54 protein-coding genes, 1 tRNA gene and 4 pseudogenes (1 of these 59 running past the window's edge) are annotated in these 55,082 nt (G+C 63.0%); 29 read left to right on the forward strand and 30 right to left on the reverse strand.

The window, feature by feature from the left end; all coding sequences use genetic code 11:
* Window positions 1-125: 125 nt before the first annotated feature.
* Window positions 126-1,088, reverse strand: coding sequence for a sugar-binding protein (locus NKK47_RS21025; protein WP_023677500.1), 963 nt, complete (start codon window positions 1,086-1,088; stop codon window positions 126-128).
* A gap of 456 nt (window positions 1,089-1,544) precedes the next feature.
* Between NKK47_RS21025 and NKK47_RS21030 the strand changes: the two genes are divergently transcribed.
* Entirely contained in the window at window positions 1,545-2,651 is a 1,107-nt protein-coding gene (locus NKK47_RS21030) for a LacI family DNA-binding transcriptional regulator (RefSeq protein ID WP_352578136.1), read from the forward strand.
* Between the two features lie 69 nt (window positions 2,652-2,720).
* On the forward strand, window positions 2,721-3,863 hold the full coding sequence (locus tag NKK47_RS21035; RefSeq protein WP_352578137.1) for an alpha-hydroxy acid oxidase: 1,143 nt from the start codon (window positions 2,721-2,723) through the stop codon (window positions 3,861-3,863).
* A gap of 47 nt (window positions 3,864-3,910) precedes the next feature.
* Here the strand turns inward: NKK47_RS21035 and NKK47_RS21040 are convergent, their stop codons facing one another.
* The 3 genes from NKK47_RS21040 to NKK47_RS21050 form a co-directional block, all read right to left on the reverse strand.
* A complete protein-coding gene (locus tag NKK47_RS21040) occupies window positions 3,911-4,225 on the reverse strand; it encodes an antibiotic biosynthesis monooxygenase (protein ID WP_352578138.1) in 315 nt (104 codons plus the stop codon).
* Between the two features lie 646 nt (window positions 4,226-4,871).
* Window positions 4,872-4,948: transfer RNA gene (locus NKK47_RS21045), tRNA-Arg, on the reverse strand.
* Window positions 4,949-5,273: 325 nt separating this feature from the next.
* On the reverse strand, window positions 5,274-6,761 hold the full coding sequence (locus tag NKK47_RS21050) for an ATP-binding protein (RefSeq protein WP_023677495.1): 1,488 nt from the start codon (window positions 6,759-6,761) through the stop codon (window positions 5,274-5,276).
* A gap of 334 nt (window positions 6,762-7,095) precedes the next feature.
* Between NKK47_RS21050 and rpmH the strand changes: the two genes are divergently transcribed.
* The 5 genes from rpmH (at window position 7,096) to yihA (ending at window position 10,883) form a co-directional block, all read left to right on the forward strand.
* Entirely contained in the window at window positions 7,096-7,230 is a 135-nt protein-coding gene (gene rpmH, locus NKK47_RS21055; protein WP_008833937.1) for a 50S ribosomal protein L34, read from the forward strand.
* Window positions 7,231-7,253: 23 nt separating this feature from the next.
* Window positions 7,254-7,607 carry a ribonuclease P protein component gene (gene rnpA / locus NKK47_RS21060; RefSeq protein WP_352539960.1) on the forward strand — a complete coding sequence of 118 codons (354 nt, stop codon included), beginning with the start codon at window positions 7,254-7,256 and terminating at the stop codon, window positions 7,605-7,607.
* A 13-nt stretch (window positions 7,608-7,620) separates the two neighbouring features.
* The gene (gene yidC / locus NKK47_RS21065) at window positions 7,621-9,444 is read left to right on the forward strand and encodes a membrane protein insertase YidC (RefSeq protein ID WP_352578139.1); all 1,824 of its coding nucleotides are present in this window, start codon (window positions 7,621-7,623) and stop codon (window positions 9,442-9,444) included.
* Window positions 9,445-9,588: 144 nt separating this feature from the next.
* Complete coding sequence (locus NKK47_RS21070; protein ID WP_352452996.1) at window positions 9,589-10,227, forward strand: CatB-related O-acetyltransferase; 639 nt, start codon at window positions 9,589-9,591, stop codon at window positions 10,225-10,227.
* Window positions 10,224-10,883, forward strand: a complete 660-nt coding sequence (gene yihA, locus NKK47_RS21075; protein ID WP_031193748.1) for a ribosome biogenesis GTP-binding protein YihA/YsxC — start codon at window positions 10,224-10,226, stop codon at window positions 10,881-10,883. The genes NKK47_RS21070 and yihA overlap by 4 nt, the downstream gene beginning before the upstream one ends.
* Before the next feature lie 21 nt (window positions 10,884-10,904).
* On the opposite strand, the gene NKK47_RS21080 is transcribed toward yihA, so the two are convergent.
* The gene (locus NKK47_RS21080; protein WP_352455986.1) at window positions 10,905-11,654 is read right to left on the reverse strand and encodes a TetR/AcrR family transcriptional regulator; all 750 of its coding nucleotides are present in this window, start codon (window positions 11,652-11,654) and stop codon (window positions 10,905-10,907) included.
* Window positions 11,655-11,797: 143 nt separating this feature from the next.
* On the opposite strand from NKK47_RS21080, the gene NKK47_RS21085 reads away from it, so the two are divergent.
* Together NKK47_RS21085 and NKK47_RS21090 are read left to right on the forward strand one after the other, a co-directional pair.
* Window positions 11,798-12,976: an HlyD family secretion protein gene (locus NKK47_RS21085; RefSeq protein ID WP_023677489.1), complete on the forward strand. Its 1,179-nt coding sequence runs from the start codon at window positions 11,798-11,800 to the stop codon at window positions 12,974-12,976.
* Window positions 12,977-13,044: 68 nt separating this feature from the next.
* The gene (locus NKK47_RS21090; RefSeq protein WP_245274730.1) at window positions 13,045-14,598 is read left to right on the forward strand and encodes a DHA2 family efflux MFS transporter permease subunit; all 1,554 of its coding nucleotides are present in this window, start codon (window positions 13,045-13,047) and stop codon (window positions 14,596-14,598) included.
* A gap of 126 nt (window positions 14,599-14,724) precedes the next feature.
* Here NKK47_RS21090 and msrB read toward each other — a convergent pair whose 3' ends face one another.
* The 4 genes from msrB to NKK47_RS21110 form a co-directional block, all read right to left on the reverse strand.
* Window positions 14,725-15,225 carry a peptide-methionine (R)-S-oxide reductase MsrB gene (gene msrB, locus NKK47_RS21095; RefSeq protein ID WP_023677487.1) on the reverse strand — a complete coding sequence of 167 codons (501 nt, stop codon included), beginning with the start codon at window positions 15,223-15,225 and terminating at the stop codon, window positions 14,725-14,727.
* Between the two features lie 174 nt (window positions 15,226-15,399).
* Window positions 15,400-15,957: a fasciclin domain-containing protein gene (locus NKK47_RS21100; RefSeq protein WP_023677486.1), complete on the reverse strand. Its 558-nt coding sequence runs from the start codon at window positions 15,955-15,957 to the stop codon at window positions 15,400-15,402.
* Window positions 15,958-16,161: 204 nt separating this feature from the next.
* Window positions 16,162-16,866 carry an anti-sigma factor gene (locus NKK47_RS21105; RefSeq protein WP_023677485.1) on the reverse strand — a complete coding sequence of 235 codons (705 nt, stop codon included), beginning with the start codon at window positions 16,864-16,866 and terminating at the stop codon, window positions 16,162-16,164.
* A complete protein-coding gene (locus NKK47_RS21110; RefSeq protein WP_023677484.1) occupies window positions 16,863-17,402 on the reverse strand; it encodes a sigma-70 family RNA polymerase sigma factor in 540 nt (179 codons plus the stop codon). Before NKK47_RS21110 ends, NKK47_RS21105 begins: the two co-directional genes overlap by 4 nt.
* A 126-nt stretch (window positions 17,403-17,528) precedes the next feature.
* Here NKK47_RS21110 and NKK47_RS21115 point away from each other — a divergent pair, with 126 nt between their 5' ends.
* Complete coding sequence (locus tag NKK47_RS21115) at window positions 17,529-19,025, forward strand: amidase (protein WP_352578140.1); 1,497 nt, start codon at window positions 17,529-17,531, stop codon at window positions 19,023-19,025.
* Window positions 19,026-19,121: 96 nt separating this feature from the next.
* Window positions 19,122-20,015 (forward strand): acetylglutamate kinase, encoded by an 894-nt coding sequence (argB, locus tag NKK47_RS21120; protein WP_023677482.1) that lies wholly within the window; start codon window positions 19,122-19,124, stop codon window positions 20,013-20,015.
* Window positions 20,016-20,034: 19 nt separating this feature from the next.
* Here argB and bchE read toward each other — a convergent pair.
* Window positions 20,035-21,572 (reverse strand): annotated as a pseudogene (gene bchE, locus NKK47_RS21125) (magnesium-protoporphyrin IX monomethyl ester anaerobic oxidative cyclase).
* Between the two features lie 102 nt (window positions 21,573-21,674).
* Window positions 21,675-22,151, reverse strand: coding sequence for an Lrp/AsnC family transcriptional regulator (locus NKK47_RS21130; protein ID WP_352506020.1), 477 nt, complete (start codon window positions 22,149-22,151; stop codon window positions 21,675-21,677).
* A 140-nt stretch (window positions 22,152-22,291) separates the two neighbouring features.
* Here NKK47_RS21130 and phhA point away from each other — a divergent pair, with 140 nt between their 5' ends.
* Entirely contained in the window at window positions 22,292-23,125 is an 834-nt protein-coding gene (gene phhA / locus NKK47_RS21135) for a phenylalanine 4-monooxygenase (RefSeq protein ID WP_352578141.1), read from the forward strand.
* On the opposite strand, the gene NKK47_RS21140 is transcribed toward phhA, so the two are convergent.
* Window positions 23,120-23,620, reverse strand: a complete 501-nt coding sequence (locus tag NKK47_RS21140) for a MarR family winged helix-turn-helix transcriptional regulator (protein ID WP_352578142.1) — start codon at window positions 23,618-23,620, stop codon at window positions 23,120-23,122. The two genes, phhA and NKK47_RS21140, sit on opposite strands and share 6 nt — an antisense overlap.
* Window positions 23,621-23,713: 93 nt before the next feature.
* On the opposite strand from NKK47_RS21140, the gene NKK47_RS21145 reads away from it, so the two are divergent.
* The gene (locus NKK47_RS21145) at window positions 23,714-23,881 is read left to right on the forward strand and encodes a hypothetical protein (RefSeq protein WP_352578143.1); all 168 of its coding nucleotides are present in this window, start codon (window positions 23,714-23,716) and stop codon (window positions 23,879-23,881) included.
* 49 nt (window positions 23,882-23,930) lie between these two features.
* Here the strand turns inward: NKK47_RS21145 and NKK47_RS21150 are convergent.
* Window positions 23,931-24,691, reverse strand: a pseudogene (locus NKK47_RS21150) (GGDEF domain-containing protein).
* Between the two features lie 161 nt (window positions 24,692-24,852).
* Here NKK47_RS21150 and NKK47_RS21155 point away from each other — a divergent pair.
* Window positions 24,853-25,560, forward strand: a complete 708-nt coding sequence (locus NKK47_RS21155) for a pyrimidine 5'-nucleotidase (protein WP_023677476.1) — start codon at window positions 24,853-24,855, stop codon at window positions 25,558-25,560.
* A gap of 34 nt (window positions 25,561-25,594) precedes the next feature.
* On the opposite strand, the gene NKK47_RS21160 is transcribed toward NKK47_RS21155, so the two are convergent.
* On the reverse strand, window positions 25,595-26,434 hold the full coding sequence (locus NKK47_RS21160) for an LOG family protein (protein WP_023718198.1): 840 nt from the start codon (window positions 26,432-26,434) through the stop codon (window positions 25,595-25,597).
* 145 nt (window positions 26,435-26,579) lie between these two features.
* Here NKK47_RS21160 and dapD point away from each other — a divergent pair, with 145 nt between their 5' ends.
* The 4 genes from dapD (at window position 26,580) to NKK47_RS21180 (ending at window position 29,986) form a co-directional block, all read left to right on the forward strand.
* Window positions 26,580-27,434, forward strand: a complete 855-nt coding sequence (dapD, locus tag NKK47_RS21165) for a 2,3,4,5-tetrahydropyridine-2,6-dicarboxylate N-succinyltransferase (protein WP_352578144.1) — start codon at window positions 26,580-26,582, stop codon at window positions 27,432-27,434.
* 30 nt (window positions 27,435-27,464) lie between these two features.
* Window positions 27,465-27,842 (forward strand): DUF805 domain-containing protein, encoded by a 378-nt coding sequence (locus NKK47_RS21170; protein ID WP_352455974.1) that lies wholly within the window; start codon window positions 27,465-27,467, stop codon window positions 27,840-27,842.
* 21 nt (window positions 27,843-27,863) lie between these two features.
* Window positions 27,864-28,652, forward strand: coding sequence for a hypothetical protein (locus NKK47_RS21175; protein ID WP_352578145.1), 789 nt, complete (start codon window positions 27,864-27,866; stop codon window positions 28,650-28,652).
* 233 nt (window positions 28,653-28,885) lie between these two features.
* Entirely contained in the window at window positions 28,886-29,986 is a 1,101-nt protein-coding gene (locus NKK47_RS21180; protein WP_352455972.1) for a GGDEF domain-containing protein, read from the forward strand.
* Here NKK47_RS21180 and NKK47_RS21185 read toward each other — a convergent pair.
* Window positions 29,976-31,008: pseudogene (locus tag NKK47_RS21185) on the reverse strand (2-dehydropantoate 2-reductase). The gene NKK47_RS21180 and the pseudogene NKK47_RS21185 sit on opposite strands and share 11 nt — an antisense overlap.
* Before the next feature lie 129 nt (window positions 31,009-31,137).
* On the opposite strand from NKK47_RS21185, the gene dapE reads away from it, so the two are divergent.
* Both dapE and NKK47_RS21195 read left to right on the forward strand, forming a co-directional pair.
* Complete coding sequence (gene dapE, locus NKK47_RS21190) at window positions 31,138-32,337, forward strand: succinyl-diaminopimelate desuccinylase (RefSeq protein WP_352578146.1); 1,200 nt, start codon at window positions 31,138-31,140, stop codon at window positions 32,335-32,337.
* Window positions 32,338-32,339: 2 nt separating this feature from the next.
* A complete protein-coding gene (locus NKK47_RS21195; protein ID WP_352578147.1) occupies window positions 32,340-32,948 on the forward strand; it encodes a transporter in 609 nt (202 codons plus the stop codon).
* Here NKK47_RS21195 and truA read toward each other — a convergent pair.
* From truA to def, 4 genes are read right to left on the reverse strand one after another with little or no spacing between them, the layout of a single operon-like run.
* The gene (gene truA, locus NKK47_RS21200) at window positions 32,930-33,685 is read right to left on the reverse strand and encodes a tRNA pseudouridine(38-40) synthase TruA (protein ID WP_352578148.1); all 756 of its coding nucleotides are present in this window, start codon (window positions 33,683-33,685) and stop codon (window positions 32,930-32,932) included. The genes NKK47_RS21195 and truA overlap by 19 nt on opposite strands.
* An 18-nt stretch (window positions 33,686-33,703) precedes the next feature.
* The gene (locus NKK47_RS21205) at window positions 33,704-34,213 is read right to left on the reverse strand and encodes a GNAT family N-acetyltransferase (RefSeq protein WP_023677468.1); all 510 of its coding nucleotides are present in this window, start codon (window positions 34,211-34,213) and stop codon (window positions 33,704-33,706) included.
* Window positions 34,210-35,139, reverse strand: a complete 930-nt coding sequence (fmt, locus tag NKK47_RS21210; protein WP_352568573.1) for a methionyl-tRNA formyltransferase — start codon at window positions 35,137-35,139, stop codon at window positions 34,210-34,212. Before fmt ends, NKK47_RS21205 begins: the two co-directional genes overlap by 4 nt.
* 17 nt (window positions 35,140-35,156) lie before the next feature.
* Window positions 35,157-35,687 (reverse strand): peptide deformylase, encoded by a 531-nt coding sequence (gene def / locus NKK47_RS21215; protein WP_023676950.1) that lies wholly within the window; start codon window positions 35,685-35,687, stop codon window positions 35,157-35,159.
* A 103-nt stretch (window positions 35,688-35,790) separates the two neighbouring features.
* On the opposite strand from def, the gene NKK47_RS21220 reads away from it, so the two are divergent.
* Window positions 35,791-37,053 carry a DNA recombination protein RmuC gene (locus tag NKK47_RS21220; RefSeq protein ID WP_352578149.1) on the forward strand — a complete coding sequence of 421 codons (1,263 nt, stop codon included), beginning with the start codon at window positions 35,791-35,793 and terminating at the stop codon, window positions 37,051-37,053.
* A gap of 39 nt (window positions 37,054-37,092) precedes the next feature.
* On the opposite strand, the gene NKK47_RS21225 is transcribed toward NKK47_RS21220, so the two are convergent.
* The 3 genes from NKK47_RS21225 to NKK47_RS21235 form a co-directional block, all read right to left on the reverse strand.
* The gene (locus tag NKK47_RS21225) at window positions 37,093-37,497 is read right to left on the reverse strand and encodes a GFA family protein (protein ID WP_352578150.1); all 405 of its coding nucleotides are present in this window, start codon (window positions 37,495-37,497) and stop codon (window positions 37,093-37,095) included.
* Window positions 37,498-37,564: 67 nt separating this feature from the next.
* Window positions 37,565-38,527 (reverse strand): cation diffusion facilitator family transporter, encoded by a 963-nt coding sequence (locus NKK47_RS21230; protein ID WP_023676953.1) that lies wholly within the window; start codon window positions 38,525-38,527, stop codon window positions 37,565-37,567.
* A 124-nt stretch (window positions 38,528-38,651) separates the two neighbouring features.
* A complete protein-coding gene (locus NKK47_RS21235; protein ID WP_352501143.1) occupies window positions 38,652-39,461 on the reverse strand; it encodes a transglutaminase-like domain-containing protein in 810 nt (269 codons plus the stop codon).
* A gap of 215 nt (window positions 39,462-39,676) precedes the next feature.
* Here NKK47_RS21235 and NKK47_RS21240 point away from each other — a divergent pair, with 215 nt between their 5' ends.
* Both NKK47_RS21240 and sugE read left to right on the forward strand, forming a co-directional pair.
* Window positions 39,677-39,802 (forward strand): hypothetical protein, encoded by a 126-nt coding sequence (locus NKK47_RS21240; protein ID WP_013528464.1) that lies wholly within the window; start codon window positions 39,677-39,679, stop codon window positions 39,800-39,802.
* A gap of 154 nt (window positions 39,803-39,956) precedes the next feature.
* Window positions 39,957-40,270: pseudogene (gene sugE, locus NKK47_RS21245) on the forward strand (quaternary ammonium compound efflux SMR transporter SugE).
* An 82-nt stretch (window positions 40,271-40,352) separates the two neighbouring features.
* Here sugE and NKK47_RS21250 read toward each other — a convergent pair.
* Window positions 40,353-40,781 carry a DUF6481 family protein gene (locus tag NKK47_RS21250; protein ID WP_023676956.1) on the reverse strand — a complete coding sequence of 143 codons (429 nt, stop codon included), beginning with the start codon at window positions 40,779-40,781 and terminating at the stop codon, window positions 40,353-40,355.
* A gap of 229 nt (window positions 40,782-41,010) precedes the next feature.
* On the opposite strand from NKK47_RS21250, the gene NKK47_RS21255 reads away from it, so the two are divergent.
* The 3 genes from NKK47_RS21255 (at window position 41,011) to NKK47_RS21265 (ending at window position 44,522) form a co-directional block, all read left to right on the forward strand.
* Entirely contained in the window at window positions 41,011-42,072 is a 1,062-nt protein-coding gene (locus NKK47_RS21255) for an LLM class flavin-dependent oxidoreductase (protein WP_352578151.1), read from the forward strand.
* Between the two features lie 133 nt (window positions 42,073-42,205).
* Window positions 42,206-43,366 carry an AI-2E family transporter gene (locus NKK47_RS21260; protein ID WP_352578152.1) on the forward strand — a complete coding sequence of 387 codons (1,161 nt, stop codon included), beginning with the start codon at window positions 42,206-42,208 and terminating at the stop codon, window positions 43,364-43,366.
* Window positions 43,367-43,520: 154 nt separating this feature from the next.
* Entirely contained in the window at window positions 43,521-44,522 is a 1,002-nt protein-coding gene (locus tag NKK47_RS21265; RefSeq protein WP_352578153.1) for an LLM class flavin-dependent oxidoreductase, read from the forward strand.
* Window positions 44,523-44,678: 156 nt separating this feature from the next.
* Here NKK47_RS21265 and NKK47_RS21270 read toward each other — a convergent pair whose 3' ends face one another.
* Together NKK47_RS21270 and NKK47_RS21275 are read right to left on the reverse strand one after the other, a co-directional pair.
* On the reverse strand, window positions 44,679-45,302 hold the full coding sequence (locus tag NKK47_RS21270; protein WP_352578154.1) for a L,D-transpeptidase: 624 nt from the start codon (window positions 45,300-45,302) through the stop codon (window positions 44,679-44,681).
* A gap of 254 nt (window positions 45,303-45,556) precedes the next feature.
* Window positions 45,557-46,576, reverse strand: coding sequence for a LacI family DNA-binding transcriptional regulator (locus NKK47_RS21275; protein WP_352449454.1), 1,020 nt, complete (start codon window positions 46,574-46,576; stop codon window positions 45,557-45,559).
* A 217-nt stretch (window positions 46,577-46,793) separates the two neighbouring features.
* Between NKK47_RS21275 and NKK47_RS21280 the strand changes: the two genes are divergently transcribed.
* From NKK47_RS21280 to NKK47_RS21290, 3 genes are read left to right on the forward strand one after another with little or no spacing between them, the layout of a single operon-like run.
* Window positions 46,794-48,377: a sugar ABC transporter ATP-binding protein gene (locus NKK47_RS21280; protein ID WP_352578155.1), complete on the forward strand. Its 1,584-nt coding sequence runs from the start codon at window positions 46,794-46,796 to the stop codon at window positions 48,375-48,377.
* Window positions 48,374-49,687: an ABC transporter permease gene (locus NKK47_RS21285; protein WP_352578156.1), complete on the forward strand. Its 1,314-nt coding sequence runs from the start codon at window positions 48,374-48,376 to the stop codon at window positions 49,685-49,687. The genes NKK47_RS21280 and NKK47_RS21285 overlap by 4 nt, the downstream gene beginning before the upstream one ends.
* On the forward strand, window positions 49,684-50,649 hold the full coding sequence (locus NKK47_RS21290; RefSeq protein WP_352578157.1) for a substrate-binding domain-containing protein: 966 nt from the start codon (window positions 49,684-49,686) through the stop codon (window positions 50,647-50,649). Before NKK47_RS21285 ends, NKK47_RS21290 begins: the two co-directional genes overlap by 4 nt.
* A gap of 68 nt (window positions 50,650-50,717) precedes the next feature.
* On the opposite strand, the gene NKK47_RS21295 is transcribed toward NKK47_RS21290, so the two are convergent.
* The 5 genes in view from NKK47_RS21295 to NKK47_RS21315 are tightly spaced (each overlapping or abutting the next) and all read right to left on the reverse strand, a layout consistent with a single transcriptional unit that may run on beyond the window.
* A complete protein-coding gene (locus NKK47_RS21295) occupies window positions 50,718-51,179 on the reverse strand; it encodes a MarR family winged helix-turn-helix transcriptional regulator (protein ID WP_352578174.1) in 462 nt (153 codons plus the stop codon).
* Window positions 51,176-51,760, reverse strand: coding sequence for an amino acid synthesis family protein (locus tag NKK47_RS21300; protein WP_023676966.1), 585 nt, complete (start codon window positions 51,758-51,760; stop codon window positions 51,176-51,178). The genes NKK47_RS21295 and NKK47_RS21300 overlap by 4 nt, the downstream gene beginning before the upstream one ends.
* Window positions 51,753-52,628 (reverse strand): UPF0280 family protein, encoded by an 876-nt coding sequence (locus tag NKK47_RS21305; RefSeq protein ID WP_352578158.1) that lies wholly within the window; start codon window positions 52,626-52,628, stop codon window positions 51,753-51,755. Before NKK47_RS21305 ends, NKK47_RS21300 begins: the two co-directional genes overlap by 8 nt.
* Window positions 52,625-54,169 (reverse strand): 6-hydroxynicotinate reductase, encoded by a 1,545-nt coding sequence (locus tag NKK47_RS21310; RefSeq protein ID WP_352578159.1) that lies wholly within the window; start codon window positions 54,167-54,169, stop codon window positions 52,625-52,627. The genes NKK47_RS21305 and NKK47_RS21310 overlap by 4 nt, the downstream gene beginning before the upstream one ends.
* Window positions 54,166-55,082, reverse strand: the 3' portion of a protein-coding gene (locus NKK47_RS21315) for a molybdopterin-dependent oxidoreductase (RefSeq protein ID WP_352578160.1). The gene runs 1,840 nt beyond the window's last position; only the last 917 of its 2,757 coding nucleotides appear in the window; its start codon lies off the right edge, out of view; its stop codon occupies window positions 54,166-54,168. The genes NKK47_RS21310 and NKK47_RS21315 overlap by 4 nt, the downstream gene beginning before the upstream one ends.

A 55,082-nucleotide genomic window follows, 5' to 3' on the forward strand; every position in this document is an offset into this window, starting at 1 on the left:
GATTATTTCAACCCGCCGCACCGGAGCCGGTTAGCCTTTTTGCCCTCTGACTTAGGGGCCTTGCGAGGCGCGTAAATAGTTTCGGCGGGTCTGGGCTAACCGTTGTGCGGGCGCAACTTATTCGCTCAGTTTCCCGACATCGCCTTGAGGTTGGCGGCGTAGGCGTCGACATCGTCCTTGCCGATGATCTTGGTCGGCACGATGATCAGGCCATCGGCGGGAACGCCCGACTTGTCGCCCTCGAGATAGGCGGCCATCAGCTTCATGCCCTGATAGGCCCATTCGAAAGGCTGCTGTACGACGGTGGCGGCGACGGTGCCTTCCTTGACGCCGCCCAGCGTGATCGGATCGTCGTCGAAGCCGACGACGGTGATCTGGCCGAGCTTGCCGGCATCGCGCAGCGCTTCATAGATGCGCGGCGTGTTGTAGGAGTAGAAGCCGACCATGCAGGTGACGTCGGGGCTGGCGACCAGCGCGTCCTCGACGTTCTTCTTGGCGCGGGCCTGGTCGATGTCGTCGCCACGCACGTCGACCAATTCGATCTTGGTGCCGGCGAGGCCGTCCTTCATGCCCTGGATGCGTTCCTTGGCATTGTCGGCGCCGAGCAGGCCAACGAAGCCGAGGCACTTGCCGCCGTCGGGCATTGCCTTCTTGGCGATCTCTGCCGCCTGCTTGCCGGCATCGACATTGGAAGAGCCGATATAGGCGACACGCTTGGTCTGCGGTGCGTCGCTGTCAGTGGTGAACAACGCCGTTTCCGAGGCGATCTTGTTCAGCCCGTCGGTCGACGTCTTGGGATCGACGGCCGAGACCATGATCGCCTTAACACCGGCCGTCACCAGATCGTCCATAAGGCGCTGCTGGATGGCGACCGAGGACTGCTCCGGATATTTGAGTTCGAGATTGTAATTGGGCAGTTCGCCTTGAGCCTTCTTGACGCCGGCTTCGGCAGCCTTCCAGAAATCGGAAGCGCCGTTGACGACGAAGGCCAGTGTCGGCTTGTCGTCGGCCCGCGCAATTGCGCTGACGGACAGGCCGAGCAGCAGGGCCGCAGCGGCGACGGACGCATTTCGTATCGCAGATTTCATATTCAACCTCCCATTTGACTCAGTAATTTCGCTGATGATGAACGTGCCGGCGCGGCTTGGACGCCCTCCTCCTCAGGGTTTCGGCAGCGAAGAACGACGCCATTCCAGCCGCGATCGTCGACTTTAGAGACTCATTCGTCGTTCGTAAATAGTCCGATTTGTCTGACATTTCCTCGAAACGGCAGGCGAGCTCCGGCTGACGGGAACCGTCCGACACCAGGCTGGCTCGCGTTCCGAACACGCGCGGTCCGATGTCGTCCGGGCATGATGGATTGACGTTATAGGGATGCCAGATATTAGTAAAGAGTATTAGTTGATCGGGATACTCGCCACAAACGAGAGAGGCCTCCCCAGTCACAACCGTTTTGGATTGGCGACTAAATCGTCTAAGAGGGTCGATTATATCTATTAGTGGCGCTTTGCCTTATAAATGCGAAAATTCGAGGGACTAACGCCATGAACGAACCACTTCGGGATGCGGTCCTTCAGGGTACCAGACGGCGCAAGCCGTCCGGGAAAAACCCCAAGGGCCGCGTCACCATGACCGACATCGCCAGGGCCGCAGGCTGTTCGCAGGCGACGGTCTCGTTCGTCCTCAACAACACGCCAGGCATCAGGCTGTCGCAGCAAACCCGAGAGCGAGTGATTGAGACCGCACGAACGCTGGGCTATTCGCCGCCCGTGTTTTCTGCCTTGCGAGCCCCTGTTGCCGCATTCGGCGGGCTGGATGGCGTGATCGGCTTCGCAGTCGACCAACTTGCGACCAGCCCGGAGGCGGTCGTCGCCATTGAAGGGGCGCGGCAAGCCTCATGGAACGCCGGCAATGTGCTTTTGGTGGCGCAGACCATGGGCGACGAGGTGATGGAGCCTCGCGCCATCGCGGCGCTGACCAAGCGGGGCATTTCGGCGCTGATCTACATGACCATCTTCACCCGCGAGATCGTCGCGCCGGACCATCTCTACGGCCTCGACATTCCGGTCATCCTGCTCAACTGCTACACTGCCGACTATGCCTTCCCCGCCGTGGTGCCGAGCGAGATCGCCGGCGGCCAGAGCTCCACCCGGCACCTGATCAGCCATGGCCACCGGCGTATCGCCACCATTACCGGCGAGCCCTGGATGCAGGCGGCGCAGGACCGGCTGAAGGGCTACCGCCGGGCGCTGGCGACGGCCGACATCCCGTTCGACCCGGCGCTGGTCGTCGAAGGCGACTGGTCGGCGAGCGCCGGCTATGCCGCGACCGTCAAGCTCTTGGCGCTGAAGGACCGGCCGACCGCGATCTTCTGCCAGAACGACCGCACCGCGATCGGCTGCTACGAGGCGCTGAAGGAGGCCGGCCTGCACATCCCCCGGGATATTTCGGTGATCGGTTATGACGACGAGGAGATCGCGCGGCATCTGTTCCCGCCGCTGACGACGTCGATCCTGCCGCATATGGCGATGGGACAATGGGCGATCGAGCAGCTCGAAGTCCCCGCTGCTCCCGGTCGTGGCCGCTATCCCATCACCAAGCTCGAATGCCCGCTGGTGGTGCGGGAGTCGGTTGGCGCTCTGGCGGGCTGAGGCGAGAGCGCCGGCGATCGACAATGGCACAGGCTTGACATCGGGCCCGGCATATACCCGATTGATTTCATGAGATTGCAAAGCTGCTACAATTTTCAGGACTTCCGCCGGCTGGCAAAACAGCGCCTGCCGGGGCCGATCTTCGACTATATCGATGGCGGCGCCGACGACGAGACGACGCTGCGGCGCAACACGGCTGCGTTCGAGAACTGCGATCTCGTCCCCAACGTGCTTGCCGGCGTCGGGCAGATCGACATGTCGGTCACCGTCATGGGCCAGAAACTGGCGATGCCGGTCTATTGCTCGCCGACGGCACTTCAACGGCTGTTCCACCATAGCGGAGAGCGCGCCGTCGCCGCAGCCGCGGAGAAGTTCGGCACGATGTTCGGCGTGTCGTCGCTTGGGACGGTCAGCCTGGAGGAAGTCCGCAAGCACCGAGTACCGCAGGTCTATCAGTTCTATTTCCACAGGGATCGCGGCCTGAACCGCGCCATGATGGAGCGCGCCAAGACGTCCGGCGTCGACGTGATGATGCTGACGGTCGACAGCGTCACCGGCGGAAACCGCGAACGCGACCTGCGGACCGGTTTTTCCATCCCCTTTCGGCTTACGCTCGGCGGCATGATGCAGTTTGCGATCAAGCCGAGATGGGCCATCGACTATTTGACGCATGAAAAATTCAGCCTGCCGCAGTTGGACGGCCATATCGACCTCGGCGGCGGAGCGCTTTCCATCAGCCGCTATTTCACTGAGATCCTCGATCCATCGCTGGATTGGAAGGACGTCGAAGACATGGTCCGTTTCTGGAACGGCCAGTTTTGCCTGAAGGGGATCATGAGCGTCGCCGATGCCAGAAAGGCGGTCGACATCGGCTGTACCGGCATCGTTCTTTCAAACCACGGCGGCAGGCAGTTGGACGGCTCGCGCAGCCCCTTCGACCAGCTGGCGGAGATCGTCGACGCGGTGGGCGACAAGATCGACGTGATCATCGACAGCGGCGTCCAGCGCGGCACGCATGTCCTGAAAGCCCTGTCACTGGGCGCCAAGGCCGTCGGCGTCGGGCGCTACTATCTCTTCCCGCTGGCCGCCGCCGGACAGGCCGGCGTCGAACGGGCGCTCGGCCTGATGCGAACCGAGATCGAACGCGACATGCGGCTGATGGGATGCAGGTCGGTGGCAGAGCTTTCGAGAGCGAATGTGCGGTTTAGGTGATAGAGCCGGGAAGTGGCGCACGGCATAAGCTTTTTCGAAGTGCGATACTATACCGACCTGCCGCCGCTCCTGCCGTCCGTTTCGAAGACAGTCTCGCCGGAAACAGCATCCGTATATCCGCCCTCAAGCTGCTGCAACGTATGCCGGAACCGATCAAGATTGCCCAGCATTTTGGGCCTGGCATCGACCATGTGCTGAAAAGTGTCCCACTCTCCAATCGAGAAGAAGGCGCCATCTCCCGATTTGACGAGAGCCATTTTTCGCAACCCCTCGAAATTGCGCGGAGCGCTGCTGAACAGTTCGACGAATTCGTCTTCACTACCCGGCTTGACCCGGAAGCGGACGCTGTTGAATGCCGTCATCTACGTTCCCCCGTGAAAGAACTGAAAACCTCGAATATGCGAGGCCCTAACGCACCTCGAACCCTTCGAACAGGTGTAGAGGAAAATCGGAAGGTTGGCTTCAGTCACCTCTGGCCGAAAGCCCCGTTTCTGGCGCTATTTTGCCAGGAAGAGGACGACGCTCGATCGCAATCGGTACGCCCTTCCGACCGGCAATGAAACGCGCTGTTAACGCCGTTCGCGGGTGACAGGATGTTGGCCGCAGTTCGAAGGTATAATCTGCGTCTCGCTGTCAGTTGCGGAGGCGAAAATGAATTTGCTTCGGATTGCGCTCTTGTGCACGGCCATGATCGACCTTGGAATGCCGGCCGTTCGCGCTGAGGATCGGCCTGTGCCGCAGAACAATAAAGCCGCAACAACGCAGCCGCCCGTTCATTGTGAAGGCCAAAATTGTCTCCCGCCGGCGAAAGATCCCGTGCAGGAATGCACTGGCCAGGATTGCACGCCAGGCCCGCCGACTGAACCGGGGCCGGAGATTAAGCAGGCCGACTGAGCAGCATTAGCTGACGATCCCCTTTTTGCCATGGATGGCGCTCAGCCCTCGCGACTTTCCGGCCACCGGTGGTAGATTCTGTTACCTATGTTCCCGGGGTAGGCATGGGTTTAATGGCGCGCCCGAAGAGATTCGAACTCCTGACCCCCAGATTCGTAGTCTGGTGCTCTATCCAGCTGAGCTACGGGCGCGCAACAGGCCATGCTTTGCATAGCCCCGCGATCCGATCCTGGCGACCGGCCGCGAATGTGACGTGTTCCGTAGCGACTGAATGTGCGAAAAGCAAGCCGATCCTGGCCAAAAGTTTTGCCGTCATGTTTTGCCGTCATGCGCCGGCCGGCGAAGGCAAGATCGCGTCACGCGGCGGCCGAGCCGATAAGTCGTCGTCTTGGATCAGTCATTTGCCAATCGGAACGGCCCGTAACGAAACACGCCGTTGCACGGCGGCCGAGCCGATGGCTCGTAGTCTCGGACCAACCATTTGCGAATTGAAACGGTCCGTAACGAAACGGTTCGTTACGCCGGGCGGCGCAGACCGTTGCGGGCCTGGTCGAGCCGGACCGGCTGGTCGGGAATGGTGACCGCGAATGTGGTGCGGCCGCCGATGCTTTCGACCAGCTCCACCGTGCCGCCATGGGCGCGGATCAATTCATGGGCGATCGCCAGGCCAAGGCCGGTGCCGCCGCTGCGGGCCGAGCCGCGAAATGCCGCGAACAGGTTTTCTCGCGCCTTTGGCGGCAGGCCGGGGCCGGTGTCGGTGACGACGATGCGGCTGACGCTGCCGATGCGCTCGGCCGATATGGTCAGGCGGCGCACCACGGCGCTCTCGGTGTCGGCCGCCATCGCCTGCACGGCGTTGCGGCTAAGATTGGTGAGCACGCGGAACAGCTGGTCGGAATCGGCGTCGACCTCGAGCACCGGATCGACGGCGTTGACGAATTCGATGCCGCATTCGATGTCGAGCAGGCCCTGGACGTCCTCGACCAGCTGGCGCAGCCGCAGCCTGCGGCGCGACGGCGGCGGCTCCTGGGTGCGGCCATAGGCCAGCACGCCCTCCGAGTAGGACACCGCACGGTCGAGCGCGCGCAGCAGTTTTGGTGCGAAGGCCTGCACGGTCGGGTCCTTGACCTGGCGCAGGCGGTCCGACATCAGTTGCGCCGAGGCGAGGATGTTGCGCATGTCGTGGTTGATCTTCGACACGGCCAGGCCGAGATCGGCCAGGTGCTTCTGCTCGGTCAGCATCTTCTGCAGCCGCTCCTGCATCTGCGACAGCTCGCGTTCGGCGACGCCGATCTCGTCGGCCCGGGCGGCGGGGTGAATGATGCGACCGGGATCGTCGGGCGCCTCGGAAAAGGACAGCATCGAGCGTGTCATCGTCCTGATCGGGCCGATCATGATCAGGTCTATCGCGGCGTAGACCAGCATGGCGGTGAACAGCGAGATCAGCAGCGAGACGAAGGCGACGTTGCGCGAATAGATCAGCATGGCATTGCGCAGGCGGTGGTCGGGCATGATCAGCTCGAATTCTTTGTCGCTGTCGCCGACCGGCCCGAAAACGCGCAGCATCCGCTTGCCGCCGAAAAACAGCGTGTCCAGCGCGCCGGTCATACCCTTGATCATGCCGACATTGGCGATATCGATATGCTCGTCGACCTGCGGCGGCATTTCGGCCACGACCAGAAGCCGCGAGACGCCGCCGTCGCGCACGGCGATCGCCTTGGCGCCGATCGCCATCAGTACGTCGTTCTGGGCGGCACGCGACAGCGAGGCAGGTTCGCCCTGCACCAGGACGATGGAAACCGCGGCGGCGGTGCTCAGCCTCTCCTTCAGCCAACTCAGCCTGTAGCTGGCGATCCAGGGCACGAAGATGAGGATTTCGGCCAAGAGCACGAAGACGATGGTGAGCAGCAGCAACTTGGTCGACAGGCCGCGCGCCAGCGGCACCCTGCGGGTGGCCGCCTTCGCCTGGGCGATGCTTTCGTCGGTTGCTGGGACTTCACTCATGCTCGTCGTCACGGCTGCCTGTCATCACGGCTGCTTGTCTTAGGGACTGCTCGTCTTCACGATCGCTTGATCGGGTGAGATTAGGCGATTGCGGCTTTTTTGCCAAATTCATCCTTGGTCGAAGCCGGACAAAGGGCCGCAAGATTTCGATGCCGGTCCGACAATGCCGGCCCGACACGCTGGATTGACTTCCAAAACCCTTCTTTCTATAAGCCCGCTCACGCTCGGGCCATTCGTCCCGGCGCGGTTTCGATCGCGCCAAAACCGGCCCGGCAAAGCTCCTGTTACAAAGTGACAGAATCAAGAAGGGCCGCACCCCGCGGTATTTAAACAAATGAAGCGTACTTACCAGCCGTCCAAACTCGTCCGCAAACGCAGGCACGGTTTCCGCGCCCGCATGGCCACCAAAGGTGGCCGTGGCGTCGTCGCAGCCCGCCGCAACCGCGGCCGCAAGCGTCTCAGCGCCTGAGCACCAAGCGAGAGACAAGATCGTTGCCCGCAACCGGCAAGCCAACGGGTGCCCATCCCAAGCGGCTTCTGAAGCGCGCGGAATTCCTGGCTGTCCGCCGCGGCGAAAAGCGCCGCGGGCGGCTTTTCCTCGTCGAGGTCCTGGGCCGCGGCGACAGCGAGGCGCCGCGCGTCGGCTACACCGTCACCAGGAAGGTCGGCAACGCCGTCGTTCGCAACCGCATCCGGCGGCGGCTCAGAGAGGCCGTGCGCACGCATGCCGCGGATGACATGGCGCCGGGCAATGATTATGTCATCGTCGGGCGCGAAGACGTGCTTACCACTCCGTTCGGCCAGTTGAAGGCCGAACTCTCCCGCAGATTGCGTGGAACACGATAGGCCAAGGGCTTCGATGGAAAACAACCGCAACTTCTTCATCACCATCGCACTGTCGGTGCTGATCCTGGCGCTTTGGCAATATTTCTATGTGATGCCACGCAGCGAGATGCAGCGCGAAGCCGCCCGCATCGAAGAGCAGCGCGTGGCGGAGCAGAAGAAGGCCGCCCAAGGCACCAGTCCGGGCGCCAGCGAAACACCGGTGCAGCCCGGCGCCATTCCGAGCGCGCCTGGCGGCGACGCCGTGACGCCGGCCAGCCGCGACCAGGCGATTGCCTCGACCAGCCGCGTCAAGATCGACACGCCGAGCCTCGAAGGCTCGATCAACCTCACCGGCGCACGTCTCGACGATCTCAAGCTCAAGCATTACAGGGAGACGGTCGACAAGACCTCGCCCGAGATCGCGTTGCTCAACCCGGCGTCCCTGCCGAACGGCTATTTCGCCGAGATTGGTTTTTCCGGCACGCCGGATGTGGGCAGGCTGCCGGGTCCCGACACCGTCTGGCAGACCGACGGCAATGCGACGCTGACACCGGCGACGCCGGTGACACTGACCTTCACCAACGACAAGGGCCTGACCTTCAAACGCACCTTCTCGGTCGACGCCCAGTATATGTTCACCGTGTCCGACACGGTCCAGAACGGCGGCTCGGCGCCCGCGACGCTGTCGAACTATGGCCGCGTCACCCGTTTCGACAAGCCGGCTATCGCCAGTACTTATGTGCTGCACGAAGGCCTGATCGGCGTTACCGGAAGCGAGGGCCTGCAGGAGTACAAATACTCCAGCGTCGAATCGGAAAGGGAATACAAGCCAGGCAAGTCGACCGACGGCTGGCTAGGCATCACCGATAAATACTGGGCGGTGACCCTGGTGCCGCCTGGCGGCCGCGAATTTCAGCCCAAATTCTCTTATTTCGAGTTCAAAAGCGGGCCCCATCCGCACAGCTACCAGTCCGATTTCCTGTCCGATCCGGTCACAATCGCTCCCGGGCAATCGACGACCGTGGAGTCGGAGATATTCGCCGGCGCCAAGGAAGTTTCGACGATCAACGCCTATGAAAAGGACCGTCATATCCGTCAGTTCGACCTCCTGATCGACTGGGGCTGGTTCTATTTCATCACCAAGCCGATGTTCTGGCTGATCGACACGCTTTACAAATTCTTCGGCAATTTCGGTCTGGCGATCCTCGCCACCACCGTCATCGTCAAGGCGCTGTTCTTCCCGCTCGCCAACAAGTCCTATGCGTCGATGGCGAACATGAAGAAGGTGCAGCCCAAGATGCTCGAGATCCGCGAGAAATACGCGGACGACAAGATGAAGCAGCAGCAGGCGATGATGGAGCTCTACAAGACCGAGAAGATCAATCCGCTCGCCGGCTGCTGGCCGGTGGCATTGCAGATCCCGGTGTTCTTCTCGCTCTACAAGGTGCTCTACATCACCATCGAAATGCGGCACGCGCCGTTCTTCGGCTGGATCCAGGATCTGGCGGCGCCGGACCCGACATCGATTTTCAACCTGTTCGGGCTGATCCCCGTTACCTTGCCGCACATGCTGATGATCGGCGTCTGGCCGCTGATCATGGGCGTGACGATGTTCCTGCAGATGCGCATGAACCCGACGCCGCCGGACCCGACGCAGGCGGCGATCTTCACGTGGATGCCCGTGATCTTCACCTTCATGATGGCGGGTTTTCCGGCCGGCCTCGTCATCTACTGGGCCTGGAACAACACGCTGTCGATCCTGCAGCAGGGCGTGATCATGAAGCGGCAAGGCGCCAAGATCGAATTGTGGGACAATCTGGTCGCGCTGTTCCGCAAGAAACCGTCACCGGCGGAATAGCCGGCGCTCCGACGATGCGAGACCAAAAAGCCCCGGTTCGTCCGGGGCTTTTTGCACAAGCTGCCCGCCTGGATTAAGCGATTGGTACTGCCGGACGGATCGCGCTATTTTGACCTGCCTGGCAGTTGCTCGACGGAGCTCGATATGACCGGACCCAATCCATCGATCAAGCATCCGATCCCGTTGCACACACGCGTCGGCTTTCTGAAACCGCTGGTGACGGCGCCGAATATCGAGATCGGCGACTTCACCTATTATGACGACCCTGACGGACCCGACAAATTCGCCGAAAAATGCGTGCTGCATCATTATCCGTTCATCGGCGACAGGCTGGTCATCGGCAAGTTCTGCGCCATCGCCGAGGGCGCGCGCTTCATCATGAACGGCGCCAATCACGCCATGTCCGGCTTTTCGACCTATCCGTTCAACATCTTTGGTCACGGCTGGGAGGAAGGCTTCGACCCGGCGACATGGTCGAAGGAGGTGCGTGGCGACACAATCGTCGGCAATGACGTCTGGATCGGCATGGAAGCGGTGATGCTGCCGGGCGTGAAAATCGGCGACGGCGCTATCGTAGCGGCAAAGTCGGTGGTGACGCACGATGTGCCAGCCTATGCGATCGTCGCCGGCAATCCGGCCAAGGTGGTAAAGATGCGCTTCGACGACAGGACCATCCGGCGGCTGCTGGCGCTGGCGTGGTGGCACTGGCCGGTGGAAAAGATCAGCCGCAATCTCGATGCCATTCGTGGCAGCAACATTTTTCTTCTGGAGGCAGCGGTTTGAACGCGTTGAACAAGACCACGATCGGCATCGAATTGTTCACGCGAGCCTGGATCTTCATCCGCGGCGTGCCGGCGATGAAATTCCTGCCGCCGGAGGGTCCTCCCGAGATCGCCTTTGCCGGCCGCTCCAATGTCGGCAAATCGTCGCTGATCAACGCGCTGGTCAACCAAAAGGGGCTGGCGCGCACCTCCAACACGCCGGGCCGCACGCAAGAACTCAACTATTTCGTGCCGGGCGGATTTTCGGGAGAGGGCGCCGATCTGCCGCCGATGGCCCTGGTCGACATGCCGGGCTATGGCTACGCCACGGCGCCGAAGGAAAAGGTCGACGAGTGGACGAAGCTCGTGTTCGACTATCTGAAGGGCCGGGTGACGCTGAAGCGCGTCTACGTGCTGATCGATGCCCGCCATGGCATCAAGGCCAAGGACGACGAGGTGCTGTCGCTGCTCGACAAGGCGGCGGTGTCGTATCAGATCGTGCTGACCAAGACCGACAAGATCAAAGCGGCGGGGGTACCGCGGCTGATCGAGGAAACGCTCCAGAAGATCAAGAAACGCCCGGCGGCATTTCCCTTCGTGCTCGCCACGTCGTCGGAAAAGAGCGAGGGCCTCGAGGAATTGCGTGCGGCGATCGTGCTCGCCGCCAACGGCGGATAGGCAACGGATTCCGACGGCTGGTCAGGCGGGGCTGGAGGCCCGTTCCTGCTCTGCCAGCTGTTCGGTGCCGTAGGCCTTCAGGAACACATCGACGCCCGACCTGACGATGTGTTCGATCTCGGCCGCACTTGGCGCCTTGGTGCGATAGGCGAATATACACTGGCGGAAAAGACCGGCCAGGCACAGCTCGGTGAACTGATAGGCGGCAAGCTCGACGTCGTCGATCTTCAGCAGGCCGCGTTCGATAGCCATGTTGAGGAAAACGACAACCCTGTCATGGCCGCGCTTTGGGCCGCGTTCGTAAAATCGCGCGCCAAGCTCCGGAATGCGTTCCGACGCGCCGATCACCGTCCGCTGCGCCAGGATGACCCTCGCCGAAGTGATCTTCATGGATAGCACGATGCCGAACTTCACCAGCGTCTGGCGAAGGTCGCCGATCTGGTCGAGCACTTCGTACATGTTCTTGAAAATCGTGCCGCGCTCTTCCTCGATCAGCGCTTCGAACAGCTCTTCCTTGTTGGCGAAGTAGACATAGATGGTGCCCTTGGACACGCCGGCCTCGCGCGTAATGTCGTTCATCGACGCGGCTTCGAAGCCCTTATCGATGAAGACACGGCGCGCACCCTCGATGATCTGGCTGCGCTTGACCGGGTCTTGCCCCGCGGCCGGGCGGCCGCGCGGCAGACTGTCCAGCAGATCGCACTGGTCCTTGCCGGCGCTGGGCAATGGGCCTGAATCAGGCAAAGGAGCGGCCTTGGGGGCTTCGGCCATAATGTCACACCTCGTAAAATAATTCGAACCATCCGGTTCGATTGCTCTTGATATGGGCCTCTTTAAGCGCTAAGTCAATATCGAGATCGAACCGAACGGTTCAGTCTGACGAAATTCAGCGCCAGTTAATTTAGAGAGATATCATGTCCTCGAACGCGCCCACCAGTGCCGAAGTCCGCCCCTTCCCCAGTGCCAAGGTCCAGCCTGCGATCGAAGCGCCGGAAACCCCTCTCAAGCCCGCCGACGTCACCCCGCTGGCTCCCGCCAAGAAGAAGCGGTCGATGCGCTCGATGTTGCTGCCCATCATCGGCCTGGCCCTGCTGGGCGCCGGCGCCTGGTATGGCTATGATTACTGGACCGACGGGCGCTTCATGATCACGACCGACGATGCCTATGTCCAGGCCGACACGGCGTTCATCTCGCCAAAAATCTCGGGTTATGTCGATCAGGTCAAAGTGACCGAGAACCAGCAGGTGAAGGCCGGCGACCCGCTGCTGATCGTCGATGACGGCGACTACAAGATAGCCGTTGCCCAGGCCGAGGCGCAGATCGCCACGTTGAGCAAGACGCTCGACCGCATCGATGCCCAGACCGAGGCGGCGCGCGCCTCGCTCAAGCAGGCGCAGGCGCAGAAGACCGCCGACCAGGCCGCGGCCGATAATGCGAAGCGAGCTCAGGTTCGTGCCGCCCAGTTGCTCAAGACCCGCGTCGGTACCCAGGCCCAGTTGGACGATGCCCAGACGGCGGTCGAGCAAGCCAATGCCGCACTAGCCGGCGCCGACGCGCAGATCGCGGCGGCTCAGGCCAATATCGGCGTGCTTCAGGCGCAGCGGGCTGAATCGGCAAGCACGCTGGCCTCGCTGCAGCTTGCCCACGACAAGGCGGTGCGGGATCTGTCCTTCACCGTGCTGCGCGCACCCTATGACGGCGTGGTCGGCAACCGCTCGGTCGAGCAGGGCGACCTGATCAGCCCCGGACAGAAGCTCGCCGTCATCGTGCCAATGGACAAGCTCTACATCGTCGCCAACTTCAAGGAGACCCAGCTTGCCCGGCTGGTGCCTGGTGAAAAGGTCAGAGTGTCGGTCGACGCGATCGACGGTCAGGACATCGAGGGTACCGTGTCGTCGCTGGCCCCGGCTTCGGGAGCAGTGTTCTCGCTGCTGCCGCCGGAGAACGCCACAGGCAATTTCACCAAGGTGGTGCAGCGCGTTCCGGTTCGCATCGACGTGCCCGCGGATGTGCTGAAGACGGGCAAGCTGCGCGCCGGCCTGAGCGTCGTCGTCGCCGTCGACAGCCGCACGGCGCCTTCGGCATCGAAGTAAAGCGGAACCGGGAGCAAAGGGTCATGGCGACCGCAACCCTAACTGCAGGATCGGCGCCGACGCCAGCCATGCCGGTGCCGGTTGACCACATCTCGACACGCCGCGTCATCGCCTTCCTGGCAATGGTGTTCGGCATGTTCATGGCCATCCTGGACATCCAGATCGTCTCGGCCTCGCTGGCCGAGATCCAGGCGGGCCTGAGCGCCAGTTCGGACGAGATTCCTTGGGTGCAGACGGCGTATCTGATTGCCGAGGTGGTGATGATCCCGCTGTCGGGCTTCCTCAGCCGGATGCTGTCGACGCGGGTGCTGTTCACAATCTCGGCGGCAGGTTTCACCGCGGCCAGCGCGCTGGCGGCGACCGCAACCAATATCGACCAGATGATCGTCTACCGCGCCGTGCAGGGCTTCATCGGGGGCGGCATGATCCCGAGCGTCTTTGCAGCCGCCTTCACCATCTTCCCGCCGTCGCGTCGCGCCATCGTCTCGCCGATGATCGGCCTGGTAGCGACGCTGGCGCCAACCATCGGCCCGACCGTCGGCGGCTATATCAGCCATGCCATGTCCTGGCACTGGCTGTTCCTGGTCAACGTCGTGCCCGGCATTCTGGTGACGACGGCCGCCTGGTCGCTGATCGACTTCGACAAACCCAATCTCAAGCTGTTCAGCAAGTTCGACTGGTGGGGGCTTGCCGGCATGGCCGCCTTCCTCGGCTGCATGGAATATGTGCTGGAGGAAGGTCCCAACAACGACTGGCTGCAGGATCAGGCGGTGTTCATCTGCGCCGTCATCATGACCTTCGGCGCGGTGCTGTTCTTCTGGCGCGTGTTCACCGCCGAGGAGCCGATTGTCGATCTGAGGGCTTTCAGCAATATCAATTTTGCCTTCGGCTCGCTGTTCTCCTTCGTCGTCGGCATCGGCCTCTACGGTCTGACCTATCTTTATCCGGTGTTCCTGGGGCGGATCCGCGGCTACGATTCGATGATGATCGGCGAGGCGCTGTTCGTCAGCGGCCTGGCCATGTTCTTCACTGCGCCGATCTCCGGCATCCTGTCGAACAAGATGGACCCGCGCATCATGATGATGATCGGCTTCTTCGGCTTCGCCACGGGGACCTGGTGGATGACGCATCTCACCGCCGACTGGGATTTCTATGAACTGCTGATCCCGCAGATCCTGCGCGGCTGCTCTATGATGCTTTGCATGGTGCCGATCAACAACATTGCGCTCGGAACCTTGCCGCCGGAGCGGCTGAAGAATGCGTCTGGCCTGTTCAACCTGACCCGCAATCTCGGCGGCGCCGTCGGCCTGGCAGTCATCAACACCGTGCTGATCGACCGCAATGCCTTCCACTACGCCAGGCTCTCCGAGCACGTGCAATGGGGAAGTGCCGCTGCGCAGCAGAAGCTGCAGAACATGACGCTCAACTTCGAGCAGACCGCCGGGCTCGACGCCTCCAAGGCGGCCATCTCCAAACTGTCAGGCATGGTCCAGCAGCAGGCGTCGCTGCTGTCGTTCATGGACGTATTCTTCATGCTGACGGTTTTGTTCGCGACGCTTGGGCTCTTCACCCTGGTGATCCGCAAGCCAGCCGCTCAGGGCGGCGGTGGCGGAGGCCATTGAGGCGCGCTGGATCCCCCGCCTGGCGCCCTCGCGCATGACCCCGAAAAGCGATTTTCGGGGTCATGCGCAAAATCAACCATTACGAAGTCCTCTCGCGCTCCGACAAAGTCAGGGTCGCAGCCGTCCTCACGCCGTCGCCGGCTTGAAGGTCAAGGCAACGCCATTGATGCAGTGTCGCAACCCGGTCGGCGGCGGACCGTCGTCGAATACGTGGCCGAGATGGCCGCCGCAGCGGCGACAATGGACCTCCGTGCGGGTCATGCCCAAAGACCTGTCCACGGTCTTGCCGACGGAATTCGGGATTTCCTGCCAGAAGCTCGGCCAGCCAGTGCCGGAATCGAACTTGGTCTCTGACGAATAGACCGGCAGGCCGCAGCCGGCGCAAGCGAAGATGCCTTTGCGGTGCTCGTTGAGCAGCGGACTGGTGCCCGGGTATTCCGTGCCCTCCTTGCGCAGCACATTGAAGGCCGCGTCGGACAGGATGGCGCGCCACTCGGCTTCGGTCTTGGTAACCTCGAAAGTCTCAGCCGCGCGTGCATCCTGGGCTCCGCCCATGCGCAGCGCGGTGGCGCCTGCGACAACGCCAATGGCTGCCGCACCACTCAAAAGAAGCTCGCGACGGTTCATGGCCATTCCTCCTGTCATTGCTTGTGCCAAATTCGACCGCCACACGGAAATCAAAAGCCGGTGACGATCGCTGTCCTCAAAGCGGGACTCCGCGCCTATCCACATCTTGCGTGAACGGCGCGGAGTGTGCGCAGGGAGGCCCTTAGTGATATCTTCGCCGGCAGCGTGCGTTTGTTACATCTTCGGCAGGAGAACCTTGTCGACGACGTGGATGACGCCGTTGGACTGCTCGACATCGGCGATGGTCACATTGGCGACGTTGCCGTTCTCGTCGGTCACGGTGACCTTGCCGCCGTCGGCCTTGAGCGACAGTTCGCAACCACCGACCGTCTTGACCTTGTGGGTGCCGCCGTCGTTCTTGACCATCTTGGCGACGTCGGCGGCCATCGCTTTGGCGCCGATGACATGGCAAGTCAGGATCTTGACGAGCTTGTCCTTGTTTTCAGGCCTGAGCAGCGTCTCCACCGTGCCGGCTGGAAGTGCCGCAAAGGCCTCGTTGGTCGGCGCGAACACAGTGAAGGGGCCAGCGCTTTGCAGCGTATCGACCAGGCCGCCTGCCTTGACGGCAGCGACCAGCGTCGTGTGGTCCTTCGAGTTGACAGCATTTTCGACGATGTTTTTCTGGGCATACATGGCGGCGCCGCCGACCATCGGATTTTGAGCATAGGCAATGGTGGCGAGCGCGGATATGGCGACCGTGCCGGCAAGCAAAAGGGTGGCGAATTTACGCATGATTTCAATCTCCTCGGGTTATCGTTCCCCTCATTTGGGAACGCAAGGAGATACGCGATAGAAATGCTGGAGTTTCGTCCTCTCCGCAAAAAAATATTTGTCGCTGCAATTTGCCCGGCGCGGATCGACAGCCGCCAACAAGCTTTGCAGGCGTTTCAATCGCGGGAGATAGATTTCAGGTCTGCTTCCGGAGATGAGAAGCGGTCAGATGCTCTTCAGATCGCCCGCTGCGACCACCGGTCCAGTCGGCTGGCCGGTCGGTGAACCGCCGGCAGGCTCAACGCTGACCGCAAGCACGGCGCCTTTCGCCAATTTCTCCTGGACGGCGGGCGGGATGGCCAAATGCGCGGTCGCACCGGCCGGGATGACGCCCATCGACACCGGCGCCTTCTTGCCTTCGATCATCCACAGCTCGAAGTCCTTGCCGGCGGCCCGCTCGCCGGAAACGTGGGAAAGACCGACCTCGTGACGGGCGGCATCGTAGACGACGAGATATTTGACGTCGCTGCCTTCGGCCGCCAGCGAGGCGACAAGCCGCGCCTGCGGCGGTTCGGTGGACGGGCGGAAGTAAGGCACGGCGATGTAGATCGCCAGCGCCGCAATGGCGGCGGCGGCAAGACCGCGCCAGAAGCCAAGGCTCGACCACAGGCCGGCGCGCGGCTCTGCAGCGAACAGCCGGCGGTCCAATGCTTCCTTGACCCTGATCGGAGGCTCTGTCTCCGGATAGGCGGCGGCCATCGGCGAAAGATGCGCCTCCCAGGCATCGACAAGGCGCGCGAAGGCGGCGTCCGCATCGATGCGGCGCGACGCGATCTCGCGTTCATCGGCGGCCAGAACGCCAAGAACGTATTCGGCGGCGAACAGGTCGTCGCCCCCACGTTCCGGTCCATTGTCGTCAGCCAGCGTCATCTTTCCAGGCATTCTCTCAGTTTCAACAGGCTGCGGCGCAGCCAGGTCCGCATCGTGTTCAGCGGTACGCCATAGCGCTCCGCCAGTTCGGCATAGCTTTTGCCATCCAGATAGGCGCCCCGGACGGCCGCCGCCCGGTCCTTCTCCAATTCCTTGAGACAATGGTAGATGCGTTCGGACTCACCGCCCGCCACGGCCATGGCCTCCGGCCCCGGCGCCGGATCGGCCACGTCGAGCGCGGCATCGATATAGGCGGCAGGCTCTCGCCGCGCCCTGATCCGATCGATCGCATGATTGCGCGCAATGGCCACCAGCCAAGAGATCGGGCTCAGATCCGAAACGGCGAAACGGTCCGCCTTCGTCCATATCTTGACGAAGACCTCTTGAAGCGCCTCTTCTGCATCTCCCCGATCCTTCAATACACGAAGGCAGACGCCGAAAAGTTTCGCGCTGGTCTGCCGGTAGAGCAGATCGAACGCAGCCCGGTCCTTCATCGAAGTCCGGACAATCAGGTTGCTGATGTCCTGCGGCGTCATCCGCCGCCAAATTAGGCGATTGCAATGTATTTGCAACGACTGAAATGGTCTTGCGCACCGGCAGCGCCAGCGTCGATTGCCAATGAAATCGCCGCCCGCTAGCTTGCAATGAGCGGGAGGGCGACCATGTCGATCGAGCGGGTTCTGTGGGAGCATGACGCAACCGGCCAGGTCGCACTCGTGCACAAGGGAGACATTACACCGCAAGATCTCGTCGATGCGGCGATCGCCCGGGCCGAGGCCACCCACCCGGAGATCAACGCCATCGCCGAACCGCTCTATGAGGCGGCGCGGGCGCGGGCGAAAACCGTCGATCGCAAGCTGCCGTTTGCCGGAGTGCCCTTTGCGCTGAAGGATCTTGGCATCGCTATGAAGGGCGTGCCGACGCATGGCGGCAGCCGCATCCCGGCCTTCACCCCCGATTTCAGCTCGGTGATGACGGAGCGCTATCTGGCCGCCGGCCTGATTCCGATCGCCACCAGCACCGCACCCGAACACGGGCTGAGGCTGGTGACCGAATCGGCGGCTTTCGGCATCACCCGCAACCCATGGGACACCGCGCATACGACCGGCGGTTCCTCAGGCGGTGCGGCTGCGCTGGTCGCGGCCGGCGTCGTGCCGGTGGCACATGCCTCGGATGGCGGCGGCTCGATCAGGGTGCCTGCGGCTTGTACCGGGCTGATCGGGCTGAAAACCTCGCGCGGCCGCGTACCCTTGACGCCGCTCGTCACCGAAAGCTGGTACGGCTTCGTCGTCGACCATGCGCTGGCCCGCTCGGTGCGCGATACGGCCCTGCTGCTCGACCTGACCCACGGGCCCGACCCGCTGTCGCCCTACGCGGCACCCTCGCCGAACGGCAGTTTCACTGCGGCCGCCGGGCGCGATCCGGGCAAGCTCAAGCTCGCCTTCTATCGAAAATCGCCGCTCGGCCTGCCGATATCGGAAGAGACGTTGAAAGCTCTGGATGCGGCGATCGGGCTGGCGCGCGAAGGCGGACACAGCGTCGAGGAGATCGACCTGCCCTATATCGATCGCGATTTCATCGCCGATTTCGCCAGAACCGTCGCTGCGGCGGTGGCCGGCACGATGCGTGGCGAGGCCTTGCGCGTCGGCCGCTCCATCTCAGGCGACATCGAACGCGCCACGCGCGTGATGAGCCGGTTCGGTGAAATTCTCTCGGCCGGCGAAATCTATGCCAGCCTGCAGCGGCTGCACGCAACCTCGCGCCGGCTTATCACCGAAACCGCGCACTATGATGCAGTGCTGATGCCTGTCATCGCGCACCCGCCGCTCGCCTGCGGCACCATGGACCCGAAAGGCGCCGACGAATTCATCGAGAATGTTCTGGACAGACTGCGCCTCGCCGGCCTGCTGAAGTTCAAGCCGCTATTCGGCCAGCTGATGGACAAGAGCCTGTGGTTCACCCACTGGCCGGCGATCCAGAACGTCAGCGGGCAACCGTCGATCACGCTTCCGGTTTACGTCACCGATGCCGGCCTGCCGCTCGGCGTCCAGGCCGCCGGCCGCCCCGGCGACGAGGAAACGCTTTTGTCGTTCGCCGCGCAGATGGAAAGGATCTCGGGCTGGCTGGGCCGACGGGCGCCGCTGCAGCGGCCGGCATAGGCGGTGATTTGATCGATCGTGACAGCAAAGCCGTTTGCCCCCTCGTCCAATTCTCGCTAAGACGCCGCCGTTCATGCCAAGCTGGGAACCACGCCGATGACGGATGTCGCCGCCACCGCCGAAATGCAGGCCGCGCTGCTTTCAAGGGCGCTGCCCTATATGCAGCGCTACGAGAACAAGACGGTCGTGGTGAAATATGGCGGCCACGCGATGGGCGACATCGCGCTCGGCAAGGCTTTCGCCCGCGACATCGCACTTTTGAAACAATCCGGCGTCAACCCGATCGTCGTGCATGGCGGCGGGCCGCAGATCGGCGCCATGCTCAGCAAGATGGGCATCGAATCCAAATTCGAGGGCGGCTTGCGCGTCACCGACCAGAAGACCGTCGAGATTGTCGAGATGGTGCTGGCCGGGTCGATCAACAAGGAGATCGTCGCGCTGATCAATGCCGAGGGCGAGTGGGCGATCGGGCTGTGCGGCAAGGACGGCAACATGGTGTTTGCCGAAAAGGCGCGCAAGACCATGATCGATCCGGATTCCAACATCGAGCGGGTGCTCGACCTGGGCTTCGTTGGTGAGCCTGTCGAGGTCGACCGCACATTGCTCGACCTCCTGGCGCGGTCCGAAATGATCCCGGTGCTGGCGCCGGTGGCGCCCGGCCGCGACGGCCATACCTACAACATCAACGCCGACACTTTTGCCGGCGCCATCGCCGGCGCCTGCCAGGCGACGCGCCTGCTGTTCCTTACCGACGTGCCCGGCGTGCTCGACAAGGACAAGAAGCTGATCGACGAGTTGACCGTGGCCGAGGCCAAGGCCCTGATCAAGGACGGCACTGTCTCGGGCGGCATGATCCCCAAAGTCGAGACCTGCATCGAGGCAATCGAGCGCGGCGTCGCAGGCGTCGTCATCCTCAACGGCAAGACGCCGCATGCGGTGCTGCTCGAGCTGTTCACCGAACACGGCGCCGGCACGCTGATCGTGCCGTGAGGCCGGGTGTCTGAGGGACTCAAGCGTTTGGCGAAATAGCGGTCACGGACTGACGCGACAGGCGTTCGACAACCATCGATTCCTCTTCCTCGTCTTGCGGCGCGCCCCAGAATTCGGCGAGCGTCGGACCATTTTTCAGGCGGCGGTCGCGGACCAGAAAGCCCCAGACTTCGCGGAACCAGACGCGGCGGCCCATTTTGGTGTACCAGCGCATCGAATGCCGTTGCTCCGGATCCTTGTGGAACAGGATGCGGGCCAGCGCCTTGGGCCGCGACTGCACGGCCAGCTCGATCAGCTTGACGGCGAAGAACAGCATCCACGGCTTGAGGCGGGTCATCCGCAGCACCTGGTGCTTGTAGTCCCACAGGCGGGCGTCCAGCTGGATCACCTTGCGGTCCCTGGCAATCCTGAAGAACGGCGTCCAGCGATGCGGCGTCACATAGAGCGCCTGGATCTGGTCGGGGTCATAAGCGATCAGCTGGCGAAGCCGCGCCAGAGGTCGCGCAGGCTTTCGTCCTCGAAACCGGCCACCCAAGTCGCCATCGACAAGATACCGTTGAGGCGCAACAGCCGTATCGCCTCGCGGTCGGATGAGGTGCTGCCGCCCTTGCGGATCAATGCAAGCGTCTGCTCGTCGCTATTTTCCATGCCAAGCAGCCAGCGGATGACGCCGGCCTGGCGATAGAGATGCAGGCTGTCGGCGTCGCGGACGATGTCGTCGGCGCGGGTGGAGCCGACGATCAGCACCGGCACATTCTCGGCGATCATCGCATCGAGAAAGGCGCGCCAGGCTTTTTTGGACGACGTCGGGTTCTCGTCGGCAAGGTTGATCAGCTCGACGCCATGCTCGCGGTATAGCCAGGCAATCTCCCGCGCGAACTTCCCGGGGTCGCGGTGCCGCCAGCGCGTCCAGAAGCCGCGCTGGCCGCAATAGTTGCACAGATGCGGACAGCCTCGCGAGAACTGCATGACTACTGCGCGCTTGCCGCCCCAATAGCTGTAGCGACTGAAGTCGATCAGTTCCCAGCCGATGCGGTAATCGTCGAAATTGGCGATCGTCCTTGCCGGCCGGGTGGCAAAAGGACGGCGCAAATCGTCAGGAAAAGCGATCCCCGCCACGTCCGACAGCGGCTTGCGTTTCTCAAGCGCTTCGACCAGCGCGACGATTGTCGCCTCGCCCTCGCCGCGCACGATGAAGTCGAAGGCATGCGTTTCGGCCAGTATGTCGCGCCAGTGATAGGTCGGAAACACGCCGCCATAAATCAGGATTGTCGCTGGCTCGATGTTCTTGACCATGCCGGCGATCAGCAGGGCTGTCGGATGTGCAGAGGTCGAGCCGGAATGGCCGATCAGAATGCAGTCGGGATGGTCGCTCAACGCGTCCCGGACCAGCGTGGCAAGCGCCATCGGCCCGAATTCGGCATCCACAAGCCGCACTTGATGTCCCGCGTCGATCAGCGGACCGCCCAGTGCCAGCAAACCGAGCGGCGGCAGATGGTCGTCCGGCACACGGCTGCCGATGGCGGTATGCGGCGGGTTGATCAGGACGATTTTCATGGCGGGCCTTATGCAATGGCGGTCCGCATGTCGTAGTTGGCGATCTAGTTCCGGAGATTGGCTCGCTTCAGCAGTTTGTGTGCAGCTTTTCCGCAGAAATGCCTATCGTCTGAGATGTGCCAGCGGCACATGGCCGGGCCCCTTGATGTTCTGCAGCACAAGTTGCGTGTGTACGTCGCGCACGCCTTCGAGCCGCATCAGCCGGTGCATGACGAAGGCATTGAGCTCGTCGACCGACGGCACCATGACATGCAGCAGGAAATCGTAGTCTCCGGTCATCGTCCAGCACGACGACACCTCGTCCATGCGCTGCACGGCGGCGATAAAGGTTTCGGGCGAGCCGTCGCTGTGGGTTACGAGGCGCACCTGGATGAACACTTCGACCATCAGCCCGACGGCGCGGCGGCTGAGCACCGCAGCAAAGCCCTTTATGATGCCCGCTTGCTGAAGGGCCTCGAAGCGCCGCGCGCAAGGTGTCGTCGACAGCCCAATCTGCTGCGCCAATTCGGAGACCGGCTTGCGCCCGTCGCGTTGCAGGATGTCGAGCATCTTGATCTCGAATTCATCAAACTGAGGCATTTTCACTCTCCCAAAGCTCGATCGTGGAGTCTTTTACCTCCAACCCCGCATTTGAGCCACCATCAAAGCTGATTTGCCTCGCGCCATCCCGCTAGAATTTCCGGCAATCCGCTGATCATGATTTCCAGGGAGAGCAAGCCATGACAATGAACGTTGCCGACTATGCCCGCGAATGCGCGGCGCGAGGCCTTCGCGGCGATTATTCGGTCTGCCGTGCCGATTTCACCGTGGCGCAGGGCTACAATTACAGCGACGAAGAACAGGCGGTGTGGCGCACGCTGTGCGACCGCCAGACGAAGCTGACCAGGAAGCTCGCCCACCACTCCTACCTCGATGGCGTTGCGGCGCTCGGCCTTCTCGACAAGATCCCGGATTTCGGTGCGGTCAGCGAGAAGCTGCGCAAGTTCACCGGCTGGGAGATCGTCGCCGTGCCGGGGCTCATTCCCGCCGCGCCGTTCTTCGACCACCTCGCCAACCGCCGGTTCCCGGTCACCAACTGGCTGCGAACCCAAAAGGAGCTCGACTACATTGTCGAGCCCGACATGTTCCACGATTTCTTCGGTCACGTGCCGATCCTGACGCAGCCGGTCTTTGCCGACTTCATGCAGATGTATGGCAAGAAGGCCGACAGCGTGATTGCGCTCGGCGGCGACGAGATGATCACCCGGCTTTACTGGTACACCGTCGAATACGGACTGATGCGCGAGCCGGGCCAGCCGCTGAAGGCTTTCGGTGCCGGGCTGATGTCATCCTTCACCGAGCTTCAGTTCGCGGTTGAAGGCGGCGAGGCGCACCATGTCCCGTTCGACCTGGAAACCGTGATGCGCACCGGCTACGAGATCGACAAATTCCAGCGTGCCTATTTCGTGCTGCCGTCCTTCGACGTTCTGCGCGATGCTTTCGAGACCGCCGATCTTGCGGCGATCGTGGCGCGCCGCAAAGGCGAGCCAGCGCTCGACCCGGCGAGCCTATAGGCTGTCGGTTATTTCCAACGCCTCGGCCTTCAGCCGGGCCAGTTGGTCGCGCTGAAGGTCGAGGGACGCCGTGACGAAGCGCAGGATCGTGGCGAGCTCAGTGTCGCTGAATGTGGCGATCACCTTTTCCCCCTCCTGCGCGATCGCGCCATAATAGCGCGTCGATAGTTCTCGCGTGAGTTCCGTCGCCTCTATGACCACCTTGCGCCTGTCCTCAAGGCTGCGCGTTCGTGTCAGCAGGCCGCGCGCCTCCAGCCGGTCGATCAGCGCGGTGACCGCGGCCGGCGTCAACCCTGTTGCGGCCGCGACCTCGCCAGCCGATCGCGGGCCGCCATAGAGCAGCGCTAGGCAATGGCGTTCCGCCATACTCAGCCCAAGCCTATCGCCCACTGCCTCGTCATAAGCCTGCGTCGCGTCCTGCCAGCCCATAATGGCAAGGCTGACGGCGGTCTTCATGTCGGCCCGATTCATGCTTGACGAATTTATTTCGATCATCTAACTATCAATCTGCCTAACATTATAGCCATTATAGTAATATGCTGCATCAGACGCAAGGCAAGGCCTGTCGCAGCCTGCAAGGAGTGAAACATGAATCAGACCCCAACGCGCGGCCTACTCACACCGGCCGAGGAGTTCAAATACGCCAAGCTGGCGATGGAGTGGTATGGCTGGGGCTCTCTCATTGGCCTTGGCATCGCTCTGGTGGCGCTGGCGGCGGCCGCCCTGCTGTTCCGCATCGCCATCTTCGGATTTTGACAGTCTGGCAGCGGCGCGGTTGAATGCGGCAGAAGGCTTACGGCCGAGCTCAGGCGGCTTCGGAAATATCGCGGTCGATGATCGACAGATTGCGGCCGCGATGCTTGGCCTCGTAGAGCCGCTGGTCGGCGGCGCGCATTAGCTCCGACACTGCGGCGTCTCTGCCGCAGGTGATGCCGCCAATACTGACTGTCAGCGGAACCGTTCGTTCGTCGACGGGCCGGAAACGGATACGCTCGACTTCACGGCGGATGCGCTCGGCGACGCGCCTGGCCTCGTGTTCGGTGGCACCAATCAGAAGGGCGCAGAATTCCTCGCCGCCGATGCGGCCAAGCACGTCGCCGCTGCGCACGCCACGCTCTATCGCGTTGCGATCAGGAGCAGCGCATCGTCGCCGATCAGATGGCCGTAGCTGTCGTTGATGGTCTTGAAATGGTCGGCATCGACGATCAGCAATGCCCCGCGATCGGATTTGCGCCGGGAGCCGTCGAGAGCGGCAAAGAAACTTTCGCGGTTGAGCATGCCGGTCATGTCGTCGCGGCTCGCCTTTTCCGCCAAGCGCCTGTGCGCGGCGGCGAGTTGGGCATGGGCGCGAGCGAGCTCGCGATGCGCGGTCTGCAACCTTTTGCCCTGCCAGAATGTATAGGCGCCAGCGCCCCAGGCCAGAACGAGTGGGCACAGAGTGGATGTCAGCCAGATGGTGCGATTGATCGAAAATCCCATTGCCGGCACAACGATCAGCGTCAGCAGAAGAGAGACCGCGACGGAGGCGAAAGCGATGGCGGCAGACTTTAGAAATATGCGATTCATCGCTTGCTCCCACTGGTCCGCCTTGGTTCCAGCAAAGCGCTGAATGTCACCTTTCGGCGATGCTTAAGATTTTAATCAGGGCGCCATTTTTACCACCCAGGGCGCGCATAGGTTGTGGATAAACCTCCTGTTAGAAAGATCGTTTCATGCCATAAGGACGTATGACCACACTTCCCGACCCCGCCCGCTTTGCCCATGTCACCGACTGGGTGTTCGATCTCGACAACACGCTTTATCCGCATCATTCGAATCTGTTCTCGCAGATCGATGTGAAGATGACCGCCTACGTCGGAGAATTGCTGACGCTGCCGCGCGAGGAAGCACGCAAGCTGCAAAAGGAGCTCTACCGCGAATATGGCACGACGCTGAACGGATTGATGACGCGCCACGGCATCGACCCCGACGATTTTCTCGAGAAAGTGCACGACATCGATTATTCCTGGCTGGTGCCAGATCCCGTCCTCGGCACCGCCATTCGCCAGCTTCCCGGCCGTAAATTCATCTTCACCAACGGGGATCGCCGGCATGCCGAACGCACCGCGCGGCAGTTGGGCATTCTCGAGCATTTCGATGATATTTTCGATATCGTCGCAGCCGGACTGAACCCCAAGCCGGCGCGGCAATCCTATGAGAAATTTGCCGAACTCCACGCCGTTACCGGGCAAAATGCGGTGATGTTCGAAGATCTTGCCCGCAACCTGTCGGTGCCGAAATCGCTGGGCATGACCACAGTGTTGGTGGTGCCGCGCAATTTCGAGCCGACCTTCTCGGAAATCTGGGAACGCGACCCGGCCAACGAGGACGATGTGGACTTCGTCACCGACGACCTCGCCGGCTTTCTCACGGCGATCGTGGAAGTCCCTGCTTGAGGCAGCCGGCGCGCTTCAAGTCCTTGCTTGCATGTCAAAGTTTATAGAAGCGGCTGACGATCCCCCAGGCCTCGTCGGCAGTGTCGACGAAATCGATGATATCCTGGTCGCCGGGCGTGATCGTGCCTTGCTCGGCGAGGAAATCGAGGTCGATCGCCCTTGCCCAGAAAGCCTTGCCGAACAGGATGACCGGCACGCGTTCCATGCGGCCGGTCTGGATCAGGGTCAGCGTTTCGAAGAACTCGTCCATCGTGCCGAAGCCGCCTGGAAACACCGCAACGGCCTTGGCACGCATGACGAAATGCATCTTGCGGACCGCGAAATAGTGGAAGTTGAAGCAGAGTTCCGGCGTCACGTAGGCGTTTGGCGCCTGCTCGTGCGGCAGCACGATGTTGAGACCGATCGACGGCGCGCCAACATCGTCGGCGCCACGATTGCCGGCCTCCATGACGCCCGGCCCGCCGCCGGTCACCACGACGAATTCGCGATAGTACGAGGTGGCCGATTGCTGCGAGCAGAGGCGGGCGAATTTGCGCGCCTCCTCGTAATATTTGCTGTTTTGCTCGAGGTTCTTCTTCTGCGTCTCGTTCTTGGCCGCCCAGGCTTCGCCGCCGGGCTCGGGAATGCGGGCGCCGCCGAACAGGATGACGGTCGATTGGATGCCGCGCTCGGCCAGGATCATCTCCGGTTTCAGCAGTTCGAGCTGCAGCCTGACCGCGCGCAACTCGCGCCGCGTCATGAAATCGGGATCGTTCCAGGCCAGCCGGTATGTCTCCGCGCGCGTTTGCGGCGTGTCCGGCACGCTTTTCGACCGCTCCAGATCCTCGTCCGAATGCGGCAGCGGCGTCCACCCCGCTTTTTCCATAGGAGTCATTTCAGCTTTACCCGTCCAATCATTCACTTGCGCCGTCCCGTGACGCTGCCGCGATTGACCCTCCCCAAGCCTTCACATAGGGTCCGCGCGACTTTCAAACAGGTTAAGGCGCCGGCCCTTAACAGCTTGGTAATGGAGCGAATTCATGTCGAAGCCCGATCTCGCGAGCCTCGAGGAGATCATCGAGAACGCCTTCGAGGAACGCGACACGATTTCGACCGCAACCCGCGGCGAGACGCGCGAGGCCATCCAATCGGCGCTCGACCTGCTCGACCGGGGCGTCGCCCGCGTCGCCGAGCGGCAGGCCGACGGCAAATGGCACGTCAACCAGTGGCTGAAAAAAGCGGTGCTGCTGTCGTTCCGGCTCACCCCGATGGAGATCATAAAGGGCGGTCCCGGTCAGGCGGTATGGTGGGACAAGGTGCCTTCGAAGTTCGACGGCTGGAGCGCCGTCGATTTTGAGAAGGCGGGCTTCCGCGCCGTGCCGTCGTCGATCGTGCGCCGCTCCGCCTATGTCGCGCCCGGCGCCGTGCTGATGCCGTCCTTCGTCAATGTCGGCGCCTATGTCGACAGCGGCACCATGGTCGACACCTGGGCTTCGGTCGGCTCCTGCGCCCAGATCGGCAAGAATGTGCATCTGTCGGGCGGTGTCGGCATCGGCGGCGTGCTGGAGCCGATGCAGGCCGGTCCAACCATCATCGAGGACAATTGCTTCATCGGCGCCCGTTCCGAAGTGGTCGAAGGCTGCATCGTGCGCGAAGGCTCGGTGCTCGGCATGGGCGTCTTCATCGGCCAATCGACCAAGATCGTCGAGCGCGCCACCGGCGAGATCTTCTACGGCGAGGTGCCGCCTAATTCCGTCGTCGTCGCCGGCTCGCTGCCGGGCAAGCCTTTTCCAAACAACGAGCCCGGCCCCAGCCTCTACTGCGCCGTCATCGTCAAGCGGGTCGATGCCAGAACCCGTTCCAAGACCTCGATCAACGAATTGCTGCGCGATTGATCTTTCTCAACGAATACGGACGGAATTCGCTTGCCTGATAGATCAGACCTCATCTGGCTTTTCTTCAAAGCTTCGGGCCGCGTCAGCCGCGCGGCCTATTTTCTTGGAGGACTGCTGGTGGCCATCATACAGGCCTTCCCGCTCTACCGTTTCACGCTGGTGCCGGAGGGCACCACCGAGAGCAACATGTGGTCGTTCATTTTCTTCATCGCCTTCATTGCCTCGCTTTGGTCGAACGTGGTGCTGGCGGTCAAACGGTTGCACGACCTCGACAAGCCGGGCGTTGCGGCGCTGGTGCTGTTCGTGCCGGTTGTCTCGATCATTGCTTTCCTCGTGCTTTGCCTGTTTCCGGGGCAACCCGGCCCCAACCGCTACGGCAAGCGCACCAACGCCCCGGCTGAACCCTGAGCGCCGATCGGACATTTTGTCATGCGCTACCGCTCGCTTGATCCGAAACTGATCCTCGAAACCGCCGAACGGCTGGAAGGGCGCGTCGCCGAGCGCTTTCCCGATGCAGGCTTGCGCGGCGTCGCCGCCGAGCTCGTATCGCTGTCGCGCGATCTGGCAAAGGCAGCCAAGGCGCTGGAGGCGCCGATCTGGTGGCTGCGCGGCCTCATCATCGCCGCCTTCGTCGTCGGAGCGCTGATGTTCCTGTTCGTCGGCACAATCCTGCCGCTCGGCCGCATCTCGGGAAACCACGATGCCTTCCAGTCGGTGCAAGGCATCGAAGCCTCCCTCAACATGATCATCCTCGCGGTGCTGGGCTTCCTGGCCCTGATTCGCTCCGAGGAGCGGATCAAGCGCAAGCGGGTGTTTCGCCAGCTCCACGGGCTGCGGTCGCTGATCCACGTCATCGACATGCACCAGCTGACCAAGGATCCGGCAACGCTTTCAGCCAGTTTCAAGCCGACTGCGCATTCGCCAGCCCGCATCACCAACGCCGCCGACCTTGCCCGCTATCTCGACTACTGCTCCGAAATGCTGTCGATCACCGGCAAGATCGCCGCGCTGTTCGCGCAATCGGTGAATGACGCCGTGGTCATCGACGGCGTCAATGACATCGAGAACCTGGCTTCGAACCTCTCGCGAAAGATCTGGCAGAAGATCACGCTGATCGAAACCCCTCATGGGCAGCCGGCACGTGCGGCGAAGACCGATCCCGGGCCGGGTCCGCCGCGTCGGCCTGCAGTCCGCAGACGACCGGGGCCGGCAAGCTAAAACCGGCGACCCGGCGGCAGATCCGCTAGAGCGGCAGAGCGGGGAGTTCCGAAAGCCCGGTTTTGCGCCGGATGCTCTAAGCGAATGTTAATCACCCTGGCCCAGCATGCCGGCGAAGACTGTGTCGACCGGCACGGAGCGCTCGACTGGCAAGCGACCTATCCCTGACCACCAAGGAGCCGCGCAAAACGTGGAGCGCCGCCGCTCGCCTGTTTGCCTGGTTCTCTTCGCCGATGAAATTGGAACCGGAAGCTGTCCGCGCCCGGCTTCTCGACACCACCTTCGACCGCAAATTCGCGGTCCTGTTCGGCACCATCAGCGTTCTGTTGGTTGCGGTCAGCGCCGCTCTTGCCACCGGGGATTGGTGGCCCTACGCCTGGATTGCCGCCGACCTGATGCTTTTCACCGTCCGCGTTCTGCTGATGCGGGAATGCGAGCAGGCCCGCAGGCGCGGCTCGAAAGGGCCGCTGGCGGGCCTGATGGCAGCCAGCGGCGTCTGGTCGGTCGTTTTCGGCCTCGGCTGCTATGGCTGTGTTGCCAGCGGGAATATGGCGCTTTCCGTACTTGCCGCCTTGAATGTCGCAGGCGTCGTCGGCGTGGTGTCGTCACGCAATGCGGCGACCCCGCGCTTCGCCATATTCGTCATGTTGGCCGTAAGCCTGCCTTACGTGGTCGGTGCATTGTTTTCTGCGGCGCCCGGAATGCCGATCGTCGGAATTCAAACGCCATTCTATGTGGCCGGCGTCATCATCGTGCTGCTTCAGAACCACGCAATCAATGCCCGCATGATCCGCGCCGAACTGGACAATCGCGACCTGGCCATCAAGGACGCGCTGACCGGCCTGCCAAACCGCATCTTCCTGCAGGAGAAATTGCGCGACATGTGCCGCGACCTTGCGGCGCCGGCCGCCAATGGCGGCAAGCCGTTTGCAGTGCTCAGCATGGATCTCGACGGTTTCAAACAGGTCAACGACCGTTTTGGCCACGCCGTCGGCGACGTGCTGCTGCGCAAGGTGGCCGAGCGATTGAAGCGCGGCTTCCGTCCGGGGGACGTGGTCTTCCGCATTGGCGGCGATGAATTTGTCATCCTTTTGCCCGCAACCTCGGAGATCGAGGCCACCTACCTGGCAAAGCGGGCCATCGAAAAGGTCTCGGTGCCTTTCGACCTCGGGGTCGGTTCCGCCATCCATGTCGGCTTGAGCGTCGGCAGCGCATGCGCACCCGCCGACGGAGGCGATCCGGAAATCCTGCTCACCTGTTCCGACCATGCGCTCTACGAAGCCAAGCGCACCGGCAAGGGCCGTTACTGGGCGCCTGTGCGGGCTACGATCTGACGGTCGCGACAACGGCTTCCGGCGTCAGGCAGGGCGATCCGCGCCTCTTCTGCTCGGCCGCGCGCACCAGTGCCGTGACATGCTTCAGCAACGGCGCCGGCGTGCCGGCCTTTTCGGCCAAACGCAGGACCGCGCCTTGCAGTTCGCCGATCTCCGTCGGCCGGCGGCGCTGAAGGTCATCCCACATCGACGAACGCGCGGCCGGATCGATGGCAAGCATCCGCCGCGCCAAGAACTTGAACAGCCAGTCGGGCAGGCGAAGCACTTTCGGCAGCAGCGCGGGACGCAGGCCGGCGATGCGAGCGGGTTCGATGCCTGTCGCCATCATTGCCGCCAATGCTTCGTCGATCTGGCCGGCCAGGATCAGCCGCCAGCGGCGATCGGCAAGCTCTGCCGCCAGCGGCAGGCCGGAAAGCGCCACCAGCGCGTTGTTGAGGTTGAGCAGCAGCTTGCCCCATAGCACCGCTTCGATGTCACCATGCGTGGCGACGGCAAAGCCCTCGACGTCAAGCAGTTCGTCAAGGCCTGTCGGACCCTGTTCGATCATCACCTTGCCGCCGCTGGCGCGGTGCAGGCGAAGCGGCAATTCGCCCTCCGCCGATTGGACCACGTTGAACGGCACCATGCCCGCGAGCACCCGCCGGGCGGCGAGATGGGCTCGCAACTTATCGGCATTGTCGACGCCGTTCTGCAGGACTGAGTACCACCGCATCCGGTCGCGCATGGGCCGCAATAAGCCCGGCCATGTCCTGCGTCGCGCCGCTCTTGACCGTTAGCAGGATGACATCGGCAGCGGGGAATGCCGCGGCCGGATCGGCGGTGACCGACAATGCCTCCGGCTTGACGGATCGGTCGCGGCCATCACGGTCGGTGATGCGCAATCCACCTTTTTGCAGCGCCTTCTCGATGCGAGGCCGCGCCAGCAGAACCACCTTTCGCCCGGCAAGTATCAGGCAGCCGCCGGCGTAGCATCCGATACTGCCGGCACCGGCGATTACGATCGTCCTGCCATGCGTGATCATGCGATGGCCCTGTCCTGGTCGAGAGGCCTGGCCGCAACTATACGGCATGAAAACCATAATGTCGGCGGCATGGCTGGCCCTTATGTCTGGCCGTGACAGGCCTTGCGCTTTCGACTATCGCTTTTGCCCATGACGCTGCCTACCGATCCGACCAGAAATCTGGCTGCTCTCATCCGCTGCGCTTCCGTGACGCCCGCCGAAGGCGGTGCGCTGAGCGCGCTGGAAGAAATGTTGAAGCCGCTCGGCTTTGCCGTCGAGCGCCCGGTGTTTTCCGAATCCGGCACACCTGACATAGAGAACCTTTACGCGCGGCGTTCCGGCAACGGCCCGCATCTGATGTTTGCCGGCCATGCCGATGTCGTGCCGGTGGGCGATGAAACAGCCTGGACGCACCCACCCTTTGGCGCCGAGATCGCCAATGGCGAGATGTTCGGCCGCGGCGCCGTCGACATGAAGGGCGGCATTGCTTGTTTCGTCGCGGCGGTAGCGCGACATATTGCGCAGAAGGGCGGCCCGAAGGGTTCGGTCTCGCTGCTGATAACCGGCGACGAGGAAGGGCCGGCGATCAACGGCACGACGAAACTGCTCGAATGGGCGGCTGTCAAGGGTGAGAAATGGCATGCTGCGATCGTCGGCGAGCCGACCAATCCCGACGCGCTCGGCGATATGATCAAGATCGGCCGGCGCGGCTCGCTCTCCGGCACGGTCGTCGTCAACGGCCGCCAGGGACACGCCGCCTATCCGCAGCTAGCCGACAATCCCGTGCGCGGCCTGGTGACGCTGGTCGACGCCTTGCTTGACCCCGTCTTCGACAACGGAACAAGGGATTTCCAGCCGACCAATCTTGAGGTCACCTCCATCGATGTTGGCAACCCTGCCACCAACGTCATCCCGGCGAAGGCGGCGGCTAGCTTCAATATCCGCTTCAACGACACATGGACCGCCGAGACGATCCAGGCCGAGATCCACAACCGCCTCGACCAGGCGGCGAAACGCAAGAAATACCGCGCCGGCAAGAAGACGCCGGTCGACTACGAGATCGTCTGGCGCGACGGACCGAGCCACGTTTTCCTGACACGCGACGACAGGTTGATCGAGACGCTTGGCGGCTCGATCAAGGCGGTGACCGGCAGGAAGCCGGCGCTCTCCACCTCCGGCGGCACCTCCGATGCCCGCTTCATCAAGGATTATTGTCCGGTGGTCGAATTCGGACTTGTCGGCAAGACCATGCACATGGTCGACGAACGCGTGGCGATTGCCGACCTCGAGACGCTGACGCAGATTTATCTGCGCTTCGTTGAAGACTGGTTTGCGCAGGACATATCCTAGTGATGCTTTCAGCGGATGAAACCTACGCTTCGCTTGCCGGTGCCTGGCGGCTGATGCTCGGCAAGGCCGACGGATTTCGCCTGCTCGACCTTTCGGCGGACGGTTTCTGGAACTCCTTTTTTGCCATCATCGTCGCGGCGCCCGCATTGATCGTCGGCTGGGTCGGTATTGCCAACCAGATCGGCGATCCCGACGCATTTGTCGGCCGTTTCAGCATGTTGATCCGCCTGGCCACCGTCGATATCGGCGCCTGGGTGCTGCCGCTCGTCGGCCTCGCCCTGGTCGCGCCACGCGCCGGCATCGGCAGCCGCTTCGTCCATTATGTCGTGGCCAGCAATTGGGCCTCGGCGATCATCGCCTGGATGATGCTGCCATCGGCGTTGATCCGGCTTTTCCTGACGTCGGCCAACGAAGTCTCCGGACTCGTGTCGCTGCTGTTGTTCGCGCTGTCGATGGTCTTGACCTGGCGGATGACCAACGTTGCGATCGGCAGGGGTGCGGCCGCCGGCAGCGCCGTTTTTGCCGGCATGTTCGTGGCGTCGCTGATCGTCCTGTTCGGCCTGCAGGCGCTGCTCGGGATCAGCGTTCCGGATCAGCCAGGCGTTGGATAATCGACGCCGACGAGAAACAGCCCGTCGGGCGGCGCCACCTGACAGCAGGCCGCACGGTCGCGCGCCTCAAGCGCCGCCTTGAGGTCGGCAACAGTCCAGCCGCCTTCGCCGACACGTTTGAGCGAGCCGACCATCGAGCGCACCTGGTTGTGAAGGAAGGACCGCGCCGAAGCGCGGACTTCGATGAAATCGCCGGTGCGGCTGACATCCAGCCGGTCGAGCGTGCGGACGGGGCTGGTGGCTTGGCACTGGGTCGAGCGGAAGGTGGTGAAATCATGCCGGCCAAGCAGCACCTTTGCCGCTTCGTGCATGGCACCGGCATCGAGCTGCTTCGGTACCCACCAGATCTTGCCCTTGTCGAGCGCCGCCGGCGCGCGCCGATTGACGATGCGGTAGACGTAGTGGCGGCCGATTGCCGAGAAACGCGCATCGAAGCCATCCGGCACGACGGCGGCCTTCAGGATGGCGATGCGCACCTTGGCCGCCTGCAGATGCGCGTTGACGGCGTCGCGCACCTTGTCGCCGGGCCATGCCTTGATCAGATCGACATGCGCCACCTGAGCGGTCGCATGGACGCCGGCATCGGTGCGGCCGGCGGCGCGCAGCGAAACCTGCTCACCACAGAACTTCTCGATCGCCTGCTCGATCGCCTGCTGCACCGAAGGCTGGTTGGCCTGGCGCTGCCAGCCGGCGAAGAGACTGCCGTCATATTCGATGTCGAGGCGAAAACGCGGCATTCCCGGATCGAGGCGAAATCAGGCGGCGAGGGCTGAGCCGAAGGCCGAGGCGTAGACCAGCCTGCCGGTCTCCGGCGCCTCGCCCCAGGCAAGCGCCTGCAAAGCCTCGCTTTGGTAGTCGCTGTCGAATTTCGCGGCACGGGCGCGGCTGTAGCCGAAACGCCCATAATAGGCCGGATCGCCGAGCACCACGGCGAGCGTCTCGCCGGCAGCTTTCAGGCGGATATGCGCCTCGCGGACCAGCGCACCGCCGATGCCGGTGCCGTGGAACGACGGCTCGACCGCTAGAGGCGCCAGCGCCACCGCCGGGAAACTCTTGCCGCCATTCTGCACGAAGAGCCGTGAAAACAGGATATGGCCGACCACTTGCCCGTCTTCGTCCGCCACCAGTTCGACGACGGCATCACCGCCGGTGACCAGCGCGTCGACCAGTCCGGCCTCCGTCTGCTGGCCGAACGCGTGTTCTTCGACAAGGCGGATCGCCTCGCGGTCCCGCGGCGTCGCCGCGCGTATGGACATCATGCTCATGACAATTTCATTCCTTTTTCGAGCTTGGCCCCGCGCAGAAACTCCTGCGCGGCAATGGGCCTTGCGCCCGCACGTTGAACTTCGACCAGCCTGATCGCGCCTGACCCGCAGGCGACCGTCAGACGGTCATCGAGAATTCCTCCCGGTTCGCCGGCGCCTTGCGAGAGCGTCGAGCGAAGCAGTTTCAGCCGTTCCACGCGGCCGCCGATTTCGGCCTCGCACCATGCACCGGGAAAGGGCGACAGGCCGCGAATCTGGTTGTGCACGTCGCCGGCAGGTCGCAGCCAGTCTATGCGAGTCTCCGATTTATCGATTTTCTTGGCGTAGGTCACCCCCACCTCCGCCTGTGTGGTAAATGTCAGCGTATTCCGCTCCAGCCGTTCGAGCGCTTGCACGATCAGCGCAGCACCGAGGACCATCAGCCGGTCGTGCAGATCGCCGGCCGTCATGTCGGGTCCAATGGGACATTTTTCAACCATTGCCACCGGCCCGGTGTCGAGGCCTTCCTCCATCCGCATCACCATAATGCCCGTTTCGGTATCGCCGGCCATGATGGCGCGCTGGATAGGGGCAGCGCCGCGCCAGCGCGGCAACAGCGATGCGTGACCGTTGAGGCAACCGAGCCGCGGCGCCTCGAGAATGGGTTTGGGTAGAAGCAATCCGTAGGCGACGACCACGGCGACGTCGGCGCGCAAGGCGCGGAACGCCTCCTGCTCCGCCTCGCTCTTCAGCGACACCGGCGACCGCACCTCGATGCCAAGCCGCTCCGCCTCGCGCTGCACCGGCGACGGCGTCAGTTCGAGCCCGCGCCGGCCGCCGGCGCGCGGCGGCTGCGTGTAGACGGCCGTCAACCCGTGCCCGGCCCCGGCAATCGCCCGCAGCGTCGGCACGGAGAATTCAGGCGTACCCATGAAGATGACACGCAGGGGCATTTCGTCGACGCCTACCCCACCATCTTGCCCGGCGCCTTGTCCCTGGCGAGCTTCTTGAATTTCTTGACCACCATGTCGCGCTTCAGCTTGGAGATGTGATCGATGAACAGCACGCCGTTGAGGTGGTCGATTTCATGCTGCAGGCAGGTCGCCATCAGCCCCTCGGCCTCGATCTCCTGCAGCTTGCCGTCGCGGTCGAGAAACTTCACCCGCACCGCCGCCGGACGCTCGACCTCGGCATAGTAATCCGGGATCGACAGGCAGCCTTCCTCGTAGACCGAACGCTGGTCGGAGCTTTCGAGGATTTCGGGATTGATGAAGACGTGCGGTGCCGGCGTCTCGTCCTCCTTGGCCAGGTCGATCACCAGCATGCGCAAGGGTTCGCCAACCTGGATCGCCGCGAGGCCGATACCGGGCGCGTCATACATGGTGTCCAGCATGTCGCCGGCCAGTTTGCGCAGATCGCCGTCGACACGCTCGACCGGTTTTGAAACCTGGCGCAGGACGGGATCGGGGAGGATGATAAGCGGCTTGATCGACATGGCGTCTCACCTAAGACCTCGCAGGAAAAGCGTCAACCGGGGCGCCTTCGGGTCGTTCACGTTTTGATCTGTGCCGGCAGACCGAATCATCTATGCTGTCGACATGAACGATCTGGCCACCATCCTGTCCGAACCTGTCGCCCGCCTCGGCGCCACCACGATCACGCTCGGCCAAGCCCTGGGTTTCGGCGCAATGCTGTTCCTCGGCCTGTTCGTGGCGCTCGTCGTTGCGCTCTGGCGATCGGCCAAGGCGCGTGCAGTGGCGGCCGCCGAAGCCGCCGACCACGCCCGCGACGCCGAGGTGCGGATGGCTGGTATCTTGGCAAGCCAGGCGGAAATGCAGGGCCGCATGGGCGCCATCGCCGAAGTGTTCGGGGCGCGCCAGGCGGAACTGACACAGTCGATCGGCCAGCGTCTCGATGCCATGACCGGCCGCCTGGGCCAGACCATGACCGAGCAGACGAGATCGACGCATGAGAGCCTCGCCAAGCTGCAGGAACGGCTGGCGGTCATCGATATCGCGCAAGGCAACATCCAGTCGCTGGCCGGCCAGGTCGTGCAATTGCAGGCGATCCTTTCCAACAAGCAGACGCGCGGCGCCTTCGGCCAGTCGCGCATGGAAGCCATCGTCGCCGACGGATTGCCGCACGGCGCCTATGAATTCCAGGCGACCTTGTCGAATGGCAGCCGGCCCGACTGCCTGGTGAAGATGCCGAACGGCGCACCGTCGCTTGCCATCGACGCAAAGTTTCCGCTCGAGGCGTGGAATGCCATCCGTGCCGCCGAAGGCGCCGACCTGCAGAAGTCCGCTGCACAGGCTTTCCGCCGCGACATCGAGGTGCATGTCCGGGATATTTCCGAAAAATACCTGATCCAGGGCGAGACGCAGGACACCGCCTTCATGTTCGTGCCCTCAGAATCGGTGTTCGCCGAAATCCACGAGAATTTCGAGGCCGTTGTCCAGAAGGCGCATCGATCGCGGATCGTCATCGTCTCGCCATCGCTTTTGATGCTGTCGATCCAGGTCATCCAGGCGATCCTCAAGGATGCCCGCATGCGCGAGCAGGCACACCTGATCCAGGGCGAGGTTATCCGGCTGATGGAAGACGTCTCCCGGCTCGACGAGCGGGTGCGCAAATTGCAGACGCATTTCGGTCAATCGGCCAAGGATATCGAGGACATCCTTGTCTCGACATCGAAGGTGACCAGGCGCGGACAAAAGATCGAGGCGCTGGAGTTTGGCGTGCAGCCGGCGGAGGACACCGCTGGTTCGAATGGCAGCGGAGCAAAAGCGGAAATCAGCCCGCGCGTCGCCGATTCGAAAACCGGGCAGTTGAGGCTAAGGGTCGTCGAAGGCGACGATTGAGAGCTACGCCGGAACCGGAGGCTTCGCCCGGGTCTGGCGCTACTGCTCCTCGATGATGGTTGTGCCTTCGAATTCCGGCAGCCAATGCAGCGCCGAGCGGTGCCAGATCTGCTTTCTCGGCACCAGTTGCTCGCGCTGCCGTGCCGTGCCGACCCTGATACCGTAAACCTTCGGTCCCTCGCCCGCCGACGTGGCGTAGAGATGCGAGCCGCACTCACCGCAAAATGCCTGGGCGCGCTTGGTGCCGCTCGAACCGGTCTTGATGTAGATCTTCGGCGTGCCCTTGGTGATCCTGTAATTGTCCTCGGACGCCGGCACGGTGACGCGAAAGGCCGTTCCGGTTAGCTTCTGACAATCGATGCAGTGACAAATGGTGGTCTTTTCCGGATCGACTTCGGCCTCGTAAGTGATAGCGCCACAATGACACGCGCCGTCGATTTTCATCTTCGTTCCTCCTGGAGCTTTTGCCCGCAATCATAATCGGGACTGCCCGATGGCGCAGCCATTTTCCTCAGGCCGGTTCCCCTCCGGACGCCGCCAAGGTCTTGCTCCGGCGTTCCCAGGTGCCGGTGGTCTGCGGCTTGACGAAGAGCCGCGTCACCTCCGGCATCTCCGCCTTCAGCCGCGTCTCGAGGCGCTCGACACAGGTCTCTATCTCCGGCGCCGACAAATGATCCTCGAACTCGATGCTCAAAGCGGCGACGATCTCCTGCGGACCCATATGCAGCGTCAGCACGCCATTTGCCCGTTGCACCGCCGGGTCCTGCTGGACGATGGCCAGCACCTCTGTTTGCACCTCGGGCGAGGCCGGCTCGCCGAGCAGCAGGCTCTTGCTTTCGCGCGCCAGGAAGATCGCGGTCCCGCCCAGGATGAGCGCGATGCCGATCGACGCGGCGCCGTCGAGCTTCGGCATGTCCAGCAATTCCGCCGCCAATATGCCGGCGAAGGCGACAACGAGGCCGAGAAGTGCCGCGCTGTCCTCGAAGAGTACGGTGTAGACACTCGGATCCTTGCTGAGCTGCACCGCCTCGAGCCAGCCGTGGCTGCCTTTTTGGTGGCGGAACTCCTTCAGCGCCACCAGCCAAGAGGTGCCTTCGAAGAGGAAGGAAAGGCCAAGGACAGCGTAGTTCACCTTGGCGTTGGCAATCGGCTCCGGCGCCATGATGTGCGTCACGCCTTCGTAGAACGATATGCCGGCACCCAGTGCAAAGACGAGGAGCGCAACGATGAAGCTCCAGAAGTACAGCTCGCGGCCATGGCCGAGCGGATGCGTGCGGTCGGCCGGCCGGGCGGCACGGTGCATGCCGTAAAGCAGCAGGCTGCCATTGCCGGTATCGACGAGCGAGTGGACGCCTTCCGAGAGCATTGCCGAGCTGCCCGTGAACAAGGCAGCGGCAAATTTGGTCAGTGCGATCGCAAGATTTCCGGCGAGCGCCGCATAGATCACTTTTTTCGACCCGCCATGCGCCGCCATGGTGTACTGCCTTGGTTGATGCACCGAGATTGGCGGAGCGCCCGCCCACGCTCCACAGCTCTCACAACGCCCGAAGTGCCCAGTTGTTCACAAGGTCAGTTGTTCAAAAGCGCAGCGCGACGGGCTATTCGACGACCTCGTCCGTCCAGACCTTGAAGCCAGCCAGCGCGCCCGGCCCGAAAATGTGGGTCAGCGGCACATCGGCGGCATCGCGCCCGGAGGCGATCAGGATGCGCCCGATGCGCGGCGCGTTATTGCGCGGGTCGAACGCGTGCCAGCGGCCGCCGAGATAGACCTCCATCCAAGCGGCGAAATCCATGTCCGACCACGGCTTTGGCAGGCCGATATCACTGATATAGCCGGTGCAGTAGCGGGTCGGAATGTTCAGGGCGCGGCAGAAGGCAACAGCGAGGTGAGCAAAGTCGCGGCATACACCACTCTGCTCGCGATAGGCCTCGGCGGCGGTGCGCGTCGGCCGTGCATTGAAATAGTTGAAGACGATGTGGTTATGGACGAAGTCGCAGACCGCCTGGACGCGCGGAATGCCGAGCGGGGTGCTGCCGAACAGCCGCCACGCTTCATTCGACAGCACGTCGCTCTCGCAATAACGGCTGGGCAGCAGGAACAGCAGCGTCTCCGATGGCAGATCGCGCACCTCGTGCTGCCACGCCGTCAGCTCGCGCGTCTCGAAGGAGCCGGGGTCGCGGATCACCGCGTCGGTGCCGAACGCAAAGCGCCCGGCCGGCGCAACGAAACGGTTGCACCAATTGCCGAAACTGTCGCGGTAGCTTTCGATCGGCACCGGCGGGTTCGACGTCAGGAAGTCCGGCCGCTCAAGATCGGATGCGCGCGAATAATGGACGTTTAGCATCGCGATCAGCGGTGTTTCCTGCGGGAAGTCGAAGCTCATCTGGCAACCGATGTGGATCCGCATTGTCGTCCTGACCGGCCTGCCTGATCATCAGCCGGCGAAACGCAAGGGCTGATGCTGCAGTGCGAAGAAGACCATGGCACGGACCGCTGCGGTTTACGAGGGAATTAGAAACCGGTTGACAGCCATCGGCCAGGGCGACTGCACGGCAGCGGCCTCTTGCAGTCGAGCGTTTTCTCTTGTTTCACTTCGCCAGACATCAACTGGAGGAACGAATCATGGCTAAGGGTGCGATGAAGGCAGGCAAGGAAGCCCGCAAGCCGAAGAAGGACGCGAAGAAACCCGCTCCGGCGCCGGCCCTGAAGGCACCGCCGGTGAAGGCGATGAAGCTGAAGGACAAGTAGGGCCGCAGCTACCGTTTCGGCTTATTTCGACCGGCCGCAAACGCGGCCGGTATGATTGTTCATTAAGCTCACGCGCATCCCCTATGGATGCGGCGAAGGCAATTTTTGCGCTTTTCAAGAAATCGGCCGGAAGCCATCGAAACGGAGCGTTCCGATGTCGTGGATTTTCCTGTTGTTCGCCGGACTGTTCGAGATCGGCTGGGCGATCGGCCTCAAATACACCGACGGATTCTCGAAGCCGCTGCCGACCGTCCTGACGGTAGCCTCGATGATCGTCAGCCTGACCTTGCTCGGCCTGGCGCTGAAGGCGTTGCCGGTCGGCACCGCTTACGCGGTGTGGACCGGCATCGGCACCGTCGGCACGGCGCTGTTGGGATATGGCTGCTCGGCGAGCCAGCGACGGCGATCAGGCTGGCCTGCATCGCGCTAATCGTCTGCGGCATCATGGGACTGAAGCTCGCGGCTTAGCCGATTCTGACGGACGAGCGCGTTCGGGGCCGCTGCAAGGCGGCCCTGATTCTTGAATTCGGCTGATCAGTGCCGGAAGGCGCTATCGCGCGGAGAAGCCGGGCGGCGTCCTGCCGGTGCGCTGCTTGCGCGCCGCATAGCGTGCGTCACGCTTAGCCTTGCGTTCGGCCTCGTCGGCAAGAAAACGGGCGATCCGCTCGTTCTCTTCAGCTTCCCGGATCTTCGCTTCGGCCTGTGCGGCTTCTTCCGCGGCGATGCGTGCCGCTTCGGCAGCTGCCTCGCGCTCGGCCTTTTCGGCCGCTTCGCGCGCCAGCTTTTCCTGCTTCAGCCTGGCCTTTTCGGCCTCGCGTATCGCGCGGGCCTCGAGGATCGCCTTGCGCTCGGCCTGTCGTGCCAGCACCGCTGGATCATCTGGCGCCGGCTTTGCCTTGAAGCGCTCCAGAAGCGCCTTCTTTGCCTCGTTTGCGGCATTGCGCCGCTCGAAAACGTCTTTTTCCCTATAGATAGCCAAGTCCACTTCCCTGAAGTCAATTTGCGAGGCTTACATACGCGCGAAAACCGAGAGTTCAAGCGCCAAAACGGTATGCCAGCCATGAAATTCTGATCTGTTGCAGCCGGGAGACGCCATTTCGATTGAATTCGGCTGAAAGCACCCGCACTGTTCACCATCCAGGCATCTGGCGGGGCGGCGGACTGATCGCTACGTGTAGCGCCAAGGCAAAACGCTGAGATGACACACTATGCAACTCGGTCTCTACACCTTCGCCGACGTCAGCCCGGAACCAGGTCCCGGTGCGATCGGTGCGCATGAGCGGTTGCGCAACCTGATCGAGGAGATCGAGCTCGCCGACCAGGTCGGGCTGGACGTCTTTGGTCTCGGCGAGCACCACCGTCCCGACTATGCTGCCTCGGCTCCGGTGGTGGCGCTGGCGGCGGCGGCCGAACGGACCAAGCGCATAAGGCTGACCAGCGCTGTCACCGTGCTGTCCTCCGACGATCCGGTGCGCGTCTTCCAGCAGTTTGCCACCCTCGATCTTCTGTCCGGCGGCCGTGCCGAGATCATGGCCGGGCGCGGCTCGTTCATCGAGTCCTTTCCGCTGTTCGGCTACAATCTCGAAGATTATGACGAGCTCTTCGCCGAGAAGCTCGAACTGCTGCTCGCCATCCGCGATCATGTCAAGGTGACCTGGTCGGGCAGTCTGCGCGCGCCGATCAACGACCGCGGCGTCTATCCGCGGCCCTTGCAGGACAAATTGCCGATCTGGATCGCCGTCGGTGGAACACCGCAATCCGTCGCCCGCGCGGGTGTGCTCGGGTTGCCGCTGGCACTGGCGATCATTGGTGGCGAGCCGGCGCGGTTCGCACCGCTGTTCGACATCTACAGGGATGCAGCCAGGCGCGCCGGCAACGATCCGGCAAGCCTTGCCACCAGTCTCAACGTGCACGGCTTCATTGCCGACACCACGGACCAGGCAGCCGACGATTTTTACGGGCCGCAGGCCGAGGTGATGAACCGCATCGGCCGCGAGCGCGGCTGGGGGCCGACATCGCGGGCGCATTTCAACCAATCGCGCGGCCCAAACGGCGCGCTGTTCGTCGGCAATCCAGAACAGGTGGCCGAGAAGATCATTGCCCAGCACAGGATATTCGGCAACGACCGCTTCCTGCTGCAAATGGCGATCGGCACCATGCCGCACGCCAAGGTGATGAAGGCCATCGAACTCTACGGCACCAAAGTGGCGCCGATCGTGCGCCGGGAAACTGCGAAGGCCGTTCCCGCCGTGGCGGCGCCGGTTGCCTGATTCCCAGTCACCTGATTCATTGCCAAGGCCGCGAGGCGGCCTTGCCGGTGACGCCGGCTAACGGAACCTTGAAGCGACAGAGGCGTTTTCGCCAACGGTCTGCACCAATCGCGGTGTGCCGCCGAGGGTCAGAATGAAAGCCGAACCCGACGCTTCGGGCGCAAGCGCTGCCGAAAGCCCGGATCCGCGCGTCGAGGCGCGGGCGGATGCGCATCTGATGCGTTCGCTGCTCGTCGGCATCTTCATTCTCATGGCGATCTACGCGCTTTACTTCGCCCGCGCCTTCTTCATGCCGGTCATTCTGGCTTTCCTGCTGGCGCTGACGCTGACGCCGATCGTTCGCTTCCTGCGCAAGCATGGCATGCCCGATGTCATTTCAGCGACACTGTTGGTGCTGCTTTCGTTCTGCCTCGTCGCCGTCGCGGGATATCTGCTCAGCGGCCCGGTCATCGACCTCATCAACAACACCTCGACGATCGGCCAGCAGCTTACCGAACGTCTGGCACAACTGCGCCGTCCGTTCGAACGGATCGTGGAGATTTCGCGCCAGATCGAGGGCCTGACACAGACATCCCAGGAGCCGGGCGTTCAGAGGGTGGCGACGGCGCCATCCGGTATTCTCTCGCAGGCCGCCGGCAATGTGCTGTCGGCCGGCGCCAGCGTTACCATCGTCTTCGTCCTGTCGCTGTTCCTGCTCGCCTCGGGCACGATGTTCTATGAAAAGATCGTCCAGTCCTTCCCCAGTCTCAGCGAAAAGAAGCGGGCGCTGCGCGTCGTCTACGACGTAGAACGTGAAATCTCGCATTATCTGCTTACTGTCACGGTCATCAATACATGTCTCGGCGTGGTCATCGGGCTCGGCCTGTGGGCGCTCGGCGTGCCCAACGCGCAGGTCTGGGGCGCGGCAGCGGCTCTGCTCAATTTCCTGCCCTATATCGGGGCGCTGACCACCATCACGCTGGTTACGATCATCGCGCTGATAAGCTTCGACACGATTTCCTATGCGCTGCTGGCGCCGGCCTTCGTCCTTATGTGCGATGTCGTCGAAGGCCAGTTCGTGACGCCGACGGTGGTCGGCCGCCGTCTCGAAATCAACGCAGTGGCGATCCTCATCGCCATCGCCTTCTGGTCGTGGCTGTGGGGTTTTGTCGGCGCGCTGCTGGCGGTGCCGCTGCTGGTCGTCATCAAGGTGTTCTGCGATCATTTCGACGGTCTCAGCCATGTCGGCAATTTCCTGGCGGCGCAACACACGGCAGCGATCGAGGACGAAGAGATTCCCGAGGTGAAAAGGTAGCGGCTTAAAGGGTCAAAAGCGTCCCCCCGATGGGGCAGATCACGACCTTGCATCGGTCGCACGTCCGTTTCCCCCAGCGCTCCATCAACATTTTGAATTTGCCGCCTCGGCAACGGCTTCCTACATCCCTTCGGCCCACAGGAAACCCGCGCCGATGACCGTTCTTTCCGTTCTCGACCTGTCGCCGATCGTCGAAGGCAGCAACGCTTCACAGTCACTCGCCAATTCGCTCTATCTCGCCCGTCATGCCGAGCGGCTGGGTTACCGGCGCTATTGGCTGGCAGAGCACCACAATATGCCGGGCATCGCCAGCGCCGCCACCTCGGTGGTCATTGCTCATGTGGCCGGCGGCACCAATACGATACGCGTCGGCGCCGGCGGCATCATGCTGCCCAATCATTCGCCGCTGGTCATCGCTGAGCAGTTCGGTACGCTTAATGCTCTGCATCCTGGCCGCATCGATCTCGGCCTCGGCCGGGCGCCCGGCACCGACATGGCCACGGCACGGGCGCTGCGCCGTAACCTCGACGCTGGCGCCGACAATTTCCCGCAGGACGTCGTCGAGCTGATGGGTTACTTGCAGCCGGCCGAAGACGGCCAACGCATCCGCGCGGTGCCCGGCGAAGGCGAAAAGGTGCCGATCTGGATTCTCGGTTCCAGCCTCTACGGCGCGCAGCTTGCCGCCATGCTCGGCCTGCCCTACGCCTTCGCTTCGCATTTTGCGCCGGCCGAGCTCGACCATGCTCTGGAGATCTACCGCTCGCGTTTCCAGCCTTCGGAGCAGCTCGACAAGCCTTATGTGATGCTCGGCCTCAACGTCTTCGCCGCTCCTTCCGATGCCGAGGCGCGGCTGTTGTTCACCTCGCTGCAGCAGGCCTTCGTCAATCTGCGCACCGGCCGGCCCGGCCGATTGCCGCCGCCGGTCGAAGGATATGAGCGCGACCTCGATCCAATGGCCAAGACCATGCTCGGCCAAGCGCTTTCCTGCGCCGTCGTCGGCTCCCCGGAAACGGTCAGTCAAGGCATCGAGGCGTTTGTGCGCCGCACAGGGGCCGACGAGCTGATGGTCACAGCGCAGATTTTCGACCATGCGGCGCGGGTGCGCTCGTTCGAGATCCTGGCCGACGCTCACAAATCGCTGTCGGAAGCTGCCTGAGAGTTGGTTCGCCACTTGCCACTGTTGCGGGCAAGGCCGGCCTTAGGCAGGGAACATCGCGAACAGGTGTGCGAAGACATAGCGAACATTTCGCGCGTTTTACGCGGAGGTTTTCGATCCGTCATGCTCGTCCGTTAGCGGGAAACGCGGCGTCCACTAAATGACGATCACCTTGGTGCCGATTGTGGCGCGGTCATAGAGATCGATGATGTCCTGGTTCATGAGGCGAATGCAGCCCGCAGACACGGCTTTGCCGATGGACCACCATTCGGGGCTACCGTGCAGGCGATATCCAGTGTCACCCTTCTCGTTGAAAAGATAAAGCGCCCGCGCACCGAGCGGGTTCACGAGTCCGCCCTCCATATGGGCCGGTATGATGCGGCCTCGCTTCTGCTCGCGCACGATCATCGCGGACGGCGCGCTCCAATCCGGCCATTCGCGCTTCCTCGCAACGTGAGCAGTGCCATGCCACTCGAAGCCCGCCTTGCCGACGCCGATGCCGTAGCGCAGTGCCTGACCGTCTCCCAGCACGTAGTAGAGAAACTTCGCTCCTGTATCGACAATGATGGTGCCAGGCTCCTCGTCAGTTGCATAAGGCACTGTCTGCCGACGGAACTTTGGGTCGACCTTGTAGATCGGAACCGGCGGAATGCGGAAACCGGCGTCGGTGAGGCCGCCATAGGCCTGGGGAAAGGTCTGTAATGCTCCGCCGGTGGTGCAGCCGGAGAATGCGACCATCCCAGCAAGTCCCAGCCCAATTAGGATCGATTTCACGCGCATGACTCAAGCCGGCGCCCGTGTGAACGATCAGCCGCATCTCGTCATATTCCTAATCCGACATGCTTCGATTGCCAAGATTTTCCTGACTGTCGGCTGGCTGATTGTTGGCCACTTGGCTCGATCGGCGCCGCGTCCTTCAATTGCTCGGTTTTCGAACGACGAACGCCCGTAGTGGCTGCGAAGGCCCGGGGTCGGCAGGACAGAGGGAGCGCTGTCCGTCCGGCATTGCAAAGTTTCTGAACAGAGCCCAAGCGCTACGCGCTGACGCTCTGCGCAGTCGCACCTAGCGGACGGCATGAATTGCGGATCATCAGGCGTCCCTTGAGCGTCAGCTTGCGCGGCGGCGCATCCCTGTTTCCGGCGAGCCGGTCGAGCAGCAGATTGGCCGCCTGTTCGCCAATCGCCTGCACCGGCTGTGCGACCGTGGTCAATTGCGGCCGGAACACATCCGACCACGGAAAGTCGTCGAAGCAGGCGACCGAAATATCCTCCGGACAGGACAGGCCGATATCGCGAATGGCCTTCATGGTGCCGATCACCATCGGGTTGTTGGCCGAAAAGATGGCGCTCGGCCGGTCGTGCAGCGAAAGCAGCTGCATGGTGGCATTGTAGCCGTCGACTTCATGGAAGTTGCCGAAGCGGACGAGTTCGGCCTCGGCCGGCAGGCCGGCGGCCTGGAGGGCCTCGCGGTATCCCGCCATGCGGTCATGCATCGGCGAGATATCGAACGAGCCGGAGATGTAGCCGATGCGCCGATGGCCGAGATCGATCAGGTAAGTGATGGCGTCGAACACCGCGCGCTGATTGTCGAGAACGACGGCATCGGTGTCGACACCCTGGCAAACACGGTCGAGCAGCACGACCGGCACATTGGCGTCGTCGACAATCCGTTTGAGGATCGCGCCGTCACCGACACGCGCGACGATCAGTCCGTCGACCATGCGGTCGAGCAGCAGCCTGATCTGGTCGTCCTGCGTGTTCAGGTGCTCGTCGGTGCAGCACAGCATGACGGCGTAGCCGGCCCTGTCGAAAGCCTGCTGGATGACCGAAACCACGTCGGTAAAGAACGGATTGGTGATGTGTGGGACGGTGAGCCCGATGGTGCGTGTGGTGCCCATCTTCAGGCTGCGGGCAATGGCGTTGCGCTTGTAGCCGATGTCGCGGATCGCCTGTTCGATGCGCTGGCTGAGCTCGGGGCTGACGGTCGCGGTGCCGTTGATCAGCGCCGATACGGTGGCCACGGAAACACGCGCGGCCTCAGCCACATGAAGCATAGTCGGAGCAGTGAATTTGCGCTGCTTTTTTCGTCCTGACGCTGTCATTTTCGAAACGTTTCACCACTCCATGGTAGCAATACGTACGGAATCTTATGATTTTGCGCAAGAATTGAAATGGAACAATCTTAGGCTCCAGATATGGCCTTGACATGATCGAAACGTTTAGATTAGCGTTTGAGTTGTTCGGTGACGACGGAGGGAGGCCGTCCTTGTCATGCAGCACGGCAATTCCATCCCTGCGCAAGGCGTCATGGCGGACGGCTCGGCTATCGTGCTGAGCGCCGAGCACATCTCCAAGTCCTTCGGCGGTATCGCCGCGCTTGTCGATGTCGGCTTCGAACTGCGGCGCGGCGAGGTCCATGCGCTGATGGGCGAGAACGGCGCCGGCAAGTCGACGCTGATGAAGATCCTGTCCGGCGTCTATACGGACTATAACGGAACGGTCAGTATCGATGGCTATCCGGTGCGCTTTGCCGGCGTCCGCGAAGCCGAGCGCGCCGGCATCGCCATCATCCACCAGGAGCTGAACCTCGTTCCCGAACTTAGCGTCGCCGACAATATCTTTCTCGGCCGCGAGAAGCTGATCGCCGGGCTGATCGTCGACCGCAAGGCGAGCAGCCGCGCTGCCGGCGCGCTCTTGCAAAGGCTCGGCATCGAGCTCGACCCGGATGCGCGCGTCGGTGCCTTGCGCGTCGGCGAACAGCAGCTGGTCGAGATCGCCAAGGCGCTGTCGATGTCGGCGCGCATTCTGATCATGGACGAGCCGACCTCGGCGCTTTCGCCGGCCGAATGCCAGCGGCTGTTCCGCATCATCCGCCAGCTCGCCGACAGCGGCGTGGCGATCGTCTACATTTCGCACCGCATCGACGAGGTCATGCATCTGGCCAGCCGCGTCACCGTGTTTCGCGATGGACGCCACGTCCTGACGCGGGCGATGGACAAGCTCGACGAAGACGCCATAATTTCGGCGATGGTCGGGCGAAACCTGCTTGCTTCCTCCCAGGAGCACCGCATCCCCGGTGGCAACACGGTCCTGTCCGTAAGCGAGCTGTCGCTGTCGAAGCCCAATCGCCATGGTTGGCGCACCGTGCTCGATGGCGTCAGCTTCGATCTTGCCGCAGGAGAAATCCTCGGTATCGGCGGGCTGCTGGGCTCGGGCCGTACCGAAATCCTGGAAACCATCTTCGGGTCCAGCGGCGGACGTGCCGGCGGTGAGATCAGGCTCGATGGCGAGGCAGTAGAAATCCGTTCGCCGCGCGATGCGCGCCGGCTCGGCATCGCCCTGGTCACGGAAGACCGCAAGACGCAAGGCCTGCATCTCGAGGCCTCGATCACCGACAATGTCGCGCTGCCGCTGGTCGGCGCGCTGGCGCGGTTCGGCGTGCGCTCGCTGGCCGGTGAGCAAGGGCTGGCACGGGACGCCGTCAAGGCGCTCGGCATTCGCTGCGAGACCGTCGAGCAGCCGGCCGGCACGCTGTCCGGCGGCAACCAGCAGAAGGTCGTCATCGGCAAATGGCTGGCGACGAGGCCGCGGGTGCTGCTGCTCGACGAGCCGACACGCGGCATCGATGTCGGTGCCAAGCGGGAAATCTACGATCTCATCTTCAAGCTGGCGCGAGACGGGCTGGCGATCGCCGTCATCAGCTCGGAATTGCCGGAGCTGCTGCATCTTTCCGACCGTATCCTGGTCATGGCCGACGGCCGCCAGACGGGAATCCTGTCCCGCGCGCAAGCCAGCGAGGAGGCCATCATGCGGCTTGCGGCGCCGCGACGGACGATGACGAGGCCTGCCGCATGAGCATTTTGCATATCCTGTCCCGGACGAAGCTCTACTGGGGCCTGATCGCCATCTTCCTGATCGGCGTGCTCGGCTCGCCGATCAGCTCCAAGGGCAACAACATCTTCCTGTCCTACGGCAACCTGCTCGATGTGCTGCGCCAGGTGTCGACCACCGGGCTGATTGCCACCGGCATGACTGCGGTGATCATCACCGGCGGTATCGACCTTTCCGTCGGCTCGCTGATGGCAATCTGCACGGTCGTCTGTGCCATGCTGCTGACGGTCCCCGGCGTGACGCCGGCGGTGGTGCTGGGGGTGCCGACAGTTGCCCTGGCAGCCCTTTGCCTCGGCATTCTCGTCACTCGTTTCATCCTGCTGAACATCGAAAAATCCCGCGCCGGCGCGCAGGCCACGCACGACATCAGGTTGGACAGCGTTCGCGGGCTGGTGACGCCCGGCATTGTCGGGGTGATCCTGTGCAGTCTGGTGCTGTGGTTCCTGCTGCCGCAGGTGGGCTCAAAATTCGGCGTGCTCGGCGTGCTGCTGGTGGCGCCTTGCGTCGGCCTGCTGTTCGGCGCGCTCAACGGCTTCATCATCGTCGCCGGGCGGCTGCAGCCCTTCATCGTGACGCTGGCGATGATGGTCACTGCGCTCGGCATCGCCCGGCTGACAGCCGGCCAGAACAATGCGGTGCTGCCGGTCTACACCGGCTCGAATGCCACCGCCGATTTCGAAATGCTGCGCTCTCTGGTATTCGGCGTGATCCCGATGCCGGGCCTGTTCTTCCTCGGCGCCATCCTGATCTACGGCGCCGTGCTGCGCTTCACCCCGTTCGGCCGCTATGTCTATGCGATCGGCGGCAATGAGGAGGCGGCGCGGCTGTCGGGCATCGCCGCAGGCCGCGTGAAGATCGCCACCTATGCCGTGTCAGGGCTGCTGGCCGGCATCGCGGCGGTGCTCTATGTCGCGCAGTATCGGCAAGGCAAGCCGGACGCCGGCGCCGGGCTGGAGCTCGACGCGATTGCCGCCGTGGTCATCGGCGGCACCAGCCTGATGGGCGGACGCGGCAGCCTCAGCGGGACGTTCTGCGGCGTGCTGATCTTCGGGCTGCTCTCCAACATCCTGCAGCTGCACAACATCAATTCGAACCTTCAGCTGGTGCTGAAGGGGATGATCATCATCGGTACCGTGCTCGTACAGGAGCGCAGTGCCGGTGATCTTCTCTTCTATCTGCGACTGCCCGGCGGGCAAGCGCACAAGGAAACGGCCGCGGCAAAGCGGCCGTCGCAAGAGACCGCGTCTCTGAATATTGGAGGAAACAAGAAATGAAACGACGTGAATTGTTGAAGCTCGCCGGGCTGACAGCGGCACTCCTGACCACGACCGCCATGCTTGCCGGCGGCGCCCGTGCGCAGGACAAGAAGTGGAAGATCGGCTTCTCGCAGGTGACGACCATCGAACCCTGGCGCGCCCAGTTCAACAAGGACATCCTGGCCGAAGCGGCCAAGCATCCGGAAGTCGAGCTGATCATCACCGACGGCGAGGACAAGACCGAGAAGCAGGTCGCCGATGTCGAAAACCTTATCCGTCAGGAGGTCGATGCGCTCTTGGTATCACCGAAAGAATCGGCCGGCCTGACCGGTGTCGTGCAGCAGGCGATCGATGCCAAGATCCCGGTCTTCGTGCTCGACCGCAACGTCGAAACCAACGACTACACGCAGTTCGTCGGCGGCGACAACAAGCTGATCGGCCGGGCTGCCGGTGAATATGCCGTCGAGCTGCTTGGCGGCAAGGGCAAGGCCGCCGGCAACGTCGTCGAGATCTGGGGCGGCATGGGCACCCAGCCGGCACACGACCGCCATGACGGCTTCCATGAATTCACCGACAAGGAGCCGGGCATAAAATACCTGCTCGACCAGCAGTCGGGCGACTGGAAGCAGGACCAGGCCTACAACATCATGGCGACGGCGTTGCGCAACAACGAGAAAATCGATCTTGTCTACGGCCACAATGATCCGATGGCCTATGGCGCCTATCTTGCCGCCAAGGACGTCGGACGTGAGAAGGACATCAAGTTCATCGGCATCGACGGCCTGCCCAATGAAGGCGTGCAGCTGGTCGCCAATGGCGAGCTGACGGCGACGTTCACTTATGTGACGCCGGGCGCCGAAGGGCTGCGGCAGGCGATCAAGTTCCTGAACGGCGAGAAGGTTGAAAAGACCATCACCCTGCCGACGCAGAAGATCACCAAAGAAAATGCCGCCCAGATCCTGAAGGACAACGGCCTCTGAGACGAGGCTTTCCTGCCGGGCGTTCAGCGCCCGGCAGGAACAACAACCAAACGCCGGCAGGCAGCAGATTAAGCCAGCTTGGCCAGCAGCTTCATGAAAATGGCCGCTTCCTTGGCGGAAAGCGGCGCCAGCGTTTCCTGCGTAATCTCACGGGCAAGCGGAATCAGCCGCTCGATCGCGTCGCGCCCCTCGGCGGTCAGATTGACCAGCAGGCGCCGTTTGTCGATTTCGTGTTTGCTAAGTTCGACAAAGCCACGCGCTTTCAGCCGGTCGATGACGCCCTTCACGGTCGCCGCATCCATGGCGATCAGGCTGCCAAGCTGGTTCTGCGAGGTCTCGCCGACGTCGCGCAATTTGGCCAAAGCGGCAAATTGCGGCGGCGTCAGATCGGCGATGTGTGCGGCGAAGATCGAGACATGGCGCTGATGCGCCTTGCGCAGGATGAAGCCGACCTGCTCCTGCAAGCGATAGTCGTTTTCGTCAGGCTCCTCGGCCTCGACCAGCTTGAGCAGATTGTCCTCGGCGCTCACCGCAGCCCATCCCATGCCTTAATGTCCTTGGCCGCCAGCCCACCCATGCGGTCGTGCACGCGCGGGCCGCAGGTCATGGCGAGGCAAAACAGGATCTCGTCGGGACGGGGGCCATCGCTGATGCCGATTTCCATGGCATCGAAATGGCTGCGCACATAGGCGGCGTTGATGTGGCCGAGCGGCACATCGAGCCGCGCGCCGAAGCCGCCGACCTTCTTCGCCGAGGGCACGATCGCCTTGGCGTCGCCGAGCCGTTCGCGCATGGCATAGCCGCCCGGCACATGCCACAGCGCGCCATGCTCCAGCTCGCCCGCCATGCCGACGATGGCGCCCTTGCCGTAACCGTCGATCTGTTTGACGTCGCCGCCCAATGCGGCAATAAGCCTGTCGGAGAGCAGCAGACCGAGCGGCTTCAAATCCTCCATGGCGCTCTGCAGTTCCTCGACGTAACGGCCGGCGAACGGGTTCTTGACCACAGCCATGGCCGCCGCGCGGCGCCGCGGCACCTTCGCCACCGGCCCGCCTTCGTGAAAAATCTCTTCGGTCAGCACGGCGATCTTGCGGATCGGAAACTCAGGCATGAGCAATTTCCCTCTCTAAAACTTTGTTGGCGAGCGCCATCGGACCTGCGATGCGCGCCTGACCGCCGAGGAAAAGTGCCGCGGCGGCAATCAGGCCGCGCCGCCGAAACTCCTCGGCAACGGCAAATCCGCCTTCCAGCGCAATAGCGATTTCAGCGGCGGAAAGCAGCCCCACGCCCTGCGTCACCAAACGGTCGCCGAGGTCGCTGTCAGGTGCGAGATCGCGCGCCCGTACGCGCCTAACGGCCGGATGACCGGGCAGGTCGACGGCGTTGGCGATCAAGGTCGCGGCGGCATCGGCTTCAGCACCCGTTCGCGCCAGCACCGTGACCGCGTCGGCGATGCCCAGCGAAAAGGAGCGGCCGCGCCAGCCGCTTGTCGCGACACCGCGGATCCCGTCTTCGGGGCGGATCGTGAGACGATCTGCCAACCCATGACCTGTCCCGGCAATGGCAAGCGTCATCGACTGCCCGTGGCCGAGATAGATCGCGCTGTCGCCGCCATTGTTGACATAGGCGCGCTCGAGCCGGCGGCCGGCAAGCAGCGCGCCAAGCACTTCGTCGGCTACCGAGCCGGCGACGGCCGCCATCGGTGTGATGAATTGTTTCGCTAGCGGAACGACCGCCGCTTCCATGCGGCGCGCCGTCGGGACAGCGAACGCACGTGGCCGCGAAGCGGCCGGGTGCCGCAGTTCGGGCAACTCTTCGACCAGTTCGGGCAGGATTGTCTGGAAGCGCACCACTGCCTGGCGATATGCGGCGCTGCATTCACTCGCCTCGCCGAATGCCTCGGCGATCAGGTCGATCGGCCCATGATTGAGGTGAAGCCTCCGGCCGTCCTCGAGCCAATGCGCCTGCGGGCCGTTCATCGCCCGGCCCCGTTTGCGGCCGCGCGACGCAACTGCGCCAGCGGCGGCCAGGGATTGTCACGGGGTGCGGCCGTGCCGCGGCGCGGATTGAGATATTCGCCGCCCTTGGCCAGGATATCGTCGACGCTGCGGATTTCGCCTTCGTAGCCGCCAAGCCTGACATAATCGTCGCGGCGCATGGTGAACTCGATCGGCGCCACCAGCGCCGGGGTCGGCACATAGCCGAAGGCGCCTTCCGGCACGCGGGTGACGTCGACCATCAGCGTGATGCCGCCGCCCGGCCAGACATAGACCGGCGCGCCGCCGACCGTCACATAGGTCGTCAAGCCCTGCACCGAGCGGGTCAGATTGACCGGGTTCTCGGTGACGCCGGCGCGCAGCGAGCCGCCGGCGCCGCCGACGAAAAGCACGGTGCAGAGCGCCGGCTCGCAATTGTCCTCGATCAGTTCGACCGACTTCCGCAGCCGCTCCGGGAACGGTTTCTGGACCGGCTTCAGTTCGTCGTCGAGCTCGTAATAGGCGAATTGCTCGCCGGTGGTCGAGACCATCAGCAGCGACATGCCGGGGCGCGCACCCTTTTTGGCGTTCCATTCACCAAGGATCGACAGCGGGTCGGAGATGCTGGTGCCGCCCCAGCCGAGGCCGGGCTCCGACACCTTGAAATAACGGCCCGGCGTCGAACGGCGGCCGATGATCTTGATGCCGGTATCCTGCCAGCCAAGCACCTTGCCGGCCTGATGCTCGGAGACGACGCCGGTGATGTGGTCATCGACCACCACCACCTCGTCGACAAGGCCGCGCCATTGGGTCGCGAACATGCCTATGGTAGCCGAACCGCAGCCGACGCGCATGCGCTGCTCGAGCTTGCCGTCGATGACCGGCGGCTTGCCGGCTTCGACGATGACGGTGGCGCCGCCGTCGATGACGAGTTCAACCGGTTTGCGGTTGCACAGGGCGAGCATGGCGTCGCAGGTGGCGCGCCCTTCAGCCTTCGAGCCGCCGGTCAAATGATGTACGCCGCCCAGCGACAGCATCTGCGAGCCGTATTCGCCGGTCGTGACATGGCCGATCGCCTCGCCTTGGGCACGGACCGTCGCCGTTTCGGGGCCGATATGACGGTCGGTGTCGATCTTCACCTTGACGCCGCAATAGGAGAAGATGCCCTCGGTGACGACGGTGACCAGATCGACGCCCTCGACCTCCTGGCTGACGATGACGGGCGCCGGCTTGTAATCGGGATAGGTGGTGCCGGCGCCGATGGCGGTGACGAAGCGGCGGCCGGTGTTGACCAGTTCGCCGTCCCATGCCTCGCCTTCTTCGGCAAAGGGTACGATTGCGGCGCCGGTCTCGGCCGCGTGGTCGAGGATGGTCAGTGGATCCATCCGCACGATCCTGCCGCCAACATTGCCGTAGCGGTCGCAGGCGCCGGTGCGGCCATCGGCGATGTAGCACATGACCGGACAGGCATCGCAGCGGATCTTCTCGGCCACCAGCTTCTCGCCGGGATCATGCGTCTCGAAGCGTTCGGCAAGCTCGCTCATCGGCGCGCCTCCTTGTCGAGGATGGCGGCGCGGATGCGGGTCGGCGTCGCCGGAATTTTGGTGACCAGCACACCGGTGGCGTGGCGGATGGCGTTGAGGATCGCCGGCGCCGTCGGGATCAGCACATGCTCGCCCAAACCCTTGGCGCCGAAGGGTCCTTCCGGATCCGGAACTTCTATCAGGATGGTCTCGATCAGTGGCACGTCGCCGATCGTCGGGATCAGATAATCGTGCAGGTTTTCGGTGCGGCCGGGGATGAATTCCTCCATCAGCGCCATGCCGATGCCCTGGGCGATGCCACCCTCGATCTGGCCCTCTGCCAGTAAAGGGTTGATGGCCTTGCCGACATCGTGAGCGGCGGTGATTTTTATAAGCTTCACGGTGCCGAGCCTGAGGTCGACCTCCAGTTCGGCGATCTGGGCGCCATAGCCATAGACGGCATAAGGCTTGCCCTGGCCCTTGGCATCGAGCGGCAGCGTCGGCGGGTCGTAGCTTTCCTCGGCGCGGAAGACAAAGCCTTCGGCGTCTACCTTCAGCGAGGAAAGATCGATGCGGCGCGTCGCTTCGCCTTCCCCGATGCTCAGACTTGTGCCGTCCAGCGCAATCGCCGCCTTTTCCGAGACATTGGCGAAACGCAAGATCTCATCGCGCAAGGCGCGGCCGGCCTTTTCGGCGGCCTTGCCGGTGACGAAGGTCTGGCGCGAGGCCGATGTCTTGCCGGCGTCGGGGGTGATCGCCGTGTCGGCGCCTTTCAGCCGCAGCTTTTCAAGCGGAAGACCCAACGCGTCGGCGCAGATCTGCGCGATGACAGTGTTCGAACCTTGCCCGATATCGACCGCCCCCTGATGCAGCACGACTTCGCCCGATGCCGAGATGCCGACCTTGATGGTCGACGGATTGGGCAGCGAGGTGT

The organism is Mesorhizobium sp. M0019 (assembly GCF_040323975.1).
Taxonomy (GTDB): domain Bacteria; phylum Pseudomonadota; class Alphaproteobacteria; order Rhizobiales; family Rhizobiaceae; genus Mesorhizobium.

Excerpts from the sequence above, each read along its gene's own strand:
- NKK47_RS21145 (WP_352578143.1), top strand. The coding sequence starts at position 23,714 with ATGAATCAGACCCCAACGCGCGGCCTACTCACACCGGCCGAGGAGTTC.
- def (WP_023676950.1), bottom strand. The coding sequence starts at position 35,687 with ATGTCGATCAAGCCGCTTATCATCCTCCCCGATCCCGTCCTGCGCCAG.
- NKK47_RS21285 (WP_352578156.1), top strand. The coding sequence starts at position 48,374 with ATGAGCATTTTGCATATCCTGTCCCGGACGAAGCTCTACTGGGGCCTG.
- NKK47_RS21290 (WP_352578157.1), top strand. The coding sequence starts at position 49,684 with ATGAAACGACGTGAATTGTTGAAGCTCGCCGGGCTGACAGCGGCACTC.
- NKK47_RS21080 (WP_352455986.1), bottom strand. The coding sequence starts at position 11,654 with ATGGCCGAAGCCCCCAAGGCCGCTCCTTTGCCTGATTCAGGCCCATTG.
- NKK47_RS21305 (WP_352578158.1), bottom strand. The coding sequence starts at position 52,628 with ATGAACGGCCCGCAGGCGCATTGGCTCGAGGACGGCCGGAGGCTTCAC.
- NKK47_RS21180 (WP_352455972.1), top strand. The coding sequence starts at position 28,886 with ATGAAATTGGAACCGGAAGCTGTCCGCGCCCGGCTTCTCGACACCACC.
- NKK47_RS21205 (WP_023677468.1), bottom strand. The coding sequence starts at position 34,213 with ATGAGCATGATGTCCATACGCGCGGCGACGCCGCGGGACCGCGAGGCG.
- NKK47_RS21220 (WP_352578149.1), top strand. The coding sequence starts at position 35,791 with ATGAACGATCTGGCCACCATCCTGTCCGAACCTGTCGCCCGCCTCGGC.
- NKK47_RS21160 (WP_023718198.1), bottom strand. The coding sequence starts at position 26,434 with ATGACTCCTATGGAAAAAGCGGGGTGGACGCCGCTGCCGCATTCGGAC.
- NKK47_RS21035 (WP_352578137.1), top strand. The coding sequence starts at position 2,721 with ATGAGATTGCAAAGCTGCTACAATTTTCAGGACTTCCGCCGGCTGGCA.
- NKK47_RS21300 (WP_023676966.1), bottom strand. The coding sequence starts at position 51,760 with ATGCCTGAGTTTCCGATCCGCAAGATCGCCGTGCTGACCGAAGAGATT.
- NKK47_RS21030 (WP_352578136.1), top strand. The coding sequence starts at position 1,545 with ATGAACGAACCACTTCGGGATGCGGTCCTTCAGGGTACCAGACGGCGC.
- argB (WP_023677482.1), top strand. The coding sequence starts at position 19,122 with ATGACGGATGTCGCCGCCACCGCCGAAATGCAGGCCGCGCTGCTTTCA.
- NKK47_RS21140 (WP_352578142.1), bottom strand. The coding sequence starts at position 23,620 with ATGATCGAAATAAATTCGTCAAGCATGAATCGGGCCGACATGAAGACC.
- NKK47_RS21255 (WP_352578151.1), top strand. The coding sequence starts at position 41,011 with ATGCAACTCGGTCTCTACACCTTCGCCGACGTCAGCCCGGAACCAGGT.
- phhA (WP_352578141.1), top strand. The coding sequence starts at position 22,292 with ATGACAATGAACGTTGCCGACTATGCCCGCGAATGCGCGGCGCGAGGC.
- NKK47_RS21275 (WP_352449454.1), bottom strand. The coding sequence starts at position 46,576 with ATGCTTCATGTGGCTGAGGCCGCGCGTGTTTCCGTGGCCACCGTATCG.
- NKK47_RS21090 (WP_245274730.1), top strand. The coding sequence starts at position 13,045 with ATGCCGGTGCCGGTTGACCACATCTCGACACGCCGCGTCATCGCCTTC.
- rpmH (WP_008833937.1), top strand. The coding sequence starts at position 7,096 with ATGAAGCGTACTTACCAGCCGTCCAAACTCGTCCGCAAACGCAGGCAC.
- dapD (WP_352578144.1), top strand. The coding sequence starts at position 26,580 with ATGTCGAAGCCCGATCTCGCGAGCCTCGAGGAGATCATCGAGAACGCC.
- NKK47_RS21310 (WP_352578159.1), bottom strand. The coding sequence starts at position 54,169 with ATGAGCGAGCTTGCCGAACGCTTCGAGACGCATGATCCCGGCGAGAAG.
- NKK47_RS21110 (WP_023677484.1), bottom strand. The coding sequence starts at position 17,402 with ATGACGCCGCAGGACATCAGCAACCTGATTGTCCGGACTTCGATGAAG.
- yidC (WP_352578139.1), top strand. The coding sequence starts at position 7,621 with ATGGAAAACAACCGCAACTTCTTCATCACCATCGCACTGTCGGTGCTG.
- NKK47_RS21225 (WP_352578150.1), bottom strand. The coding sequence starts at position 37,497 with ATGAAAATCGACGGCGCGTGTCATTGTGGCGCTATCACTTACGAGGCC.
- NKK47_RS21280 (WP_352578155.1), top strand. The coding sequence starts at position 46,794 with ATGCAGCACGGCAATTCCATCCCTGCGCAAGGCGTCATGGCGGACGGC.
- msrB (WP_023677487.1), bottom strand. The coding sequence starts at position 15,225 with ATGAACCGTCGCGAGCTTCTTTTGAGTGGTGCGGCAGCCATTGGCGTT.
- NKK47_RS21270 (WP_352578154.1), bottom strand. The coding sequence starts at position 45,302 with ATGCGCGTGAAATCGATCCTAATTGGGCTGGGACTTGCTGGGATGGTC.
- NKK47_RS21265 (WP_352578153.1), top strand. The coding sequence starts at position 43,521 with ATGACCGTTCTTTCCGTTCTCGACCTGTCGCCGATCGTCGAAGGCAGC.
- NKK47_RS21230 (WP_023676953.1), bottom strand. The coding sequence starts at position 38,527 with ATGGCGGCGCATGGCGGGTCGAAAAAAGTGATCTATGCGGCGCTCGCC.
- dapE (WP_352578146.1), top strand. The coding sequence starts at position 31,138 with ATGACGCTGCCTACCGATCCGACCAGAAATCTGGCTGCTCTCATCCGC.
- NKK47_RS21040 (WP_352578138.1), bottom strand. The coding sequence starts at position 4,225 with ATGACGGCATTCAACAGCGTCCGCTTCCGGGTCAAGCCGGGTAGTGAA.
- NKK47_RS21195 (WP_352578147.1), top strand. The coding sequence starts at position 32,340 with ATGCTTTCAGCGGATGAAACCTACGCTTCGCTTGCCGGTGCCTGGCGG.
- NKK47_RS21260 (WP_352578152.1), top strand. The coding sequence starts at position 42,206 with ATGAAAGCCGAACCCGACGCTTCGGGCGCAAGCGCTGCCGAAAGCCCG.
- NKK47_RS21240 (WP_013528464.1), top strand. The coding sequence starts at position 39,677 with ATGGCTAAGGGTGCGATGAAGGCAGGCAAGGAAGCCCGCAAGCCGAAG.
- NKK47_RS21175 (WP_352578145.1), top strand. The coding sequence starts at position 27,864 with ATGCGCTACCGCTCGCTTGATCCGAAACTGATCCTCGAAACCGCCGAA.
- NKK47_RS21070 (WP_352452996.1), top strand. The coding sequence starts at position 9,589 with ATGACCGGACCCAATCCATCGATCAAGCATCCGATCCCGTTGCACACA.
- NKK47_RS21155 (WP_023677476.1), top strand. The coding sequence starts at position 24,853 with ATGACCACACTTCCCGACCCCGCCCGCTTTGCCCATGTCACCGACTGG.
- NKK47_RS21130 (WP_352506020.1), bottom strand. The coding sequence starts at position 22,151 with ATGCCTCAGTTTGATGAATTCGAGATCAAGATGCTCGACATCCTGCAA.
- NKK47_RS21235 (WP_352501143.1), bottom strand. The coding sequence starts at position 39,461 with ATGCGGATCCACATCGGTTGCCAGATGAGCTTCGACTTCCCGCAGGAA.
- truA (WP_352578148.1), bottom strand. The coding sequence starts at position 33,685 with ATGCCGCGTTTTCGCCTCGACATCGAATATGACGGCAGTCTCTTCGCC.
- NKK47_RS21025 (WP_023677500.1), bottom strand. The coding sequence starts at position 1,088 with ATGAAATCTGCGATACGAAATGCGTCCGTCGCCGCTGCGGCCCTGCTG.
- NKK47_RS21105 (WP_023677485.1), bottom strand. The coding sequence starts at position 16,866 with ATGACGCTGGCTGACGACAATGGACCGGAACGTGGGGGCGACGACCTG.
- NKK47_RS21115 (WP_352578140.1), top strand. The coding sequence starts at position 17,529 with ATGTCGATCGAGCGGGTTCTGTGGGAGCATGACGCAACCGGCCAGGTC.
- NKK47_RS21085 (WP_023677489.1), top strand. The coding sequence starts at position 11,798 with ATGTCCTCGAACGCGCCCACCAGTGCCGAAGTCCGCCCCTTCCCCAGT.
- NKK47_RS21050 (WP_023677495.1), bottom strand. The coding sequence starts at position 6,761 with ATGAGTGAAGTCCCAGCAACCGACGAAAGCATCGCCCAGGCGAAGGCG.
- NKK47_RS21100 (WP_023677486.1), bottom strand. The coding sequence starts at position 15,957 with ATGCGTAAATTCGCCACCCTTTTGCTTGCCGGCACGGTCGCCATATCC.